Origin of the sequence: Limimaricola pyoseonensis (genome assembly GCF_900102015.1) — a bacterium.
Taxonomy (GTDB): domain Bacteria; phylum Pseudomonadota; class Alphaproteobacteria; order Rhodobacterales; family Rhodobacteraceae; genus Limimaricola; species Limimaricola pyoseonensis.
In genome coordinates this window covers 184,443-239,120 of sequence record NZ_FNAT01000004.1, presented here as the reverse complement: position 1 = coordinate 239,120, position 54,678 = coordinate 184,443, and the positions used below count along the sequence as shown (strand labels likewise).

The following is a 54,678-nucleotide window of genomic DNA, read 5'->3' as shown; positions in this document are numbered from 1 at the left end:
ACCAGGCGCTGCAGACCGGCGTCATCGATGCCGGTGTGACCGGGGTGGCCGCCGCCTACAGCCGCAAGTTCTACGAGGTGCAGAAGTTCGGCACCGCGACGCCGATGTTCCTCGCCTTCGACAACCTCGTGGTGAACCCGGCCTGGTGGGAGGGCCTGCCCGACGACGTGCGCGCCGGCATCCAGCGCGCCGCCGACAAGGCGGTGGAAAGCTCGATCATCACCCGCGACGGCATCGACCCGGCCGCCATCGAGGATCTCACCGGCGCCGGGATGGATGCCCGCGTGCTGACCGACGATCAGGTCGCGGCGCTGCGCGACGTCATGCAGCCGGCGGTGCGCGAAGCCTTCGTCGAGGAGACCGGCGCCGACGGCGAGACGCTCCTCGAGCTTCTGGGCGCCAACTGATGGCGGGGCCGGCCCCGCGCGCGGACGCCGCCGCCGAGCAGGCGGCGCGCGCCGCCTTCCCGGCCTGGCTGGTCGCCGCCGAGCGCGCGGTCGGCCTGATCACACGGGCAGCCTTCGGGCTGGCCGTGCTTCTCGTCCTGATGGATCTCTGCCTGCTCGGCCTGTCGGTCACGGCGCGCTACCTGCTCAACGCGCCGATCGTCTGGAGCGACGAGATCGTCGCGTTGTCGCTCACCGCGATCACCATGCTGGCCGCCCCGCGCGTGCTGCTGGAGCGCGGGCATATCGAGGTCGACATCCTGACCTCGGCGGCGCGCGGGCGGCTGGCGCTGGCGATCCGGCTGTGGGGCTCGGCCGCGGTCGCCGCGGTGGCGCTGCTGCTCATCTTCAACGGCTGGAAGACCGCGATCTTCTCGAGGATGATCAACCTTCTGACCGAGGGCTACCTCGAACTGCCGCTCTGGACGCTGCAGATGCTGCTGCCGCTGGGCGGCGCGCTCCTGCTGCCGGTCGTCGCGCTGCAGGTGGCCCAGACCCTGACGCTCTGGCTGCGGTTGCCCGAAGCCCATGACGCCCAAGCCGACGGAGCCCGCCCGTGATCATCATCGCCATCCTCGCCACGCTTCTCGTGCTGCTCTTCACCGGCGTGCCGATCTTCGCGGGGCTCACGCTCTATGGCGGCGCGCTGCTGCTCATCACCCAGGGCGGCTTCGGCTCGGTCTCCGACATCATCTTCCACGAGGTGAACCGCTACCTGCTCGTGGCGATCCCGATCTTCGCCTTCATGGCCAACATCATGATCCGCGGCCGGGTGGTCGACGACCTCTACGACGCCGCCTACACCTTCACCCGGCACCTGCCCGGCGGGCTGGCCGTCGCCACCATCCTCGCCTGCACGGTCTTCGCGGCGATCTCGGGCTCGAGCGTCGCCACCGCCATGACCATCGGCGCGGTCGCGATCCCGCAGATGCTGCGCTTCGGCTATGACGAGCGGCTGGCCTACGGCGTGGTCGCCGCCGGCGGCACGCTCGGCATTCTCATTCCGCCCTCGGGGCCGATGATCCTCTACGGCGTGACCACCGACACCTCGATCGGCGGGCTGTTCATGGCCGGCATCGTTCCCGGCGCCATGCTGGCGGGCATCTTCATTCTCTGGGCGGTGATCCGCACCGCGCTGGCCGGCACCATGACGCGCGAGCGCATGGCCGGGCCCGCCGAACTGCTGGGCGCGCTGCGCAGGTCCTTCTGGGCCGTGCTGATGCCGGTCTTCGTGCTCGGCGGCATGTATGCCGGGATCTTCACCGCCACCGAGGCCGCCGCGGCCGGGGCCTGGCTGGCGCTGGCGATCACGGTGCTGATCTACCGCTCGATCGGCTGGCGCGACGTCTGGGACGCGGCGGCGGAGGCGGCGAAGATGTCCGGCATGCTGTTCATGATCCTCGCCGGCGCCACGGTGTTCAGCCACGTGCTGACCAAGATGCGCATCCCGCAGCAGCTGGTCGAGACGCTGGTCGCGGCCGATCTCGGGACGCTGGGCTTCGTGCTGGTGATGATGGTGATGATCCTGATCCTCGGCATGTTCCTCGAATCCGTGGCGATCATCCTGATCACCGCACCGGTGATCCTGCCGGCGATGATGCATCTCGGCATCGATCCGATCTGGTACGGCGTGCTCCTGGTCGTGAACCTCGAGATGGCGATGATCACGCCGCCGGTGGGCATGAACCTCTTCACGCTGAAGGCGATCACCGGGGCGCCCATGGGCCGGATCGTCGCCGGATCGGCGCCTTACGTGCTGCTGATGCTGGGGATGCTGGGCCTTCTGATCGCGGCGCCGCAGATCGCCCTCTGGCTGCCCTCGAAGCTCTTCTGATCGGGCGACGGCGCGCCCCGGCCGGACGGGCCCTCGCGGCGGCCACCGGACGTGCCGGCTTGCCGTCGCTCCTGCTGCGTGGGCCGCGGCCCCGAGCCGACGGGGCGTGGCGAGCGATCTGTCCCGGCCAAAGATCGGCTGACGCCCCCGGACGGGCCATCTCCCTCGCACCCGGCACCCGTCTCCGACGGGCACGGCCGGCACCGGGGCCGGCCGTCGACCGCAGCCGGCCCGCATGGCGCCACGAGGGGATGAAAGCCCTGCCGCCATACGGCCGATCGCCTGACATCGCTTGATGCTCCGAATTCCTGACTGTATTGGTCGTGAAATACGGGGCGACCCGAAGTGGCGGCGTTTGCCGCGCCTTTTCACGGCTTTCGGCCACCGACCAGTGTCGGTACGGGGCCGACGACGACGGAGCGACGGATGCGGCGACGGGTCGGACCTTTCAGGACGTATCGGGTGCTCGCCGCCACCGCGCAGGCCTTCCCGCCGAGCGTCGCGGCAAGACGGGTCTTTCGCTGCCGCCGTGGGCTGCAACTTTGACCGTGGCGCCGCGCGACCTGCCGGGCCTGCTCGCGGCGATGGCGCCGCTGCGGGGCGCGTTCTCGGCCGTGGTCACGACGTCTGCACCGGGGCCGGGCCATGTCGACCTGACCGACATGCCCGAGCCGGTGCTGCGGCGCCTGATGGCGCTGATGCGGGCCGGCGCGCCGGGCGGCGATGACAGGCTCGCGAGCGCCTACCTGCTGGGCAAGCTGTCATGGGCGGTCTGCGAGCCGCTCTGCGGGCTGGCGCTGCGCGGCGCATGGCTCGTCGAGGCCGCGCCCGGCGCGGTACGGGTTGCGCCGCGCGTGGTGCAGCGGGAGAAAGACGGCGTTGCCGGCGTGTCCGGCACCTTCGACCTCTGTCTCGACCCGCTCGCCCTGCGCCTCGCGCCATACGGGCCGGAGAGGCCGGCGGAGTTCGCCAAGGCGCTGGAGACGCTCTTCACCGACCCCGTGGAGCGGCTGTTCCGCCTGTCGGGCCTGTCGCGCGCGGCGCTGTGGCGGATGGTCGGCGACAGCCTCGCGGCGACGTTCCTCGCTCAGGCGCGGGCGATGGGCGACGCCGAGGCGGGCATCGCGCAGGCCCGCGCGATCCTGCGCGACCGCGGCAGCAAGCTCTTCAGCAAGCAGACCGATTTCGAATGGATCGCGCTGCCGGAGGCGCCGGAGATCGGCGACTGGCTGCGCCTGCGCGGCGGCTGCTGCCGCCACTACACCCTGCCAGACGAGGCGGCGCAATATTGCACGAGCTGCGTGCTGCGCGACGCCGCAAGCCGCCGCGACCGCTTCCGCGCCCATCTGCGGCAGACACGGCTGGCCGGGGCGGCCAGCGCCTGAGCCGCCGAGGCTTTTGCCCCGCCTGCCGGGGCGGCCGCATGGCTCGCTTCCGCCGATCGCGCCGGCCCCTCTTTGCAGGCGCGAAATTTCCCGATAGATATACTCAGGAAACACGGCACAGACACGATCGACGAGCAGGATCCAGATGACGGCGACGATCCCCCACCCTTCGGCCTCCCCCCGGCCGGACCCCCGCGCCGCGCTCTCGTCCGACGACCGGCGGCTGCTGGCGCAGCTGCGCGTCTCGGCGCTGCGCTGCCGCGCCGGCGCCCGGATGGAGCTGTCGCGCGCCTGCGCCATGGTCGGCACGCGGCGCGACCTTGCGCCCGAGGCCATGCTCGACGCGCTCCTGGCGACGCTGGGCGAGGCGCTGGGCCGCTCGCCCCGCTTCTTCCGCCCGACGGCCCGCGCGCTGTCCTTCGACGAAAGCTGGCTGTTGCGGCTGATCGCCTGCCTGCGCGCCGGCGACGAGGCCAGCGCCACCTTCCTGCTGCACAGCCGGGTGTCGCGCGATGTCAGGCGCTCCGTGGTCCACCTCGTGGCCCGCGTCGCGGCCGAGGTCGAGACGTTGACCGCCGCGAGCGCGCCCCCAGATTATCGATCACCGCCGCAGCCGCAGAGGATTGCATCATGACCCAGCCTGCCATCGCGCTCAGCCCCGACGCGCAGAAGGAGATCGCCGACGCGCTCAACCAGAGCGTCGCCGAGACCGTCGTGACCACCATGCTCGCCCAGAACTTCCATTGGAACGTCAAGGGCATGGCCTTCGGTGAGCTGCACCGCCTGTTCCAGGAGATCTACGAGGACCACTTCCAGGGCCAGGACGATCTGGCCGAGCGGATCCGCGCCATCGACGCCCATGCGGAAGGCATGCTGGCGGGGATGCTCGACCGCTCCAAGGTCAAGGAGCATGACGGCCACCAGAGCGACCGCGAGATGATCGAGATCCTGATGAAGGCCGAGGAGACCATCGCCGCCACGCTGGGCGGCCTGGGCGAGTTGGCCGCGAGCCACGGCGACACGCTGACCGAAGACCTCGCGATCGAGCGCGGCCGCGCGCATGAGAAGTTCGCCTGGATGCTGCGCGCCCATCTCGGCTGAGGCCGGGCGCGTCACCGACCTGAACGGCGCCCCTCTCAGGGGGGCGCCGTTTTCACTTCAGGACCGGCGCATCGCGCCCGTCACCAGCGGCGCGCCGCTCAGGCCGCGACGGGCGGCGTCACGCCCTTCTTCGCGCATTTCTTCAGGTAGGCCGGGGTCCAGTGCCGGTACTTGCCCAGGTCGTTCTGCTGATGCAGCAGCATCGTGACGAAGGCCTCGCGGTGCTCGGGCTTCTTCAGCGTCTTGAACATCTTCTTCTGGGCCTTGGTCATCGAGCAGCCGATGCAATGGCCCTCGCGGCGGAACTTGCAGACGTCGATGCAGGGGGATGGCAGTTTCTTCGCCATGGGGTCTCCGTTGCGGCCGGGGCCTTCTGCTTCCCGGTCCAGATAGGTGCCGCGCCCGCCCGGCGAAAGGCGGGGGGCGGGGCGAGTTGCGTCCCGTCTTGGCCACCGGCGCGCCGGGCGCGGCCCGGCCCTTGCCAAGCGGGGCGTTCGGGATCATGGATCTGCGGGGACGAGGCCCGGGGGCGGACCCCGCGCCGCGCGAACGGCCCCGCGATGCGAGGAGCTTTCGATGCCAGCCCCCTGCCCCTGCCGCACTGCCCGCAACCGCCATGATACCTGCCGCGCGCGCCCGGCGGCGGGCGCGGCCCGATGAAGCGGCTGCTCGGCCGGGTCACGGCGCTTCTGGGCGGCCTCGCGCTGGCGCTGGCGCTCGCGGCCTGCGCGCAGCACCTGCGGCATTCGGCCGGCGCCGCCGAGATGCCGCTGCCGGCGGCCGCCCCCGGCGGGCTGCGGCTGGCCACCCACAACGTCCACTACATCGACCTGCGCGCCGAGGACGGCCCGTGGTCGCGCGCCGGGTGGGAGGCGCGAAAGACGGCGCTGGATTCGGCCTTCAAGGCCCTCGGCGCCGATCTCGTGGCCTACCAGGAGATGGAGAGCTTCGCCGGCGGCTCGGCCAACCGGGACAACCTCGCGCTCGACTGGCTGCTGGGCCGCAACCCGGGCTACGCGGCCGCGGCGACCGGCGATCCGGCCCGCTTTCCGTCGACCCAGCCGATCCTCTACCGCCGCGACCGGCTGGAGCCGCTCGATCAGGGCTGGTTCTTCTTCTCGGACACGCCGGATCGGCTCTATGCGCGCGGCTTCGACGGCGCGCCGCCCTCCTTCGCCTCGTGGGCCGGCTTTCGCGACCGCGACACCGGCGCCCGCTTCACGCTCTTCAACGTCCATTTCGACCATGGCTCGTGGCAGAACCGGCGCGGCGCGGCAGAGCTTCTGGCCGAACGCGCGCGCGCCCGCATCGCGCAGGGCGAGACGGTGCTGGTCGCGGGCGACCTCAACGCCCGCGCCGGCAGCGAGACGCTCGCCATCCTCGAAGCGGCGGGGCTGCGCTTCGCCGCGGTGCCGGGCGCGACCTTCCACTTCAACCGCGGCCTCAACCTGTTCGGCGCGATCGACCATCTCGGCCACGGTCCCGGCATCGGGCCGCTCTCGGCGCCGACCGTGCTGCGCAAGCGGTTCGACGGCGCATGGCCGTCGGACCACTACCCCGTCGCGGCCGAGTTCGCGCCGCAGCCGGGCTGACACGGCGGCCCCGCCCACGCGCCCTCAGCCGGGCTGCCGCGTCCAGTCGAGCGGCGCCGGCTTTTCGCGGAAGGCGAAGCGCAGCAGGTGATCCTCGAGGATCCGCTGCCCGCGCGCCAGCGCCTCGGGCGTCTCGCCCCGCGCCTTTAGCGTCAGGCCATCGGCGTCGGCGCGCCCCTCGGCCGGGCCGGGCGGCAGCGCGAATCGCGTGACGTCGCCCGCCTGCTCGACCGTGATCTTGTGCGCGAAATGCTTGGCCAGCTGGTCGAGAAGACGCCCGGCATTCGGCGTGGCGAAGCGTGCGGTGGCGATGGGCATGACAACCTCCGGTATCCTGATAATTTCTATCAACTACCCACTGGACCTTGCCGATGCAATGCTCTAGCCCGTCGCCGTAGCGGGCAGCCAGGACCTCCAAGCCAATCCGCACCGACCAATGGCTTTGGAGATTTCAGATGCTTCGTCTTTCCGTCCTGTTCGCCGCCGGCCTCGCGGCCCTGCCCGCCCTGGCCGCCTCGGCCGAGACCGTCACCATCGAGACCGCGCGCGGCCCGGCCGAGGCGCCGCGGGCGCCGCAGACCGTGGCCGTCTACGACATCGCCGCGATCGACACGCTCACCGCGCTCGGCGTGACCCCGGCCGGCGTGCCCGACAACCTCTATCTCGACCGGCTCGCGCCGCTGGCCGAGACCGCCGAAGCGGTCGGCACGCTGTTCGAGCCCGATCTCGAGGCGCTGAACGCGCTGGCGCCCGACCTCGTCATCGTCGGCGGCCGCTCCTCCGAGCAGCTCGACTCGGTCGGCCGGGTCGCGCCTTCGATCGACATGACGATCTGGGGCGACGACATGATCGAGCAGGCGCTGGACCGGCTCAAGGCCTATGGCGACCTCTTCGGCAAGGCGGCCGAGGCCGACGCCCTGGCCGCGCAGTTCCAGGCCAAGCTCGACCGGCTGCAGGCCGCGGCCGCCGACGAGGGCGACGCGATGATCCTGATGACCAACGGGCCGAAGGTGACCGCCTATGGCGCCGGCTCGCGCTTCGGCTGGCTGCACGCCGCCTCCGGCCTGCCCGAGGCGGTCGAGGCGATCGACGAGGCGACGCATGGCGAGGCGGTGTCGTTCGAGTTCATCGCCGAGGCCGACCCGGACTGGCTGATCGTGATCGACCGCGCCGCCGCGATCGGCGAGACCGGCGCCGGCGCGGCCGAGACGCTGGACAACGCGCTGGTCGCCGACACCACCGCCTGGCGCGAGGACCAGGTCGTCTACCTGAACTCTGCCGAGGCCTATATCGCCGGCGGCGGCATCGGCGCGCTCGAGAGCGCGGTCGACGCGCTGCTGGCCGCCTTCGACGCCCCGGGCGCGTGATCCCCGCGCGCCTCGTCTGGCCGGCCGCGGCGCTTCTGGCGCTGGCGGCCGGTTCGCTGTTCACCGGGGTGGTCGATCTCGGGCCCGGGGCGCTGCGCGACCCCGAGGCGCTGCGGCTCATCTGGATCAGCCGCTGGCCGCGCACGCTGGCGGTGCTGCTGACCGGCGCCTCGATGGCGGTGGCGGGGCTGATCCTGCAGATGCTGGCGCGCAACCGCTTCGTCGAGCCGGCCACCGCCGGCACCGGGCAGGCCGCGGCTCTGGGCATTCTCGGCGTCACCCTGCTCTGGCCCGGCGCGCCGCTCTGGGCGCAGATGGGGCTGTCGAGCCTCGCCGCGCTGGTAGGCAGCGTGGTCTTCCTCGCGCTGATCCGGCAGCTGCCGCCGACCCGGCCGCTGCTGGTGCCGCTGGTGGCGCTGATCTATGGCGGCATACTGGGCGCCGGGGTCGACGCGATCGGCTGGCAGTTCGACCTGCTGCAATACGTGGCGATCTGGACCAATGGCGAGTTCTCGGGCGTGATGCGCGGCCGCTACGAACTCTTGTGGCTGACCGGGGCGCTGACCCTGCTGGCCTATCTCTACGCCGACCGCTTCACCATCGCGGGGCTGGGGCGCGACGCCGCGACCGGGCTCGGGCTGAACCACGGCCGGGTGGTGGCAGCCGGTCTGCTGATCGTCTCGATCGCCACCGCCGTCACCGTGGTCACGATCGGCACGATCCCCTTCGTCGGGCTCGTCGTGCCCAACATCGTCAGCCGCATGGCCGGCGACAACCTGCGCGCCACCCTGCCCGGCACCGCCGCCTTCGGCGCGGGGCTGGTGCTGGCCTGCGACATCGCCGCGCGGCTGCTGCGCCACCCCTACGAAACGCCGGTCGGCACGATCTTCGGCGTCGTCGGCGCGGCGCTGTTCCTGTGGCTCCTGCATGCGAAGCCGCGCCATGCCCGCTAGGCTGGTCTGGATCGCGGCGGCGCTGGCGCTGGCCTGCGCCGCCTTTCTCGGCCTCGGGCTGCGCGGCGACCCGGGCTTCGCGCTGTCGCTGCGCGCGCCGCGGCTGGCGGCGCTGCTGCTGGTGGGCGCGGCGATCGGCTGCGCCACGGTGATGTTCCAGACCATCGCCGGCAACCGCATCCTGACCCCCTCGATCATGGGCTTCGACGCGCTGTTCGGGCTGCTGCAGACCGGCCTCGTCTTCGCCTTGGGCGGCTTCGGCGTCGCGACGATGGCGCCGCAGCTGCGCTTCGCGCTCGAGGCGGGGCTCCTGATGGGCGGCGCGCTTCTGCTGTTCGGCACGCTGCTGGGCGGCCGCCGGGTCGACCTGCACCGGATGATCCTGACCGGCATCGTCTGCGGCGTGCTGTTCCGCAGCCTGTCGGGCTTCGTGGCGCGGATGATCGACCCCAACGAATACGCGATCGTGCAGGGGTCGAGCTTCGCGCGGTTCAACGCCGTGCCGATCGAGCTGATCGCCATCGCCGCCCTCCTGAGCCTGCTGGCGCTGGCCGTGGCCTGGCGGCTGCGGCACCGGCTCGACGTGATGGCGCTGGGGCGCGACCACGCGGTCAGCCTCGGGGTCGATCACCGGCGCACGCTGATGCTGGCGCTGGCGACCATCGCCGCGCTGGTCTCGGTCTCGACCGCGCTGGTCGGGCCCGTCACCTTCTTCGGCCTGCTGGTCTCGGCGCTCGCGCATCTGGCGATGCGCGACCACCGCCACGCCGTGCTCATGCCCGCCGCCGCGCTGATCGCCGGGCTGGTGCTGGTCGCCGGCCAGACGGTGATCGAGCGGCTGCTGGGCTGGTCGCTGACGCTGTCGGTGATCGTCGAGTTCGCCGGCGGGCTGCTGTTTCTCGTGCTCATCCTGAGGAGACCCGCACCATGATCGAGATCCGCGACGTCGCGCACCGGGCCGGGCCCGCCCGGATCCTGAGCGACATCACGCTCGACATCCCGCGCGGCGGGGTGACGGCGCTGATCGGGCCGAACGGGGCGGGCAAGTCCACCCTGCTGTCGCTGGTGGCGCGGCTCGAGCCGCTGCAGCAGGGGCGGATCACGGTGGACGGGCGCGATGTCGGACGCACCCCGACCGACCGGCTGGCCCGGCACCTGTCGATCCTGCGGCAGGACACCGGGCTCGCCGCGCGGCTGACGGTGCGCGACCTCGTGGGCTTCGGGCGCTACCCGCACCACAAGGGCCGCCCCGGCCCGGCCGACCGCGCCGCCATCGCCGACGCCATCGCGGCCTTCGACCTCGAGCCGCTGGCCGACCGCTTCACCGACACGCTCTCGGGCGGGCAGAGACAGCGGGCGCTGGTGGCGATGACCTGGGCGCAGGGCACCGACTACGTGCTGCTGGACGAGCCGCTGAACAATCTCGACATGGCGCATGCCCGGGCGCTGATGCTGCGGCTGCGCGACATGGCCGCCACCGGCCGGACGGTGGTGGTGGTGCTGCACGAGGTGAACTACGCCGCAGCCCATGCCGACCACGTGGTGGCGATGAAGGACGGCCGCGTCGCGCGCACCGGCCCCGCCGCCGAGGTGCTGACCGGCGCGACCCTGTCGCGGCTGTTCGACAGCCCGGTGGAGATGGCCGAGATCGGCGGCCGCAGCTTCGCGCTGCATCACGGCTGACGGCGAGAGCGGCCGTGGCCGCGCCGCGCCACCCGACGCGGCGCGGTGCGGTTTCGCAGCGAAACGAGGCCCGCGCGCGGGGCCGGGCGCCCCGTTTCCCTCAGTCCGCGCCGGTCGCGGTGTCGGGTCCGGCCGGCAGGCTGCCCGGATGCACCAGCAGGTCGCAGGGCAGGTAGGACAGCATCTCGGCGGCCACCCGCCCCATCCGCATCGGCAGGTGGCCCTCGGCCTGGTGCCGGCCGATCGCCAGCAGGTCGGAGCGGGTCTCGGCCACCGTCGACAGGAGGCTCGGCGCGGCGCCGCCCTCGAGGATGCGGGTCTGCGGGTAGAGCCCGTCATGCGCCAGCCGCTCGGTCAGCGCGTCCATCTGCCGGCGCAGCGGCGCCTCGACGGCGTCGCGGTCGTGCTTGGTCAGGTCGCCCGACGCGTCGGTGCGGTAGGCCAGCCCCCGGAACGGCACGTGGTAGGAATGCACGAGCGTCATCCGCGCCTCCGGCGCCAGCCGGGCGGCGAGCCGCGCCGCGGCGGCGTCGCGCGCCGAGAAGCTGGTGCCGACGGTCACCCGGTCATAGGCGCCGGTCGGCGTCGCGGCGACCACCAGCACCGGCAGCGGCGACATCTGGGTGCAGCGATGCACCACGCTGCCGCGCAGCAGGTCGAGAAAGCCGCGGTCGCGATGCGCGCCCATGACCAGCAGGTCGTAGCGCCCCTCGCTGGCCTGCAGCATCACCCGCCGCCAGGGCTGGCCGAACCCGACCTCGACCGTCTCGGGCCGGTGCTGCCCGGCGCGCAGCGCCAGGCGGGCGTTCTCGGCGGTGGCCTCGGCCACCCGGCTCGGCAGGGCGTCGTCGACCACGTGCAGGATGTCGAGCGGCGCATCCAGCGTCTCGGCCAGCATCCGGGCGCGCGCCAGCGCGCGGTCGCTGCGCTCCGACAGGTCGGTGGCGATCAGGATCCTCATCGCGGCCTCCTCAGGGCTGCGGCGCGCCGAAGCGCGCGCCGGCGAGACCGCCGGCCAGAAGGTCGATGAAGGCGCCGACCAGCGTCGCCTCGACCAGCAGCCACACCGCCCCCGGCGGCGGCTGCGGCAGCCAGCCGCTGCCGGCCCAGAGCGCCTCGATCCCCTGCCCGGCCACCAGGAACAGCACCAGGCCCATCCAGAAGCCGATCCAGGCCCCGCGCAGCCCGGCCGGCAGGCGCAGGTCGAACAGCGGCACCCGGTCGAACTGCGCGGCGAGCCCCACCAGCGCCCCGAGAATCACGCTCCACAGCACGATCCCCCAGACCAGCATCAGCTGCCCCGGCCCGGCCGGGTCCAAAAGCAGCGGCGCGAAGAGACCGAAGCCGAATCCCAGCCCCTTGGCCCAGGCGACGCGTTTCATCAAAGGTGTCCAAGTCATGCGCGATCCTCCCTTCCGCCAGACTGGCGCAGGTGGCGTCGATGCGCCTTGATCTGGATCAGCCCGGTTGCTGCAGGCTCTCCAGATATCGCGACAGCGCGACCAGCGGTTGCGGCGTCGCGGTGAGTATACCATCCCCGCTGTCGAAGCGGATCACGGGTTCGGCGAAGACCTCGGAATAGTCCGGCATCACCGGATCGGCCGCGTCGCGGCGGAAATAGCCGTGCACATGCGACATCACCTTCGCATGCGGAAACGGCGCGCCGGCGGGCGCGAGCCGCGTCAGGTCGGTGGGCGCGCGCGGCAGGCCGGCCGCCAGCGGGCCGTCGCCGCGCCCGCCCGCGCCGTGGCAGGCGGCGCAATGCGCGGCGAAGAGCCCGGCGCCATCGTCGGGGTCGGGGCCGGGATCGGGCCGGGCCGCGACGCAGGCCGAAAGAAGGACGGCCGCGGCGATGGCGAAGGGGGTCGGGTTCATGGCGCGCTCCTGCTGTGGTCGCGGGGCCGGTCGGGCCCCGGGTCGAGACCTAGGCCCGGGTTTCGCGCCAAGCCTTGACCTGGATCAATTCCGGCCCCGCGCCGGCATGCGAGATTGCCGGCGACGCACACCGAAGGAGAAGCCGCATGTCACATGGCACCGTCGCCGTCCTCGCCACCGAGGCGAAGATCGATCGCGGCGCGATCGAGACCGCGCTGTCGATGACCGAAACCGAGGGCTCGCATCTCGACATCTACTGCCTCGGCATCGAGACCACGCCGCCCGACAGCTATTTCGCGGGCACCGCCGTGCTGCTGAGCCCGCCCGACCGCGAGGCGGCCGAGCAGCGGGCGCAGGATCTGGCCGAGGCGCTGCGCCCGCTGATCCCGTCCTGGCGCGGCAATGTCGCGCTGCACCCGGTGATGGTGCCCGGCGGGCTGATCTCGGACCAGGTGGGCCGGCTGGCCCGCTATGCCGACCGGATCGTCGCCGCCGCGCCCTACGGCCCCGAGGACCGGCCGCTGCACGTCGCCACGCTCGAGGCGGCGCTCTTCGCGGGCGGCATCCCGGTGATCGTGGTGCCCGACGGCGGCGCCGCGATGCCCGAGCGCCCCGAGCGGATCGCCGTGGCCTGGGACGACAGCCGCGAGGCGATGGTGGCGATCCGCGCCGCCCTGCCGATGCTGCGCCGCGCCGCGCTGGTCGAGATCGTCATCGTCGATCCGGAGACGCGCTGGGGCGACCGTTCCGACCCCGGCGGCGCGCTGGCGCTCTACCTCGCCCGCAACGGCGTCACGGCCGAGATCTCGGTGCTCAACCGCAGCCGGCCGAGGGTCTCCGAGGTGCTGCTGCGGCATCTGCGCGACAACGGCGCCGAGGCGCTGGTGATGGGCGGCTACGGCCATTCGCGGCTGCGCGAGGCGCTGTTCGGCGGCACCACGCGCGAGATGCTCGAAGCCGCGGCGCTGCCGCTGATCCTCGCCCGCTGAGCGGGAACGGAAACGGGGCGGGCCGGCACGCGGCCGGCCTGCCCTCAGCCCTCCGGCGTGGCGCAGTAGAGCCGGTGCAGCGTCTCGAGCACCGCGGCGACCTCGTCGCCGGTGACGCTGTAATAGATCGTCTGGCCGTCGCGCCGGCCCTCGACCAGCCCCGCCTCCTTCAGCCGCTTGAGCTGCTGCGACATGGTGGGCTGGGGCATGCCGCAAAGCTGCGCCAGCTCGCCCACCGACCGCTCGCCGCCGACCAGGCGGCACAGGATCTTCAGCCGCGCCTCGGAGGCCAGCATGCCCATCAGCGCGGCCGCGCCCGCGATGTCGCCCTCCAGGAATTCTTCGCTGACTTCCATATTCGACCTGTTGAATATTCGCATATCAATATATATACAGACCGCATGACGCGGCAAGCGCGGCGGCGCGGGTCGTGGTATCACGGAGTCGAGAGATGGAAACAGAGTTCACGCCATGGCTGTCGCTTGGCGGCGGCATGATGATCGGGGCCTCGGCGGTGCTGCTGATGGCCACCAACGGCCGCATCGCCGGCATCAGCGGCCTCACCTCGCGGGCCTTCGCCCGCGCCACCGACGGCGAGGCGCGCGGCGTCTCGGCGCTGTTCGTGCTGGGCCTCCTGCTGGCCGCGCCGCTCTGGGCGCTGGTCTCGGGCGGCTGGCCGCAGCAATGGGTGCCCTCGAACCCGGTGCTGATGGCCGTGGCCGGGCTGCTGGTGGGCTTCGGCGCGGTGTTCGGCAATGGCTGCACCTCGGGGCATGGCGTCTGCGGCATCAGCCGCGGCTCGATGCGCTCGATCATCGCCACGGTGACCTTCATGGCGGCGGCCTTCGTCACCGTCCTCGTCACCCGCCACATGATCGGGGGCTGAGATGAAACAGCTCTTCGCCCTCATCTCCGGCCTCTTCTTCGGCCTCGGGCTGATCGTCTCGGGCATGTCCGACCCGGCCAAAGTGCTGAACTTCCTCGACGTCTTCGGCACGTGGGACCCGAGCCTCGCCTTCGTGATGGGCGGCGCCATCGCGGTCACCGCGCCGGGCTTCGCGCTGATCACCCGGCGGCTGCCGCGCCCCGTCTTCGGCGGCGCCTTCCACCTGCCGACCCGCAACGACCTCGACCCCAGGCTTCTGTCGGGCGCGGCGCTGTTCGGGCTCGGCTGGGGGCTCGGCGGCTTCTGCCCCGGCCCGGCGCTGACCGCGCTGCCGATGCTCGCTACCGGCACGCTGGTCTTCGTCCCCTTCATGCTGATCGGCATGTGGCTCGCCCGCCATGCCGGCCAATTCCCCAACATCTTCGCGAAAGGAGCGACCCAATGACCGCCCCCCTGAAGAGCCGTGTCGTGCGCCATTCGCCCTCGAGCGGGGCCGGCAGCCCCGATGTCTGGGGCATCTACGAGCCCGACACCGGGTCGATCCAGTACATCTGCGCCGACCCGGCCACGAAGAAGGCGGCGCTGATCGACGTGGCCTGGAACTACGACCACCGCAACGGTAGGTTCTCGACCGAGAGCCTGGAGCAGGTGCTCGAGCTCGTGCGCGAGAACGGGCTCGAGGTGGCCTGGGTGCTCGACACCCACCCGCATGCCGACCACGTCATGGCCTCGGCCGAGCTCAAGGCCCGCACCGGTGCGCCCAACGCCATCGGCGCGCTGGTGCCCGAGATCGCCAAGATCTGGGCCGATCTCTACAACCTGCCCGACGCCTTCGAGCCCGCCCGCGACTTCGACCGGCTGTTCGAGGAGGGCGAGACCTTCGCGATCGGCGATCTCACCATGCGGGTGCTGCTCTCGCCCGGCCACACGCTGGGCTCGATCACCTATCTCTGCGGCGACGCGGCCTTCGTGCACGACACGCTGATGCAGCCCGACATCGGCACTTCGCGCTCGGACTTCCCCGGCGGCAAGACCGACGAGCTGTGGGACTCGATCCAGGACATCCTCGCCCTGCCGGGGCCCACCCGGCTCTTCGTCGGCCACGACTATGGCGGGCCCGAGCGCGACGAGCCGATGTGGGAGGCGACGGTCGCCGAGCACAAGGCCGGCAACAAGCACGTGAAGGACGGCACCGCGCGCGAGGAGTTCATCCGCGTCCGGCAGGCGCGCGACGCCACCCTGCCGCTGCCCGACCGCATCCTCGCGGCGCTGCAGGTCAACCTGCGCGGCGGCCGGCTGCCCGCGGCCGAGGATGACGGGCACCACTACCTGAAGCTGCCGGTCAACCGCTTCGACTGACCGCCGCCGGGCGGCCCCGCGGGGCCGCCCTTCCCCCGGAGTTCCTCCCCCTCCTTCCCCGTTCACCCCCGGACCTGCCGCGATGACCCTGCCTTCGCTTGCCCGTTACCTTCCGATCCTCGACTGGGGCCGCCGCTACGACCGCGCGCGGTTCACCGGCGACGCGGTCGCGGCGGTGATCGTGACGATCATGCTGATCCCGCAATCGCTGGCCTACGCGCTCCTGGCCGGCCTGCCGCCCGAGGCCGGGATCTACGCCTCGATCGTGCCGATCCTGCTCTATGCCGTGTTCGGCACCTCGCGGTCGCTGGCCGTGGGGCCGGTGGCGGTGGTGTCGCTGATGACGGCGGCGGCGGTGGGCGAGGTCGCGGCCAGCGGCACGGCGGGCTACGCGGCGGCGGCGCTGACGCTGGCGCTCATGTCGGGCGCGATGCTCCTGGCGCTGGGGCTGCTCCGGATGGGCTTTCTCGCCAATTTCCTGTCGCACCCGGTGATCGCGGGCTTCATCGCCGCCTCCGGCATCCTGATCGCGGCGAGCCAGCTCAGGCACGTCCTCGGCATCGAGGCCGGGGGCCACACCCTGCCCGAGATCGCCGCCGGGCTGATCGCGCATCTGCCCGAGACCAACCTCGCGACGCTGGCCCTGGGCGTCTCGGCCACCGCTTTCCTGTTCTGGGTGCGCAAAGGGCTGAAGCCCGCCCTGCGCCGGATCGGACTGGGGCCGCGCATGGCCGATATCGGCGCCAAGACCGGGCCGGTGCTGGCCATCGTCGCCACCACGCTCGCGGTCTGGTTCTTCGACCTCGGCGCACGCGGCGTCGCCATCGTCGGCGCGGTGCCGCAAAGCCTGCCGCCGCTGACCCTGCCCGCGCTGTCGCCCGAGCTGGTCTCGCAGCTTCTGGTGCCGGCGCTGCTCATCTCGGTGATCGGCTTCGTCGAGAGCATCTCGGTGGCGCAGACGCTCGCGGCGAAAAAGCGCCAGCGCATCGACCCCGACCAGGAGTTGATCGGGCTGGGCGCGGCCAATCTCGGCGCGGCCTTCTCGGGCGGCTTTCCGGTCACCGGCGGCTTCGCCCGCTCGGTCGTCAACCACGACGCCGGCGCCGAGACCCCGGCCGCCGGCGCCTTCACCGCCCTGGGCCTCGCGCTCGCCGCGCTGTTTCTGACGCCGCTCGTGCATTTCCTGCCCAAGGCGACGCTCGCCGCCACGATCATCGTCGCGGTGCTCGGCCTCGTCGACCTGTCGATCCTGAAGCGCGCCTGGGCCTTCAGCCGCGCCGATTTCGCCGCCGTGGCGGTGACCATGGCGCTGACGCTCACCGCCGGGGTCGAGACCGGGGTGAGCGCGGGCGTCGTCACCTCGATCCTCGTGCATCTCTACAAGACCTCGCGCCCGCACATGGCGGTGGTGGGCCGGGTGCCGGGCACCGAGCATTTCCGCAACGTGCTTCGCCACGCGGTCGAGACCCAGCCGCACGTGCTGGCGCTGCGCGTGGACGAGAGCCTCTACTTCCCCAACGCCCGCTTCCTCGAGGACCGGCTCGCCGCCTACGCCGCCGAGAAGCCCGACCTCACGGACGTGGTGCTGATGTTCCCGGCGGTGAACGAGATCGACCTCTCGGCGCTGGAGTCGCTCGAGGCGATCAACGCCCGCCTGAAGGAGGCCGGCATCCGGCTGCATCTGAGCGAGGTGAAGGGCCCGGTGATGGACCGCCTGAAGCGCAGCCATTTCCTCGACGAGATGACCGGCGAGGTGTTCCTGAGCCAGCACGAGGCCGCCCGTCGGCTGGCGAAGACGCCCCCCGCCGCCCCGGAACCCGCGCGCCGCAGCGCCTGAGCCGGGCGCACGCGCCCCGATCGCCGGCTTGATCCGGCCGCCCCCGCCGCCTAGTCGGGGAGGATGCGGGTTCTCGACAACATCATCAGCGACCGCGGGTCGAAATACGCGGTCGCCGGCGCGCCCTGCCGCGACGAGGCGGAGGCCAAGAAGCTGCTCAAGGAGCTCAAGCGCCGCAAGAAGTTCGCCAAGGCCACCCACAACAGCTGGGGGCTTCTGACCGAGGCCGGCCCGGTCAAGAACGACGACGGCGAGGCCGGGGCCGGCATGGTGATCCTGCGGATGCTGGAGCGCGAGGAGCTGACCGGGCACCTCGTGGTGGTGACGCGCTGGTTCGGCGGCAAGCATCTGGGCGGCGACCGCTTCCGCCACGTGCAGGAGGCGGTGCGGATCTATCTCGAGGATCTCGCCGCCTCGGGCTGAGGCCTCACTCGATCGCGTCGATCAGCGCCTCGAAGAAGGCCATCGCCTCGACCGGCTCGCGGTTCAGCGGCTCGGGCTGGGCCGCGGTCATGGCGATCACCACCCGCTGGCGCGGATTGACGTAGACATACTGGCCGTGGATGCCGACGGCGGCGAAGGCGCCGTCCTCGATCGAGGCCTCGGTCCAGGCCGGCCACCACATGTAGCCGTAATCGATCTCCGCGCCGGTGCGGAGCGTCTGGGGCTGGCCCGCGGCCTCGGTCCAGCCCTCGGGCAGCACGGGCTCGCCATCGATCACCCCGCCCTCGAGGATGAACTGGCCGAAGCGGGCATAGTCGCGCAGCGTCGCGCTCAGCCCCGAGCCGCCGATCTCGGCGCCGCCGGGCGCCTCGAGCCACCATTCGGCATCGGTCTCCATGCCGTAGGGGGTCCAGATCACCTGCGACAGGTACTCGGCCAGCGGCAGGCCGGTCGCGCCGCGCACCACCTCGGCCAGCACCTGCGTCTCGCCGGTCGAGTAGGCATGGCGCGTGCCCGGCGCCCCGGCGCGCGGCCGCGCCGCCATCAGCGCCATCAGGCCGCCCGGCTCCTGCGCGATCTGCGCGCGCAGCAGCGCCCGGCGGTCGGAAGCCGGGTCGCCATAGGTTTCGTCCCAGGCCACGCCCGACGCCATCCGCAGCACGTCGCCGACCGTGACGCCGTCATAGGCGCTGCCCGCGAGCGCCGGTACGTGGTCGGTCACCATGTCGTCGAGCCCGCCGACATGGCCTTCGGCGATCGCCGCGCCCAGAAGCGTCGAGGTGATCGACTTGGCGATCGACATCGACAGCCAGCGCGTGTCGGGGCGGTTGCCGCGCTGGTAGGTCTCGTGCACCACCGCGCCGTCCTTGAGCACGATCAGCCCGGTCACGCTGTCGAGCGCAAGCGCGTCGTCGAGATCGTAGGTCTCGCGCCCGATCTCGACCGCGACCGGGCCGAGGCGCCGGTCGGAGGCGGGCAGCGGTCGCGGCGTGCCGGCGGCCGCAATGGTGCGGGTCGGGAACAGGCGGTGGGCGTTGCGGAAGGTGCTGACCGCGAGGTCGGGCTCGAGATCGCCGCCATAGATCGCCTCGACCTCGCCCACCGGCTCGGCGGCATGCGGGTTGACGTAGCCCGGCCGCTCCTGCGCGAGAAGCGCCGTGGCGGCCGCGAGCAGCGCGAGGGCCGCGCCCGCGGCCATGGTCCGGTGAGGCATCTGGTTCTCCCTGCGGAGCGCGATGGCGCGCCCCGCGCCGGGATCACGGAACCACGCCTCGGGGCGCTTGGCAAACGCGCTGCGCGGGAGACCGCCGGTCAGGCGGCGCGCGGGAAGCGAGAGGGGTCGAGCGCCGCCACCACGGGGGCCGCGAGCGCCGGGGCGCGGCCCGCCACCAGATCGGCCGCGAGGCGCGACAGCGCGGGCGCGGTCTGCACGCCGTAGCCACCCTGCCCCGCCAGCCAGAAGAATCCTACGCAGGCCGGGTCGAAGCCCACCACCGGCGCGCGGTCGGGGGCGAAGCTGCGCAGCCCGGCCCAGGACCGCTCGACCCGGGTGACGGGCATCGTCACCGCCTGCTCGAAGCGGTGCAGCCCCTCGGCCAGCACCATGTCGTCGGCCCAGGCGTCATGCGGCTCGACCGGGTCCTCGTCGGCGGGCGAGACCATGAGCTTGCCGGCGTCGGGCTTGGCGTACCACGCCTCCGACGCCGAGCCGAACATCGGCCAATGCGCGATGTCGTGGCCCTCGGGCGCGGGCAGGATCGCCGCCGAGCGGCGCAGCGGCGCGACCCCGCAGGGGGCGGCCCCGGCCAGCCGTGCCACCGTGTCGGCCCAGGCCCCGGCGGCGTCGACCACGACCGGCGCCTCGAAGGCCCCGTCGGCCGTGCGCACGCGCCAGACGCCGCCCTCGCGCGCCACGGCCTCGATCCGCTGGCCGGTCTCGACCCGGCCGCCGCGCGACTTCAGAAGCCGCGCGTAGCCCTGCAGCATCCGGTCGACATCGATGTCCTGCGCGTCGCGCTCGAGCACCGCCGCCGCGATCCGCTCGGGGCGCAGGATCGGCACCAGCTCCACCGCCTCCTTCGCCTCCAGCCGCTCCAGCCCGTCCGAGCCCTCGGCATAGGCCTCGAGCGCGCCCAGCTCATCCTCAGTCGCGACCAGAAGCTCGCCGCGGGGGGTCAGCAGGCTGCCCTCGCAGACGCCCTCGGGCGCGTCGAGGAAGGGGGCGGCCGCGGCGTTGAGCGCGCGCAGCGTGGCGTTGCCGTAGTTGCGGATGAACAGCGCGGCCGAGCGGCCGGTGGCGTGGTAGCCGATCGCGGGCTCGGCCTCGAGCACCAGCACGCGGGCCTCGGCCGCGATCTCGGCTCCGGCCGAGATGCCGGCGATGCCGCCGCCGATCACGATGACGTCGAAATGGCTCATGCCACGGCCTCCACCAGGTGTCGCCGCACGTTCTCCACCACCGCGCGCGGCTCGGGTTCGCCGGCGATATGCGGGGTGACGAGGATGCGGGGGTGGTCCCAGAACGGGTGCCCCTTGGGCAGGGGCTCGGCGGCGAAGACGTCGAGCGAGGCGCCCGAGAGCCGTCCGCTCTCCAGCGCGGCGAGCAGGTCGTCCTCGTCGAGCTGCGGCCCGCGGCCGAGATGGATCAGCGCCGCGCCCTCGGGCAGCGCCGCGAACAGGGTCCGGTTCAGCATCCCCTTCGTCTCGTCACTCATCGGCAGCACGTTGACCAGGATGTCGGAGCGGCCGAGGAAGGCGGCGCGCTCCGCGTCGGTGAAATGCGCCACGCCCGGCTCGGGCGCGGGCGGGCGGCGGGTAAGGCTCGCCACGTCGTAGCCGAGATCGGCCAGAGCGCGGGCAATGCGCCGGCCCATGTGGCCGAGGCCCATGACGCCGACGCGCACCCGCGCGGGGCTCGCGCCGCCGGGCCTGCGCTTCCAGCGATGCGCGGCCTGCGCGGCCAAGAGCCCGGCCATGTCGCGGTGGTGCCAGAGCACCTGGAACACCGCGAAGCCCGCCATCTGCAGCGCCTGGTCGTCGTCTCGCAGCCGGATCACCGGCACGTCGGGCGGCAACGAGGCCGAGGCGGTGATGCCGTCGGTGCCGGCGGCGATGGAGAAGACGCCGCGCAGGTGGCGATACGGGCGGAAGGCGTCCGCACCGGGCCGCCAGGCCAGGGCGAACTCGACCGCGTCGGGGTCGGTCACGGCGTCGGGCGGCAGGAGGCGCAGGTCGGGCGTCGCGTCGAAATGCGGCCCGAAGATCCGGATCAGGTCGAGCCGGTCGCACAGCGCGACGCCGAGGCGCGGGGCCGCCATTAGACCGCCTCCGCGCGCGCCGCCCCGCCATCGGCCCATTCGGCGCCGGGCACGGCGGCGAGCAGGCTGCGGGTGTAGGGGTCCTGCGGATTGAGGAACACCTCGTCCACCGGGCCGATCTCGACCAACCGCCCCTTCTGCATCACCGCGATGCGGTCGCAAAGCTGCGCCGCGACGCGCAGGTCGTGGGTGATGAACAGAAGCGACAGGCCGAGCCGCTTGCGCAGGTCGCGTAACAGGTCGAGCACCTGCGCCTGGATCGAGACGTCGAGCGCCGAGACCGCCTCGTCGGCGATGATCAGGTCCGGGTCCATGGCCAGCGCGCGGGCGATGCCGATGCGCTGGCGCTGCCCGCCCGAGAACTCGTGCGGGTAGCGGTCGGCGGCATCCGCCCCGAGGCCCACCACCTCCAGAAGCTCGCGGGCGCGGGCCTCGGCCTTCTGCTTCGGCACGCCCTGCGCCACGGGGCCGTCCGAGATCGAGCGCAGGATGCGCGAGCGCGGGTTGAGCGAGGCGTAGGGATCCTGGAACACCATCTGCACCTTGCGCCGGGCGCGCCGCAGCGCTTCGGGCGACAAGGCCGCCATGTCCTCGCCGCCGACGAGGATCTGGCCGCTGTCGGGGTCGACCAGCCGCACCACGGCACGGCCCAGCGTCGACTTGCCCGAACCGCTCTCGCCCACGAGGCCGAGCACCTCGCCCTTTGCGATCGACAAAGAGATGCCGTCGATCGCCGTCACCTCGCGCGCGGCGCGGCCCCAGCCGCCGCCGGTGCGGTAGGTCTTGCGCAGGTTGCGCAGCTCGAGCGCGGGCGCGGCGGTGACGCGTTCGGGGCGCGGCACGGCGTTGGACGGGATCGCCTCGAGCAAGCGGCGGGTGTAGTCGTGGCGCGGCTCGGCCAGCACCTCGCGCGCGGGGCCCGCCTCCACGGCCTCGCCGTAGCGCATGACGATGACGCGGTCGGCGATCTCGGCCACCACGCCGAAGTCGTGGGTGATGAACATCACCGCCATGCCGTGCCGCTGCCGGATATCTGCGATCAGGTCGAGGATCTGCGCCTGCGTGGTGACGTCGAGCGCGGTGGTCGGCTCGTCGGCGATCAGGATCTCGGGCTCCAGCGCCAGCGCCATGGCGATCATCGCCCGCTGCCGCTGCCCGCCAGAAAGCTGGAACGGGTAGGCGCGGATGATCTTCTGCGGGTCGGGCAGGCCCACTTCCTCGATCAGCGCCAGCGCGCGGGCGCGGCGCTCGGCCGGGCTGTGCAGATTGTGCGCCTCGAACACCTCGGCGATCTGCTCGCCGATCCGCAAGAGCGGGTTCAGCGCGGTCATCGGCTCCTGGAAGATCATCGCGATCCTGGCGCCCCTCAGGGCACGGCGCTCGGGCTCGGGCAAGGACAGCACGTCTCGGCCGCCGAAGACGGCGCGGCCGCCGCTGACCTTCACCGCGGGCGGCAAGAGCCCCATCAGCGCGTTGGCGGTCATCGACTTGCCCGAGCCGCTCTCGCCCACGACGCAGAGCACCTCGCCGCGCGCCAGCGTGAAGCTGAGGTCGTGCACCGCGTGGGCGCGGTCGGCGCCCTTGGGCAGGTCGAGGGTGAGGTTCTCGATGCTCAGGACGGTCTCGCTCATGCCCGGCCCTTCCGGTTGAGATGCGGGTTCATCGCGTCGTTCAGCCCCTCGCCGATCAGGTTCAGCGCCAGCACGGTGATGACGATGGCGAGGCCGGGGAAGAAGCTCAGCCACCAGGCCGAGCGGATCACGGTGCGCGCGGCGCCGATCATGTAGCCCCACGACATGATGTTCGGGTCGCCCAGGCCGAGGAAGGCGAGCGAGCTTTCCAAGAGGATCGCGGTGGCCACCATCAGCGAGGCCATGACGATGATCGGCGACATCGCGTTGGGCAGGATCTGCGCCAGCAGGATGCGCCGGTTCGACAGGCCCGCAAGCTGCGCGGCATCGACGAATTCGCGCTTCTTCAGGCTCAGCACCTCGGCCCGCACGAGGCGGGCGACGGGCGGCCACGAGACGATGGCGATGGCCAGCGTGATCGAGGTCAGCGTCGGCTCCATGATCGCCACCAGCACGATCGCCAGCGCGAAGTTGGGGATGGTCTGGAAGAACTCGGTGAAGCGCATCGCCGCCTCGTCGACCCAGCCGCCGTAATAGCCCGCGACCGCGCCCAGAGGCACGCCGATGGCCAGCGCCACCAGCGTCGAGACGAGGCCGACCAAGAGCGACACCCGCGCGCCGTAGGCGAGGCCGGCGGCGACGTTGCGCCCGAGCGTGTCGGTGCCGAGCGGCAGGCCCTCGGTGGCGAAGGGAGTGAGGAAGGGGCGCTGCACCATCTGCCACGGCCCCTTGGGGAACATGAGCGGCGCCACCAGCGCCACGAGGATGACGGCGGCGAGCATGGCGATGCCCAAAAGCGCGCCCTTGTTGCGGGAAAAACGGATCCAGAAGTCGCTCATCGCGTCGCTCCGATGCGCGGATCGATCAGCCGATAGACGAGATCGGTGACGATGTTGAACAGGATGACCATGGCGGCCGAGATCAGGAACACGCCCAGGAGCGTGTTGTAGTCGCGCGCCTCGAGGCTTTCGAACATCAGCCGGCCGATGCCGGGCCAGGCGAAGACGGTCTCGGTCAGCACCGCGCCGCCGACCAGCTGCCCGGCCTGCAGGCCCGCCAGCGTCACCACCGGCAGAAGCGCGTTGCGCAGGATGTGGCGGCGGCGGATGACCTTGTCGGGCAGGCCCTTGGCGCGGGCGGTCTTGACGAAGTCCATCTGCGCCACCTCGAGCATCGAGGCGCGGGTCATGCGGGTATAGACCGCCATGAAGAACAGCCCCAGCGTCGCGGCCGGCAGGATCAGGTGCTTGAGAATGTCGAGCACGCGCGCCAGCCCGGTGTAGTCGGCGCCCACGGTCTCGTAGCCGAAGCCGGGCAGCCAGCCGAGCCAGACCGAGAAGACCAGCACCGCCATCAGCGCCGCCCAGTAGAGCGGCGTGGCGTAGAACAGGAGCGCCACGCCGGTGATCGCGCTGTCGCCGAGCTTTCCGACCCGGGCCGAGGCCGCGACGCCCATGGCGACGCCGAACAGCAGCGAGATGCCGAAGGCGGTGAGCGTCAGGAGCAGCGTCGCGGGCAGGCGTTCGAGGATCAGGTCGAGCACCGGCGCGCCCTGACGGTAGGAGTAGCCGAGATCGAGCTGCAGGATGTTGGAGACGTAGTTCCACAGCTGCACGTGAAGCGGCTGGTCGAGGCCGAAGCGTTCGCGCAGCTGGGCGATGAACTTCTCGTCCGCAGCCCCCGCCTCGCCCGCCATCACGGCGGCCGGGTCGCCGGGGGCGGCGTGGATCAGCAGGAAGTTCAGCACCACGATCGCCAGAAGCGTGATCGCGGCCTTGAGGAGACGTCCGAGGACGGTGGAGGCGATGGCCATGCCTGGCAGGGCTCCCTGTCTGTCGGGGAAGGGAAAGGGCCGGGGCGCGCGCGGGCGCCCCGGCCGCTCCGGTTTACTGCTCGATCCAGGTGTCGCGCAGGCCGTCATTCACGCCGATGGCGGTGGTGACGAGGTCCTGCACGCTGCAGTCGTAGAGCGTCGGGAATTCCAGCTCGAGAAGCCACGCCACCGGCGCGTCCTCGACGATCTCCTGCTGGATCTCGGTGTAGAGCTTCTGGCGCTCGTCGCGGTCGAAGGTCACCGCCGCCTCGGCCCACTTGGCGTCGAGCTCGGGGTTGCGGTAGCCCTCGACGTTGTTCCAGGGGCTGCCCTTCTCGATCTGGCTCTCGATGTAGTTGCGCGCGGTGCCCAGCGCCGGGTCGCCGTACTGGTAGAGATAGGTGAAGGCGAGGTCGTAGTCCCACTCGCTGGTCTTCTGGTTCCAGCCGGCGACGTCGGCGCTGTCGATCTCGACCTCGATGCCGACTTCCTGCAGGTTCTGCTTCACCGCCTCGGCCCAGCGCTGCCAGGTCTCGCCATAGGGCAGCGGCAGCACGCGCACCGGGGTGCCGTCATAACCCATCTCGTCGAGCAGAGCCTTGGCCTTCTCGGGGTCGTGGCTGTAGTCGGTGACGTCGTCGGTGTAGAAGTTGGTGCGCGAGCTCACCGGGCCGGTCGCGACCTTGCCGAAGCCGTTCCAGACCACGTCGCGCACGAATTCGCGGTCCATCGCGTACATCACCGCCTGGCGGAAGCGCGGATCGGCGGTCGGGCCCTCGCGGTTGTTCATCCACATGAAGCTGTGCGGCGCGAGGAACTCCCAGCCCTTGCCGGTCGAGCAGACGTCGTCCTCCTCCATCAGCCGTGCCACGTCCCAGTTCTCGATCGAGCCGCCGGGCAGCACGTCGACCTCGCCGGTCTCGAAGGCGACGGCGCGCGAGGCCGCGTCGGGGATGACGCGGAAGAACACCTCGTCGAGATAGGGCTTGCCCTCGAGGTAGTAGTCCTCGTTCGCGGTCAGGTGGATGTGGCTGCCCTTGACCCATTCCTCGAACTTGAACGGGCCGGTGCCGATCGGCGTCGCGTTCATCTCGTTGTTGGCGTAGTCGGTGCCCTCGTAGATGTGCTTGGGCACGATCGGCATGGTGCCGGCCTCGAAGCTGTTGATGAAGGGCCCGAAGGGCTCGGAGAGCTGGAACACCACGGTGTTGTCGTCGGGCGCGGTGATGCTCTCGACATAGGCGAGGCTGACGCGCAGCCGGGCATGGGTCTCGCGCAGGAAGGTGTCGGCGGAGAAGACCACGTCCTCGGCCGAGAACGGCCTGCCGTCATGCCAGACCACGTCGTCCTGCAGGTTGAAGGTGTAGGTCAGGCCGTCCTCGCTGATCTCCCAGCTCTCGGCCAGCGACGGCTGCGGCTGCAGCTCGGTGTCGTAGCGCAGCAGGCCCTCGTAGATGTGGCCCGCGACCATCTGGGTCGGGCCGTTCTGCACGAGGCCGAGCATCAGGCTCGGCGGCTCGGGCTGCACCACGATGTCGAGGCGACCGCCCTGCTGTTGGGCCTGCGCCGCCGATGTGGCGGCGGCCACGAGAAAGCTCGTCGTCAGCAAGTGTTTCATGTGGGATTCCCTGTCGGTTCTGGAAGCGGCCCCTTGCGGGCCTGTCGGTCGCGCGCCGCTCTTGTCGGCGGCTGCGCGGGCGGCCTCAGGCGTCGTAGCCCGGGGCCGCGGTCTCGAGCCGGCGCAGCAGCGCCGCCCATTCCGGGTCGGGCCGGCCGTCGACCTCGATCCGGTCGTAGCCCTTCTGGTACTGCGCCGCGGTGTGCGCGGCGATCTCGTCGGAGAGCGGGCGCGGCGTCAGCCCCATGCCCAGCGCGCCGATCTGCGCCTGGCAGGAGCGTTCGAGGTTGAGCGTCAGCTTCACCGCCTCGGCCACCGAGCGGCCGCAGGTCAGCATGCCGTGGTTGCGCAGGATCATGACGTTCTTCGCGCCGAGATCGGCGATCAGCCGCTCCCGCTCGCCCAGATCGAGGGCGATGCCCTCGTAGTCGTGATAGGCGAGCTGGCCGTGGAACTGCGCCGACCACTGGTTCAGCGGCAAGAGGCCCTCCTCGACCGAGGAGACCGCGACGCCCGCCACCGTGTGGGTGTGCAGCACGCAGGCGGCGTCGTGGCGCGCCATGTGCACGGCCGAATGGATGGTGAAACCGGCGGCGTTCACCCCCGCGCCGTGGGGGTCGTCGATCACCGCGCCGCTTTCGTCGACGGTGACGAGGCTCGAGGCCGTCACCTCGTCGAAGCGCAGGCCGAAGGGGTTCAGCAGGAAGCGCTTCTGCCCGTCCGGCCCCTCGGGCAGCCGGGCCGAGATGTGGGTGTAGATGCCGTCATCCATGCCCTCGAGCGCGATCAGGCGGTAGGCGGCGGCGAGGTCGCGGCGCAGCGCGGTCTCGTCGGTCGCGGCGGCGGCGGGTGCTCCATCGGCCAAGTCGTGGTCCCTCCTTCACGATGCGTCAGGGGCAAGGTGCGGGAGGGTCCGCCCCGAAGTCAACAAAATTGTCGACAGTCGCCTAAATCGTCTCTAGCGTCGCCGCATGAGCACCCGTTCCAAACCCCTGTTCGAGCGGCTAGATCGCGCCGGTCTGGTGCAGCACGTCGTGCGGCTGATCACCGACGCGATCCTGCAGGGCCGGCTGCGCCCCGGCGACCGGCTGACCGAATCCGGCATCGCCCGCGACCTCGGCCTGAGCCGCGCCCCGGTGCGCGAGGCGGCGCGGCTGCTGGAGAATCGCGGCCTCGTGGTGTCGCAGCCCAATCGCGGCTTCTTCGTGCGCGAGGTGACCGCCGAGGCGATCGACAGCCTCTACGAGCTGCGGATCTGCATCGAATGCGCCGCCGTGGCGCGGCTGGTGGCGGTCGGCCCCGAGCCCGCCCTGCCCGGCCTGCGCGCCCGCATCGACGAGATGCACCGGCTGGCCGAGGCCGAGGATCCGCTGGCGCAGATCGAGGCCGACATGGCCTTCCACCGGCTGATCTGCGAGCACAGCGGCAACCCGCGCTTCGTCACCGTCTTCGACCAGATCGCCGACGAGACCCAGCTCGGCCTGATGCTGATCGGCCGGCTCTACGACGACCCGCTGCGCATGGCCGAAACGCATGAGCCGGTGATCGCCGCCATCGCCGCGCACGACGCCGAGGCCGCGACCGCGGCGCTCGAATACCATATAGGCACCGCCCGCCGGATCGTCACCGACATCTTCCGCAAGCTGAAGGAGGACAGCCCCGCATGAGATGCTTCTTCGCGCCCGAATCCGAGGGCCACGACCCCGATTTCCGCCTGACCCACGGCCGGGTCGAGCGCAATGCCGAGCGCGCCGAGCGCGGCCGGCTGCTGCTCGCGGGCCTCGAGCGGCTGGGCCTCGTCACCGAGGAACCGCCCGCCTGCGACCGCGCCGATCTCGAGGCGGTGCACACGCCCGACTTCGTGCGCTTTCTCGAAACCGTCTGGCCCGAATGGCAGAAGCTGCCGCGCGCCGGGGCGGAGGTGGTGCCCAACACCCACCCGCAGAAGACCATGGCGAGCTACCCGCAAAGCATCGTCGGGCGCGCCGGCTGGCACATGGCCGACGCCTCCTGCCCGATGGGCGAGCACAGCTGGACCGCGACCCGCCGCGCCGCCGACTGCGCCGTGGCCGCCGCCGAGGCGGTGCTTTCGGGCGAACGCGCGGCCTACGCGCTCTGCCGACCGCCGGGGCACCATTCCGACGCCGACAGCGCCGCCGGGCATTGCCTGCTGAACAACGCCGCCATCGCCGCCGGGCGGCTCAGGCGCGCGCATGAGCGGGTCGCGGTGCTCGACATCGACGTGCATCACGGCAACGGCACGCAGGCCATCTTCTACGACCGCGCCGACGTGCTCACCGTCTCGGTCCATGCCGACCCGTCGAACTACTACCCCTTCTTCGTGGGCTACGACCACGAGACCGGCAGCGGCGAAGGCGCGGGCTTCAACCTCAACATCCCGCTCGAGCGCGACAGCGGCAACGCCGTCTGGCTCGACGCGATCCGCCGCGGGCTGGCGCGGATCGCCGAGTTCGCGCCCGGCGCGCTGGTGGTCTCGCTCGGGCTCGACGCGCATGAGAACGACCCCCTGCGCGGGCTGGCGGTGACGACGGAGGGCTTCCGCGACGCGGGCCGATTGATCGCCGATGCCGGACTGCCTAGCGTGCTGATTCAGGAGGGCGGCTATCTCTCGCCCGACCTGACCGACAACCTCGCCGCCTATCTGGGCGGCGCGCTCGGCCGCGCGCCGGCCCGGGCGGATCTGCAAACCGACGGAGCACGGTGATGAACAAACTGTCGAACTCGCTCGGCGCGGCGGACATCGCCACCGCCCTGCACCCCTACACCAACGCGCGGCGCCACGAGGAAAAGGGCCCGCTCGTGATCACCCGCGGCGAGGGCATCCGCGTCTACGACGAGGCCGGCAAGCCCTACATCGAGGCGCTGGCGGGCCTGTGGTCGGTCGCGGTCGGCTTCAGCGAAAGCCGCCTCGTGGAGGCCGCGCACAACCAGATGCAGGCCCTGCCCTACTACCACAGCTTCGCCCACAAGGCGCACGAGCCCTCGATCCGGCTCGGCGAGAAGCTGGTGGAGATGACGCCCGAAGGGCTCGACCGGGTGTTCTTCACCTCGTCCGGCTCGGAGGCCAACGACACCGTCGTGAAGATGGTCTGGTACATGAACAACGCGCTGGGCCGGCCGGAAAAGAAGAAGTTCCTCGCGCGCAACAAGGGCTATCACGGCATCACCGTGGCCTCGGGCTCGCTCACCGGGCTGCCCTACAACCACATGGATTTCGACCTGCCGGCGATCCCTGTGACCCACCTGACCTGCCCGCATTTCTACCGCTTCGGCCATGAGGGCGAGAGCGAGGCGGAGTTCACGAAGCGGCTTCTGAAGGAGGCCGAGGACACGATCCTGCGCGAGGGCCCCGAGACCATCGCCGCCTTCATCGGCGAGCCGCTGATGGCGGCGGGCGGCGTCATGCCGCCGCCCGAGGGCTACTGGCCGGGCATCGAGGAGCTGTGCCGGAAATACGACATCCTGCTGGTGTCGGACGAGGTGATCAACGGCTTCGGACGGCTCGGCTCGAGCTTCGGCGCGACGCATTACGGCTTCACGCCGGACATCATGGTGCTGTCGAAGCAGCTCACCTCCTCCTACATGCCGCTCGCCGCGGTGATGTTCTCCGAGAAAGTCTACGACGCCATCGCCGACAACACCGGCCGGATCGGCACCTTCGGCCATGGCTTCACCGCCTCGGGCCACCCGGTGGCGACGGCGGTGGGGCTCGAGAACCTGAAGATCATCGAAGAGCGCGACCTGATGGGCAACGCCCAGCGCATGGGCGAACGGCTGCAGGCCGGGCTCCGGCAATACGCCGATCACCCGCTGGTGGGCGAGGTGCGCGGCGCGGGCCTTATCGCCGGGCTCGAGGTGGTGGCCGACAAGGCGACCAAGCGGCCCTTCGACCCGGTCGGCAAGGTCGGCCTCGCCGCCTTCGAGATCGCGCATGAAGAGGGCATGATCATCCGCAACGTCGGCGACACGCTGGCGCTCTGCCCGCCGCTGATCGTCACCGAGACGGATGTGGACGAGATCGTCGCCTGCATGGGCCGCATCCTCGACCGCACCGAGGCCTGGGTCGCCGAGCAGGGCCTCAGGGGCTGAGACCGCGCCCGGCCCGCGGGCGCGGGCCGGGCGTCAGAACTCCTCCAGCGTCGGGCGCTTGCCGATCGAGACGTGGTCGATCTCCTCGTTGCGGAAGCCCCGCACCAGCGAGGGGATCATCGCGAAGACGAGGCAGAAGATCGGCAGCCCGACCACGGTGATCACCTGCTGCAGCGCGGTCAGGCCGAGATCGCCGGCCAGCACGATCAGCATCATCGCCACGAGCCCCTCCGACACGCCCCAGAACACCCTCTGCCGCACCGGGCCGGGCTTGGCCGAGCCGGTGCAGAGCATGTCGACCACCAGGGAGGCCGAGTCCGAGGAGGTGGCGAAGAAGATCGCCACCACGACCACCGCCACGCCCTGCACCAGCGCGGCCAGCGGGAAGGCCTCGAAGAAGGCGAACATGGCGAGCGGCACCGACTCGGCCACCGCGGCGCTGATCGCGCCGGCCTGATCGCCCAGCGCCGCACGCGCCGCCGCGCCGATGCCGTCGATCTCCATCGCCTGCCAGCCGAAGATCGCGAACCAGACCAGCGTGAAGAGCGAGGGCGCCAGCAGCACGCCGAACACGAACTCGCGGATCGTTCGGCCGCGCGAGATGCGCGCCACGAAGAGGCCGATGAAGGGCGACCAGGTCACCGTCCAGGCCCAGTAGAACACCGTCCAGCCGCCCTGCCAGCCCCAGTCCTCGTTGCCGGGGTTGGTGTCGGCCAACATGTCGTTCCAGAAGGCCAGTCGCGGCAGGTTGCCGAGGTAGAGCCCGACCGTCTCGACCACGCCGCGCAGCAGGAACAGGGTCGAGCCGGTGACCAGCACGAAGACCATCAGCCCGACCGCCATGCCGATGTTGATGTTCGACAAAAGCTTCACCCCCTTGTCGAGGCCGGCGACGATCGAGGCCACGGCCACGCCCGTGAGCGCCGCGAGAATGCCGACCTTGAGCGGCACGCCCGCCTCCCAGCCGAACAGCGCCGAGAGGCCGGCCGCGATCTGCGATGAGCCGAGACCCAGCGACACCGCCACGCCGAACAGCGTGCCGAGGATCGCGGCGATGTCGATCGCCTTGCCCCAGGGGCCGTGGATGCCCTCCTTCAAGAGCGGGTAGAACACCGAGCTCACCCGCACCGGCAGGTCGTAGCGGTTGATGAAATAGGCGAAGGCCAGCCCCGGCAGCGCGAAGATCGTCCAGGTGTGCAGCGCGAGGTGGTAGGTCGCGACCGAGATCGCGTCGCGCGCCGCCTGCTCGGAGAAGGGCTCGACGCCCGGCAGCGGCGGCGTGGCGAAATGGCTGATCGGCTCGGCCACGCCCCAGAACATCAGCACGGTGCCGATGCCGCCGGCGAACAGCATCGTGAACCACGACAGGTTGCTGTAGTCGGGCCGGCTGTCGCGCCGGCCGAGCCGGATATGGCCGTGCCGGCTCATCGCCGCCCAGATCAGGAAGCCGAGCCAGACATTGACGCCGAGGATGAAGAACCAGCCCAGATGCGACACGATCCAGGCCCGCCCGGCGGCGAAGGCGTCGCCGATCGGGCCGGGCGCGATGACCAGCGCCAGCACGAAGACCACCGTACAGATCGCCGACGTGAAGAAGATCACCGGGTCGGTCTTCAGCCCCAGCCGGTCCGCAACTCGTTTCACGCGCCACCCTCCCCTGCGTCTCGTCCACCGGTTGCACCCGCGGGTGCAGGGGTCCAATGGCCCGCGGCGGCGATGGGTTCCCGAGATGGACAGCCGCAGGCCCTGCCGCTAAGATCGGGCCATCAGACGCTACGTGCCGCCCGGCAGGTAGCGACCGGAGCCGCCGCGACAGGGATTGACCGGTTCCACGTCCGCCAGTGACCTGCCGCCTCCACCGGCCGCCCCTTTCCGGATCGGCACCGCACGATCACGGAGGCTCGCATGATCGCACAAGACCCGCTGCACACCCGTCTGGAGGAGATCGCCCAGAAGCTCGACGTCGCCGAGCACAGGCTCGACGACCGCGCCAAGTGGCTGCATGGCAACGTGCTGACCAAGGAAGAACTGCTCGCCCGCTACAAGGTGGTGAAACGCCGGCTGAAGCGCGACATCGCCGATCTCGAGGCGCGCGGCCACCATGTCGGCCCGCTCGAGGCTTCGCTGCGCGAGTGGTGGCTGTCGCTGACGCTCTCCACCCGCTGAGCGCGCGGGCCGAGGCAAGAAAAGCGGCCGCCGCGGGCCTCGGGAGGCGCGCGGCAGCCGCAGGTTTGAGGGCTCGCACGGCAGTCGCGGGTCACAGGACGCTTGCGGCAGCCGCAGCTATTCAGGTGAGTGCGGTAACCGAAGGTCTTGGGACGCGTGCGGCAATCGCAGGTCTCAAGTCGCGTGCGGCAAACGCAAGTATTAAGTTGCGTGCGGTAGCCGCACGACGGCCCTGAGGCCGCCCCCGGCGCGGTTGGACAGCTCCACCCCGCCGCCATGCGCGCGCAGGATCGAGCGCGCGATCGACAGGCCCAGCCCCGCTCCGCCGGTCTCGGCGCTGCGGCTGGCCTCGCCGCGCGCGAAGGGCTCGAACAGCGCCTCGCGCCGCTCGTCGGGGATGCCGGGGCCGTCATCGTCGATCTCGACCACCGCCATGCCGCCGGCCTCGCGCAGCCGCACCCGCGCCGCGCCGCCATAGCGGATCGCGTTGTCGACGAGGTTGCCGATGGCCCGCGTCAGCGCCACAGGCCGCCCGCGCACCGGCCCGGCGGCGCCGCCCTCGAACACGGCGCCGCGCTCGGCGCAGAGCCGGTCGAGCAGCGCGGCAAGCTCGACCTCCTCTGCCGCCTCGGCCTCGCGGCCGCTGCGGGCATAGCTCACCAGCCCGTCGGCCATCACCGCCATCTCGTCGAGCGTGCGGACCATCGGCTCGGCCTCGGCCTCGTCGAGCATCTCGGCGCGGATGCGCAGGCTGGTGATCGGCGTGCGCAGGTCGTGGCCCACCGCCGCCAGCACGCGCATCCGCTCGGCGTCGAAGCCTTCGATCCGGGCCTGCATCTCGTTGAAGGCGGCGGCCGCCTCGCGCATCTCGCGCGCGCCCTCCTCCGGCACCCGCGCCGAGCGGTCGCCGCGCCCGGCGGCGCGGGCAGCGGCGGCGAGCTGGCCCAGCGGCCGGGTCAGGTGGCGCAGCCACAGAAGCCCCACGGCGAGCACCGTCAGCAGCGACAGGCCGAGCACGGTCAGGAAGGCGCGCCCCCCCTCCGCCGCGGCCTCCGGCGGGCGCAGACCGGCGGCGGTCACGTTGACCCAGCCGCCCGCCTCGAGCGCGATCGACAGCGCCACGCCCTCGGCCCGCCGGTGGCGCGGCCCGTCGGGCCGGGGCGCGAGCAGCGCCACGCGCACCTCGCGCCCGCCGAGCGCCTCCGACAGCCGCCGCCCGAGCGCGGCGGCGCGCGGCCCCGACTGGTCGCGCGCCACCAGCGGCGCGGGCCCGGCCGCGATCCGCGCCAGACGGGTCGAGGCGCGCCGCGCCAGCTGCGGCCGCCGCTCGGGGTCGAGCGCCTCCATCGCCGGGACCAGCGCCACCAGCCGCTCGATCTCGCGCAGCGCGCCGGCCTCGCGGCCGATCCGGTCGCGCTCGAAGGACAGAAGCACCACCGCGACGAGGTTGGCCGCCAGCAGCGCCGCGACCAGAAGCAGCGCGAAGCGCCCTGCGAGGCCATCCGGGTAGAGCCGTCTCATTCCAGCGCCTCGACATCGGCGGCGAGCATGTAGCCGCCGCCCCATTCGGTGACGATCAGGCGGGGATGCTTGGGGTCGTCCTCGATCTTGCGGCGCAGGCGGCTGACCTGGTTGTCGATCGCCCGGTCATAGGCCTTGGCCTCGCGCCCGGCGAGCAGGTCGAGAAGCCGCACCCGGTCGAGCACGGTGCGCGGCGCGTCGAGCATGAGCGCCAGAAGCCGGCTCTCGCCCGAGGTCAGCTCGGCCTTGCGGCCGTCCTCGTGGCGAAGCGTGCGGGCCGCCGGGTCGTGGGTCCAGCCGGCGAAACGGCGGCGGCCGGCGGGCAGCGGCGGCGCGGCGGGCGGGGCGCGGCGCAGCACGGCGCGGATGCGCGCCAGCAGTTCGCGCGGGTTGAAGGGCTTGGTGACGTAGTCGTCGGCGCCGAGCTCCAGCCCGACGATGCGGTCGGTCTCCTCGGCCATGGCGGTGAGCAGGATCACCGGCGGCCCGCCCTTCGCCACCAGCGCCCGGCACAGGCTGAGTCCGTCCTCGCCCGGCATCATCACGTCGAGCACGACGAGCGCGATCCGCGCCTCCTCGAGCACGGCGCGCGCCTCGGCGGCGCCGGCGGCCAGCCGCACCCGGTAGCCCTGCTTCTTCAGGTACTGGCCGAGCGGCTCGCGAATGTCGCGCGCGTCGTCGACGACGAGGATCTGCGGCTCGGCGGTGTCGGTCATGCGAAAGGCTCCCTTCCCCTCCCTTCTAGGGCGCGATCCGGGGCCGCGACCACCCTGCCGGGCCCCGACGGGGGCGGAGTTTTGTCGCGAGGTGTAACGGCCACCCCGGCTGCGACAGAGGGCGACAATGCCGAAGTGGCGCCGCGCCGGGGCCGGTGCCAGATCTGGCCCATCACCGGCGGCGCGGCCCGCCCCGCCGGGACGAGACCGATACAAGGAGCCAGATCATGAAACCCAAGACCTTCATCCCCGCCGCCTTCCTCGCCACCGCCCTGACCGGCGCTGTCGCCGCGATCGCCACCGCGCAGGGGGCCACCCTGCCGGCCGACGCCGCCGCGACCGGGACCGCGCCGGCCGAGCTGCGGCAGGCCCATGCCGAGGAGCATGGCCGCATGGGCCGGCATCATGGCCCGCGCGGCGGCCGCGGCCATCACGGCGGCGGCGAGATGATGCGCAACCTGTTCGAGCAGGCCGACGCCGATGGCGACGGCAGCCTGAGCCGGGCCGAGATCGACGCCTTCCGCGCGGCGCAGGTCTCGGGGGCCGACGCCTCGGGCGACGGCGCGCTCTCGATAGAGGAATTCGAGACGCTGTGGAGCGCCTTCACCCGGTCGCGGATGGTCGATGCCTTCCAGGAGCTCGACGCCGACGGCGACGGCGCGATCACCGCGGCCGAGATCGACGGCCGGGTCGACCGGATGGTCGAGCGGCTCGACCGCGACGGCGACGGCACGATCGGGCCGGACGACCGCCCGCGCCGGCGCTGAATGCCCGCGGGGCCCGGCGCCTCAGCGCCGGGCCTTGCCCTTGTAGTCGCGCACCACGAAGACCGACTGCCGGGCGTGGCGCACCACCCGCGCCGCGTTCGGCCCGATCAGGTAGTCGCTGAGCGCCGGGTCGTGCGAGGCGAGCACGATCGCCTGGGCCTCGAGCCGGTTCGCCGCCGAGATGATCTCCTCGTAGACGCGGCCGTGCAGCACGTGCGGGTGCACCTCGACCTCGTCGGGCAGGTTCGCCTCGACCCATTCGGCCAGCTTGCGCCCGACATCCTGCAGGAGCTTCTTCTCGTGGCCGCGGTCGAAATAGCCGCCGACGATCGAGAGCCCGTAATCCGGCACCACCGTCACCACGTGGAGCACGCCCTCGGGCTCGACCAGCCGCAGCGCGGCGGGCAGCGCGGCGCTCCAGCTGGTCTCCTGCGAGAGATCGATCGGCAATAGCACGGTATCGAACATGACGCGTCTCCTCAGAAGGCGGGCTTGGTCTGCCGCCGGCGCTGCAACATGATCACCAGGCCGAGCAGCAGCAGCGCCGGGATGTAGAAGACGTATTTGGTGATCCGCTCGCGCGGGGCCAGCACCTCGGCCAGCTCGACCGGCTGCTCGGCGTAGAAGTCGAAGTTCGACAGCTTCTCGGCGGTCTCGGTGCCGAACATCGGCTCGTCGAGCCGCACCACGCCGGCATCGGGGTAGAGCATCAGGCCGGAGGCGTCGATCCGCTCGGCCGCGCCGCCGTCGCCCTCGATGTTCATCACCAGCGTGGTCTCGGCGGTCTCGCCGGTGGCGAAGTCGGGGCCCCGGATCAGCAGCCTGAGCCGCGCGCCGTCATCGGCGGCCGCGACCGCCTCCTCGAAGCGCGCGGGCTCGATCGTCTCGAAGGGCGACTGGATCTGGTTCAGCCAGAAGCCCGGCACGAAGAGCGTGAACGCGACCAAGAGCAGCGCCGCGGATTCGTGCAGCCGCGACGAGGCGAGGAAGTAGCCCTGCGTCGCCGCCGCGAAGAGCAGCATCGCGAAGGTGGCCACCACGAAGATGAACACCGCCTGCCCGATCCCGAACCAGGTACCCAGATCGATGCCGTAGAGGATGAGCGCCGGGTTGTAGATGAAGAGGAAGGGCAGCGCGACGGTCCGCAAGGAGTAGAAGAAGGCGGTGAAGCCGGTGCGGATCGGGTCGCCCCCCGAGACGGCGGCGGCCGCGAAGCTCGCGAGGCCGACCGGCGGCGTCACGTCGGCCATGATGCCGAAGTAGAACACGAAGAGATGCGCCGCGATCAGCGGCACGATCAGCCCCTCCTGCGCGCCGAGGTTCACCACCACGGAGGCCATCAGCGACGACACCACGATGTAGTTGGCGGTGGTCGGAAGCCCCATGCCGAGGATCAGCGAGAACAGCCCGACGAAGACCAGCATCAGGATCAGGATGCCGCCCGAGAGCTGCTCGACGAGGCCGGCGAGCTCGGTGCCGATCGGGGTCTTGGTGACGGTGGCGACGATGATGCCGGCGGCCGCGGTGGCGACGCCGATGCCGATCATGTTGCGCGCGCCCGCGATCAGGCCGTCGCGCAGGTCGCCCAAGCCCGCCATGAACTCGTGGGCGAGATCGCCGCCCTGCCCGCGGAACAGCGCCTTGAGCGGGCGCTGGGTGACGATGATCATGAGCATCAGACCGGTGGCGTAGAAGGCCGACTTGGCCGGGCTCTGCTGCTCGACCATCAGGAACCAGACCAGCACCAGGATCGGCAGGATGTAATGCAGGCCGGTGGCGTAGACCTGGCCCACGGTGGGCAGGTGGATCTCGGGGTCGTTGGGGTCGTCCATGTGCAGGTCGGGACGCTGCGCCGCGACCCAGACGAGGCCGAGATAGATCACGCCGAGCACCACCATCATCACCGGCGCGGCCAGCGACGGCAGCGCCGCCTCGAGCGCGTTGACGCCGTAGATCAGCGCGGTGAAGGCCGCGCCGAACACCGCGAAGCCGATGAAGAACTTCACGATCATGCCGAGGAAGCTCTTGCTCTCGCCCAGCGCAGGCATGTCCTTCTTCAGCGCCTCGAGATGCACGATGTAGACCAGCGCGATGTAGGAGATCACCGCCGGGATGAAGGCGTGCTTGATCACCTCGATGTAGGAGATGCCGATGAACTCGACCATCAGGAAGGCGGCCGCGCCCATCACCGGCGGCATGATCTGGCCGTTGACCGAGGAGGCCACCTCGACCGAGCCGGCCTGCTCGTTGGTGAAGCCCACCCGCTTCATCAGCGGGATGGTGAAGGTGCCGGTGGTCACCACGTTGGCGATCGAGGAGCCGGAGATGAGACCGGTCATGGCCGAGCCGACGACGGCCGCCTTGGCCGGGCCGCCGCGCAGATGGCCGAGCCCCGCGAAGGCGAGCTGGATGAAGTAGTTGCCGGCGCCGGCCTTGTCGAGGAGCGAGCCGAACAGCACGAAGAGGAAGACGAAGGCGGTCGAGACGCCGAGCGGGATGCCGAAGACGCCCGCGGTGTCGAGCCATTGCGCGTTGATCAGCGAGGTGAAGCTGAGACCCTCATGCTCGATCAGGTCGGGGATCAGCCAGCCGGTGCCGAAATAGGCGTAGAGCAGGAACAGCGATCCGACCACGGTGAGCGCCGGGCCGAGCGCGCGGCGCGAGGCCTCGAGCAGCACCACGAGGCCGACCGAGCCGATCACCACCTGCGCGGTGGTGGGCAGGCCCGAGCGCGCGGTCATCGCCAGCGTGTCGGAGAACCAGAAGACGTAGAAGCAGCAGAAGGCCGCGACGAGGGCCAGCGCCCAGTCGACGATCGGCACCCGGTCGCGCGGGCTGCGCTTGAAGGCCGGGTAGGCCAGATAGGCCAGGAAGATCGCGAACATCAGGTGGATCGGCCGGGTCTGCGACGAGTTCAGCACCGGGAAATAGGCGCCGAACCACAGCTGCGGCTGCGCGATCCAGAGCTGGAACAGCGACCACGCCAGCGCCGTGCCGGCGATCAGCCGGGCGGTGAAGCGGTTCGAGGGGTCGCGCGCGCCGGAATCCGTGCTGGTGACGAGATCCTTCAGCTCGTCGTCCGAATAGTGGCGGCCCTGCCGGGCCTCGCTCTGGTCAGCCATCGGACGCGTTCCCCTTCGATTGTCACGTTGAGGCCGCCTCGCGGGCGGCGATGGCCGGGGCGCGTCGCGCGCGCCCCGGCCGCTGGCTCAGCAGGCGGGCCCGATCACTCGAGCAGGCCGGCCTCGCGGTAGTACTTCTCGGCGCCGGCATGCAGCGGCGCGGAGAGGCCGTCGCCGACCATCTCTTCCTTGGTCAGGTCGGCGAAGGCCGGGTGCAGGCTCTTGAACTGGTCGAAGTTCTCGAACACCGCCTTCACGGTCTCGTAGACCACCTCCTCGGGCACGCTGGCCGAGGTCACGAAGGTCGCGCCGACGCCGAAGGTCGCGGTGTCCTCGTCATTGCCGCGATACATGCCGCCCGGAATGGTGGCGGTGCGGTAGTAGGGGTTCTCGTCGACCAGCTTGGTCACGGCGTCGCCCGACACGTCCACCAGCACCGCGTCGCAGGCGGTGGTCGCCTCCTGGATCGAGCCCGACGGGTGGCCGACGGTGTAGACCATCGCGTCGATGTTGTTGTCGCACAGCGCCTGGGACTGCTCGGCCGCCTGCAGCTCGGAGGTGAGCTGGAAGTCGTCCATGGTCCAGCCCATCTCGGCCATCAGCACCTCCATGGTGCCGCGCTGGCCCGAGCCGGGGTTGCCGACATTGACGCGCTTGCCCTTGAGATCCTCGAAGGTCTCGATGCCGGCATCGGCGCGGGCCACGACGGTGAAGGGCTCGGGATGCACCGAGAACACGGCGCGCAGGTCCTCGAAGGCGCCCTGCTCCTCGAACTGCGAGGTGCCTTCCATGGCGTGGAACTGCCAGTCGGACTGGGCGACGCCGAACTCCAGCTCGCCCGAGCGGATGGCGTTGATGTTGTAGACCGAGCCGCCGGTCGACTCGACGCCGCAGCGGATGCCGTGGTCGGCGCGGCCGCGGTTCACCAGCCGGCAGATGGCGCCGCCGGTCGGGTAGTAGACGCCGGTCACGCCGCCGGTGCCGATCGAAATGAACTGCTGCTCCTGCGCGGCGGCACCGCCGGCCGCCAGCGTCAGCGCCGCGGCGGCGCCTGCGATATAGGTCTTCATGGTCGGTCTTCCTCCCGGACTCTTTACCTCTGAACTGCCCACAGCGTGAAACGCCGAACGCAAAAGTCAAGCTGCGAGCACGATTTACGCCTTCGGCGCGGGTCGTTCGTCTAACTCGGCACGGATGCCTTCGTCCAGTTCAAGATCGGTGCTGTTCGCCAGAAAGGCGAGCGTGGTGTAGAAGCCGACCGTCGCCATCAGGTCGAACAACCCCTTGCGGCCGACCAGATCCTCGACCGCCGCGCGCCGCGCGGCCGAGACGCGCGAGGCCTGCAGAAGCTCGTCCACCGCGCCTGCGATCACCGCGTCGGCCGGCGCCATCGCCTCGAGCGGCCCGGCGATCGAGGCGATCCGGTCCTCGGACATGCCGAGCTTGCGGGCGCGGCTGACATGGTGGCCCCATTCGTAGGCCGAGCCGTGGCGATGGCCGGTGCGCAGGATCACCACCTCGCTGAACTCGAGCCCCAGAGAGGTGTCGACCACGACATGCTGGCGCAGATCGGCCCAGGCGCGCAGCAGGGCCGGGTGATGCGCCATCACCCGGTAGACGTCGAGCCGGCCGGCGAAGCCCGGCAGCATGTCGGTGATCTCGGCCGGCCAGTCGGCGTCGGGAAGCGGCGCGATGCCGGTCACGAGGGCAGCTCCGCCAGCGCGAGGTCGATCGCCTTGGCGAGCCGGGCGACGATCTCGTCCACGTCGTCGCGGGTGACGATGAAGGGCGGCGCCAGCAGCACGTGGTCGCCGCGCTGCCCGTCGATCGTGCCGCCCATCGGGTAGCACATCAGCCCCTGCCCCATCGCCTGCGCCTTGATCCGGGCGTGCAGCTTGAGATCGGGGTCGAAGGGCGCCTTGGTGGCGCGGTCCGCGACCAGCTCGATCCCCTGGAACAGGCCGCGGCCGCGGATGTCGCCGACCTTCGGATGATCGCCCAGCACCTCCTCGAGCCGGGCGCGCAGATGCGCGCCCATCTCGCGCACGTTTTCCAGCAGGTTGTCGCGGGCGATCACCTCCTGCACGGCCAGCGCCGCGGCGGCGGCCATCGGATGGCCCATGTAGGTGTGGCCGTGCTGGAAGAAGCCCGAGCCGCCGGCGATGGCGTCGTAGATCTTCTGGCTCAGCAGCACCGCCCCGATCGGCTGGTAGCCCCCGCCAAGTCCCTTGGCCACGGTCATCAGGTCGGGCGCGATGCCCTCCTGCTCGCAGGCGTGCAGCGTGCCTGTGCGCCCCATGCCGCACATCACCTCGTCGAGGATCAGCAGCACCCCGTGCCGGTCGCAGATCTCGCGGATGCGCTTGAAGTAGTCGCCCACCGGCGGCACCGCCCCGGCGGTGGCCCCGACCACCGGCTCGGCCACGAAGGCCAGCACGTTCTCGGCCCCGAGCTCGGCGATCTTGGCCTCCAACTCGCCCGCGGCGCGGGCGGCGTAGTCGGCCGCGCTCTCGCCCTCGTGCTGCTCGCGATAGGCGAAGCAGGGCGCGATGTGGTGGGTCTCGATCAAGAGCGGCCGGAACTGCGCGCGGCGCCATTCATTGCCGCCGGCGGCCAGCGCGCCCAGCGTGTTGCCGTGATAGCTCTGGCGGCGGGCGATGACGTGGCGGCGCTGCGGCTCGCCGCGCTCGGTGAAGTACTGCCGCGCGAGCTTGAGCGCCGCCTCGACCGCCTCGGAGCCGCCGGAGACGAGATAGGCATGGCCGATCCCCTCGGGCGCGTCCGCCACCAGACGCGCGCCGAGCGCCTCGGCCGCCTCGGTGGTGAAGAAGCCGGTATGGGCATAGGCGAGGCTGTCGGCCTGCCGGTGCAGCGCCGCGAGCACGTCGGGATGGCCGTGGCCGAGGCAAGACACGGCGGCGCCGCCGCAGGCGTCGATGTAGCTGCGCCCCTCGCTGTCCTCGATGGTGATGCCGCGCGCGGCCACGGCGAGGCGGGGCGTGCTGCGGGTCGTGCGGTGAAGAAGGCGGGTCACTTGGGGGCCTCGATGGTCTTGAATCGTTGCCGTCACCTTGAACCTCGGCCGCGCCGCCGGCAAGCGATCGGGCCGGCTCAGGCCGGCGCGGCCCCGCCCGCCCCGCGCCGCCGCGCGAGGCCCAGATGCACCGCGATGCCGAGCCCGTAGGCGCCGACCAGGAAGCCCGCCATGCCGGCCCGGCCGAAGCCCTCGACCGCCCAGAGCAGGAGCGGCGTGCCCAGCGCGTTGCCCAGATTGCCCATCTGCGCCACGGCGCCGTTGGCGAGGCTCTGCGCCTCGGCCGCGGGGTTGAGCTGCGGGATCGCGGTGAAGCTGCCGGCCTGCACGAGGCCCAGCGTCGCGGCCAGCGCGATCGGCGGCCAGGGGCTCGCGGGCCAGATCACCAGCCCCAGCGCCGCCAGAAGGGCCAGACCGAAGCCCAGCACCACCACCGGCACCGCCGGCCAGCGCCGCAGCAGCGCCACGCCGAGGCTGAGCGCGCAGGCGATCCCCGCCAGCGGCATCGTCACCGCCACCAGCGCCCGCTCGGCCGGGGCCAGCATCGCCGGCAGCACCGTCATCAGCGACACGAAGGTGAGCGTGTAGAACAGCCAGCCCAGCGCCGGGGCCGAAAGCGCCGGCGAGCGGTAGATCTCGACATGCCGGCGCAGCAGCGCCCGCGGGTCGAGCGGCAGCGGCGCCCCGGGCGGCGGCCGGCGCGGCAGCATCCGCGCCAGCACGAGCGCCAGCGTCGCCATGGCGCCCGCATGCAACACGAAAAGCAGCGCCGGCCCGCCCCGCGCCACGACCGCCGGGCCGAACCAGGCCACCAGTGCGAAGGCCACGCCGAAGAAGGTGCTCCACAGGGTCATCGCCAGCGGCCGGTGCCGCGGCGCGCTGGCCTGTCCGATCAGGCTGGGGGCTGCGACCACGATCAGCAGGTGCGACAGCCCCTCGACCACGCGGCTGGCCAGCAGCACCGGCAGCGGCGGCATCAACGCCTGGAACAGCGAGACCGCCGCCCCGAGCCCGAGCGCGAAGATCAGCACGCGGCGCGGCCCGCGCGCCGTGATCAGCCCGGCCAGCAGGCCGAGCCCGATGCCCAGAAAGCTCAGCAGCGACACGGCGAGGCCGAGCCCCGCCCCGGCCTCGGGATAGGCCGCCTGCAGGGCGGGGAAGATCACCGCCATCTTGGCGAATTGCGCCGCAGCACCAAGCCCCGCGGCCCAGAGCGCGATGATCAGCCAGCCGGCGCTGCGTTCGGTCTGCGTCATGCCGCCTTCCTGCCAGCGGCCGGGCGGCGCGGCAAGGCTTGGCGGGGCAAGACCTGGCACGGCAAGGGTTGGCGCGGCGGCCGTTCGGGCGCCGCGCCGGTCGGGTCAGCCGGTCGGGTCAGCCGGTCAGATCAGCCCGCGCGCCTGCGCGGCGTGCACCGCCTCGGCGGTGGTGCGGGCGGCGAGGCTGTCGCGCGCCGATTTCAGCCGGGCCTTCAGGGCGCTTTCGCTGATGCCGATCCGCGCCGCCGCACGGGCATGGCGTTCGCCCGCGGCCATCAGCTCCAGCGCCTCGATCTGCGCCGGCGTGACGCGCAGCTCGGCGCAGGGTTCGGCATGCAGGATCTGCAGCTGGTGCAGCACCTCGTCTAGCTCGGCGCGGGCGAAGGGCCGGTCCTTGCGCGCCACGCCGCAGAAGGAGCGGCTCTCGGCGGTGCCGGTCGCGACCGTGGCGCCGAAGCGCAGGCCATGCGCCTTGGCGTCGGCCATCACCCCGCCATGGTCGACCAGAACCGGGTCGTCCCAGTCGATCACGCCGTCATTGGCCAGCCCCCAGAAGATCGTGGGGTCGCGCAGGAAATAGGACTTGCGGTCATAGGTGGCGCGCCATTCCTCGGGGTAGCGGTTCTCGAGATGCAGCGGCCGGCCCTTGCTGACCCGCATCACCGCCGCGCAGCCGGCCGGCGCGAGCTGCGCCAGGGCATCGAAGTCCGAGCTCGAATAGCTGTGCAGTTTCATGTCCGGATCCTCTCTTGCCCGCCCTTTCCAACCACGGTGACGCGCTGCCTGCCGCGCGAGCCCGCGTGATGCGTATGCCTCGAGACCAGATCTAGGCGTAATTCGGGATTTTTTTGGGGCACGGGCCGGCCCGCAAAGGGGCTTTTGTGCAGTGCAGCGCACAACGACGCTGCGTTGCCGCATATGTGACGTTACGTCCCCTTCGATCAGGGCCGCGGCGGCTCGCCTCGCCCCGCCGGCCATGTGCCCAGCTCGGCGATCCGGTAGCCCACCGGGTAGCCGGGCCGGTGCAGCGCCGTGATCCGGCGCGGGCGCCGGCGGCGCGGCAGCCGGCGCAGCACCGCCGCCCGCGCCGCCATCGCGGCCAGAACCGCGCGGCGCAGACCGGCGGGCGGCGGCGCGAAACCCATCGCCGCCAGCAGGGGCGCGTCCATCAGCGACAGCGCCACGGGCCGCGCGGCCTTGATCAGCGGCCGCGGCAGGTAGAAGCCCAGCAGCAGGTCGAGCGTCGCGGTCCCGATCGCGCGGTTGCTGTCGGCATAGCGGTAGCGCTCGCGCTCGACCCGCGCGTTCTGGGCGGCGAAGCCGTCGAAATCCTCGGGGATGCCCTCGATCCCCATGCGCCGCCCGAGCGCGCGGTAGTAGTTGGTCCAGCCCGCCCGCTCATGCGGCGTCATCGGGCGGCGGCCGAAGCGTTCGAGCCAGCGCACCGGTTCGAGCACGAAGGTGCCCAGAACGTAGAGCATGTCCTCGTTGGCGATGCGGTAGCTGCCATGCATGGCGTTGATCCGCCCGATCGCCTCGCGTCCTCGGCCGCTGTCGAGGCCGTTCTCGAGCGGCTCGGAGAGCAGCAGCTCGGTGTCGTCGTAGCGCTTGCGCGGGCGGCGCAGGAACTCGCCCGTCCTCTCCAGCAGCCCCGAGATGGAGGGCACGGCATAGGTGCGGAACAGCGCGAATTCGAGCGCGCGCTCGATGTCCCAGGCGAAGGCGTGGCAGGTGAGCAGATAGGCGATCCGCTCGTAATCCCGCTCGGCCGACAGGGCGGGGATCTCGTCCTCCGGACAGCGCATCCGGTCCTCCTGGGCAGGCTGGCGGCGCCGCGATCCTAGCGCAGCGGCGATGCGGGATGAAGCCCGCCTCAGCCCAGCTCGCGCAGGCCGTGATCCCAGGCACCGGGGCCGGCGAAGCCGCCCGCCGCGCCGCGAAAGGCGTTCACCTCGGAGGCGCCCAGCGGCATCACGAAGCGCACGCCGGTCTGGCGCTCGTTCGACCAGACCACCCGGGCGGGCAGGCGCAGGTTCAGGTGGCACAGCGTGACCGCCGCATCGCTTGGCAGCCGCCCCAGCCGTGCCAGCCGCGCGCCGGTGGCGCTGATGTTCACGAGGCTGGCCCGCACCGTCTGCCCGCCATGCTCGACGCGCAGCTCCCGGTCGGAGGGGTATCTCTGTTCTCTGTAGCGCATCCGTCTTCTCCGTCCCCTTATGTGGGCTCACCTGCCCTCAACCGGCCGCGCTGCGCAACCCGGCCGCGGCTTCCAGCGGCAGCGGCAGCTCGCCCGGCGTCCGGCCGATCCTCTCCAGCAATGCCATCACCTCGGCGCCGCACACGGCCGGGCTGAAATAGAAGCCCTGCACCTCGGTGCAGCCCTCGCTGCGCAGCCGCTCGAGCTGGTCGGAGGTCTCGACCCCCTCTGCCGTGGTCACCATGCCGAGGCTCGCGCCCATGCTCGAGATCGCCCGCACGATGGCCAGCGCGTCGCCGTGGTTGACCACGTCCCTGATGAAGGAGCGGTCGATCTTGATCTTGTCGAAGGGGAAGGTCCGCAGGTAGCCGAGCGAGCTGTAGCCGGTGCCGAAATCATCCATCGAGATCCGCACGCCGAGCCCGCGGAGCCGCTTCAGGATCGCCAGCGTCTGCTCGGAGTGCTGCAGGAGCACCGCCTCGGTGATCTCCAGCTCGAGCCGCTGCGGCGCCAGCCCCGATTCCGCCAGCGCCGCCTCCACCTCGGCCACCAGCGTGAGCGAGCGGAACTGCAGCGGCGAGAGGTTGACCGCGACCCGCACCTCCGCGGGCCAGCGCGCGGCGCTGGCGCAGGCCTCGCGCAGCACCCAGGCGCCGATCTGGCCGATCAGGCCGATCTCCTCGGCCAGCGGGATGAACTCGCCGGGGGAGACCTGGCCGCGGCTCTCATGCGGCCAGCGCAGCAGCGCCTCGAGGCAGCTCACCCGGCCAGTCTCGAGGTTGACGATCGGCTGGTAGTGCAGCTGCAGCTCGCCCTCGGCCAGCGCCCGGCGCAGGTCCAGCTCGAGCGCCCGGCGCTTCTGCATGCGGGCATCCATCTGCGGCTCGAAGAACCGGTAGGTGCCGCGCCCGTCGGCCTTGGCGCGGTAAAGCGCGAGATCGGCGGCCTTGAGCAGCTCCTCGGGGTTCACGCCGTCGGGCGGCGCGATCGAGATGCCGATGCTGGTGCCGATGACGATCTGGTGGCCCTCGATCTCGTAGGGCACGCCCAGCGCCGCGACGACCCGTTCGGCCAGCCGGCCCGGCTCGCCCGGCGAGGCGATGTCGCGCTCGATGATCGCGAACTCGTCGCCGCCCAGCCGCGCCACGGTGCTCGACTGGCGCAGGCAGCCGCGCAGCCGCTGCGCGACCTCCTGCAGCAGCGCGTCGCCGACCGAGTGGCCGAGCGTGTCGTTGACCGGCTTGAAATTGTCGAGGTCGAGCGCGAGCACCGCCATCTGCCGGCCCCGCGCGCTCTGCGCCAGCGCCTCGTCGAGCTTGTCGCGGAAGCGGCGGCGGTTGGGCAGGCCGGTCAGCGCGTCGTGCTGGGCCATGTGCTCGACCTGGGCCTCGGTGCGCTTGCGCTCGGTCACGTCCTCGAAGGTGGCGACCCAGCCGCCGCGCGGCAGCGGCACGCGCACCACCGACACCAGCCGGCCATCGCGGATCGCCTCGAGATAGCGCAGCGGCTCGCCGCCGCCTTGCGTGCGCCCCAGCGCCAGCTTGATCTCCTCGACCCGCGCCTGGTCGTAATTGCCGGCGCGCCGGCAGGCCGCCAGCACCTCGTCGAGCCCCATCCCCTCCTCGAGCTCGCCCTCGGCGAGGCCGTAGATCTCCTCCAGCCGGCGGTTGCTGATCACCAGGCGGTGGTGCGAATCGAACAGGCACAGCCCCTGCGCCATCTGCTCGAGCGCGGTGTCGAGCTGCTCGCGACGGGCGAGGATCTGGGCGTTGGACTGGGCGAGCAGCGACTGGAACCGCACCGCGAGGCTGCCGATCTCGTCGCAGCGTTCGAGCACCCCGGCCGGCATCTGCGAGAGGTCGCCATTGGCCTGGATGCGGCGCACCGCCCGCGCGAGCTGCGCCAGCGGCTCGAGCACCATGCGCTGCACCGTCGCGCCGAGCAGCGCGATCACCGCCAGCGCCGCCGCGAGGCCCAGAAGCGCGGTCTTGGCCGTCGCCTCGAAGACGCCGGCGCGCAGGTGGCCGTGATCCCAGGCGATGCTGATCGTGCCGATCGGCACCGGCTGGCCGCCGCCATCGCCGCCGCCCATCACCGGCGCGGTGACCACGAACAGCTCGCCATGGCGGGCCTGCTGGACCTCGCACAGCTCGATCGCCGCCGCGGCCTGCGCGTCGAGCAGGCCAGGCGCCAGCGGCGCCGCCCCCTCGGCCGCGAAGCGTTCGAGCACGCCGCCATCGGTGCCGGTGATGCGCAGCCCGGCGATCGCGGGCGCCTCCATCTGAGCCGCGGCGGCGTCTTCGTCATGCGGCGGCATGGCGAGGTCGGACCGGATCGCCGCGAGGTAGCCCGGCTCGTCCATCTCGATGCCATGCCGCGCGAGGCTCGCCGCGAGCACGGTCCGGTCGCGACTCGCGGCCTCGCCGAACTCCATCAGCCCGCCGAGCCGCGACGAGCTCTGCTGCAGGATCACAAGGCTGAAGCACAGGCCGAGCCCGAGCATCAGGATCGCCTGCACCTTCAGGCGCAGCGAGCGCCGGAGCTTGTACATGATGACGCGAAGCATGATCGGCGATTCCTCTTCAGGCCCGCGGGGGCGCGGCGGGGCGGCCCGACCCGGCCCGGCTGCGACGACGGCCCGGCTTCGGCGCGCGCAGGGCCTCGGCCCCGGCGGGGCGCGGGTCGCGTGGCGCGAAGGCAGGATCGGGTCGCATCGGCGGAGCCTTTCGGACGGGCGGACGTGGCGGGCGCGAGGCCCGGTGGTCAGTCAGCTGCGCCGGCAATTGGGGCAGAAAATGGGCAGCCCCGGTCCATTCCCGGTGCGGGGGCGGCATTGTTGCAGCCTCGCCCCGGTTTCACGGCATCCGTCCCCCTGCCCCGCGGCTCGGGCGCGCGCCGCCGCGCCGGCGCGAACGCGCCAGGACATGGCGGCCCCAGCTTTGCCAGATTCTCGCAAAATCGGTGCCGCAATGGGTTGCGACCACTTCAGCGTGACAAGGGGGACGAGCAGCGATGATGATCGAGGGCACCGGCATCCACAGCGAGACCCGAGCGCTGCGCGGCCTTCCGGCCAATTATGCCTGGAAACCCCGCCCGGCCGGGCGCGGCCACGACATCGCCAAGCTGATGGCCCTCACGGCCGCGCAGCCTTCGCCGCCGCCGCCGCTGCGGACCGGTGTCGTGCTGATCCGCCGGACCGCCGCCAGCGGTGAATGAGCGCCCCGGCCGCAAGTCCTTCATGACATCGGCCGGCCTGCCCGGCCCCGCGGGCAAGGTCTAGGCACGGCCCGCCCCCGACGCGCGGCGACGGCCGTGCCGGGCGGGCCCGGCTTCAGTCGGGCGCGCCTTCGAGGATCATGATGTTGGCGATGCCCGCGCCTTCGCGGTGACGCTTGGCGGCCTGGTAGGCATCGGAGTTGTAGCAGGCGAGCGCCGCCTCCATCGAGTCGAACTCGATCACCACGTTGCGCGGGTGGCTCTCGCCTTCCAGCGCTTCGATCCGGCCGCCGCGGGCCAGCACCTTCGCGCCATGGGCGCGGAACGCCTCGGTCGCGCCTTCGGCATAGAGCTTGTAGGGCTCGGGGTCGGTGACCGTCACATGGGCGATCCAGTAGGCCTTGGGCATGTCGTCTTCTCCGTCGTCTGGACATGGATGGGCCGGGGCGGTCCGCGCCGCCCCGGCCCGTCAGGCACGCGGCCTCACTTGGCGAGCGCCCGCGAGAGCACGAGATAGGCCGCGCCCGCCACGAACAGACCCACGAACCAGGCATAGGTGTAGATCGTCGCGAAGAGCGGCGAGGTGCCCGCCGTCAGGCCGACGCCGGCCAGGAAGCCCGGCAGGTTGGGCAGGATACCGATCACCAGAGCGCCGAGCCCGGCCCAGTTGGTGCCGTTCCGGCCGGCGTAGATGCCGTCCATCCGGAACAGCTCGGCCACCTCGAGCTTGGTCTTCCGCAGCAGGTAGTAGTCCGCCAGCATCACGCCCGCGATCGGGCCCAGCAGCGCCGAGTAGGCGATCAGCCAGCCGCCGATGTGATCGACCAGGATCCACGGGAACATCGCGACCCCGATCCCGGCGGTGATGTAGCCGCCGCGCTTGAGGTTGATCTTGCTCGGCGCGAGGTTCGAGAAGCCGTGCGAGGGCGCCACGACGTTGGCGGCGAGGTTGGTGGTCAGCGTCGCCACGATCAGCGCGAAGAGCGCGATGATGATCGAGAAGCCGCCCATCCGCTCGGCAAGCTGTATCGGATCCCAGATCGCCTCGCCGTAGATCACGATCGTCGCCGAGGTCACCGCCGAGGCGATGAAGGCAAACAGCGCCATCGGGATCGGCAGGCCGACGAGCTGGCCCAAAAACTGGTCCTTCTGGCTCCTGGCGTGGCGGGTGAAGTCCGGGATGTTTAGCGCCAGCGTCGCCCAGAAGCCGATCATGCCGGTGAGGCTCGGCCAGAACACCACCCAGAACTGCCCTTCCTGCGGCTGGCCCGGATCGAACGCGCTCGGGTTCGACAGCATCGGGCCGAAGCCGCCGGCGGCGAAATAGGCCCAGCCCAGCAGCGCCAGGCCCATCGCCAGCAGGAACGGCGCGGCATAGGTCTCGAGCCAGCGGATCGATTCCGTGCCATGGGTGATGAAGTAGAGATGCAGCCCCCAGAAGGCGAGGAAGCAGAGGAACTCCGCGAGGCTGATGCCGACCACCGGCAGCGCCTCGCCGGCCAGCGCGCCGCCGGTGAGCGTGTTGAGGATCACGAAGATCGCCGAGCCGCCGACCCAGGTCTGGATGCCGAACCAGCCGCAGGCGACGATGCCGCGCGCCACGGCCGGGATCTTGGCGCCGGTGGGGCCGAAGGAGGAGCGCAGGAGCACCGGGAAGGGAATGCCGTACTTGGTGCCGGCATGGCCCAGAAGCACCATCGGGATCAGCACGATGGCGTTGGCCGCGAGGATGGTCAGCACCGCCTGGTCCCAGCTCATGCCGGAATTGATCAGGTAGGAGGCCAGAAGATAGGTCGGGATGCAGACCACCATGCCGACCCAGAGCGCGGCGATGGCGAGCCAGTCCCAGGTCCGCTCGGCCGCCGTGGTCGGCAGCTGGTCCTCGTTGTAGAGCCTCGGATCCATGCCGGCGGCGTCGAGGCGCGCCTGCGCCCCGCCATCCGCCGCGGGGATGCCCGCAGTCAAATCCGTCATGTCTTGTCCTCTCCCTGTTATTGGTCTTGCGGCGCCCTTGTTCTCGATAGCGGGCGTTAAAGAAAATGCCCCCAAAAGTCTTGGGGGCATTTCGCGTCAGACGCAGGCCGGCATGTTCTCGGGCTTGCGCTCCACCTTGCGCGGCGCGGTCACCTCCTTCCACTTCGACAGCGCCTTGTTCACCTCCGGGAAGGCCGGGCGCTTGACGAAGCGGCCATGGCCCGGCGTCGCGCAGACCTCCCCGTCATCGACCGCGAGCGTGCCGCGGCTCAGCACGTGGCGCGGCAGGCCGGTGACCTCGCGGCCCGAAAAGACGTTGTATTCCACGACCGATTGCTGGGTCTCGGGCGAGATCACCTTCGACTTCTTCGGATCCCAGACCACGATGTCGGCGTCCGAGCCCTCGAGGATCGCGCCCTTCTGCGGGTAGATGTTGAGGATCTTGGCGATGTTGGTCGAGGTGACGGCGACGAACTCGTTCTTGGTCAGACGCCCGGTGTTCACCCCTTCGCTCCACAAGACCGGCATCCGGTCCTCGAGCCCGCCTGTGCCGTTCGGGATCTTGGTGAAGTCGTCGATGCCGGTGCGCTTCTGGTCGACGGTGAAGGCGCAGTGATCGGTCGCCACCACCTGCAACGAGCCCGCCTGCAGACCGGCCCAGAGGCTGTCCTGGTTCGACTTGTCGCGGAAAGGCGGCGACATCACGCGCTGGGCGGCGTGGTCCCAGTCGGGGTTGCGATACTCGCTGTCGTCGAGCACGAGATGCTGGATCAGCGGCTCGCCATAGACCCGCATCCCCTTCTGGCGCGCGCGGCGGATCGCCTCGTGCGCCTGTTCGCAGGAGGTATGCACCACGTAGAGCGGCACGCCGGCCATGTCGGCGATCATGATGGCGCGGTTTGTGGCCTCGCCCTCGACTTCCGGAGGCCGCGACATGGCGTGGCCCTCGGGGCCGCGGATGCCGTCGACCAGCAGCTTCTGCTGCATGGTGGCAACGACGTCGCCGTTCTCGGCATGCACCATCGGCAGCGCGCCGATCGCGGCACAGCGGCGGAAGCTGTCGAACAGCTCGTCGTCATCCACCATCAACGCGCCCTTGTAGGCCATGAAGTGCTTGAAGGAGTTGATGCCGAGGTCGACGACTTGGCTCATCTCCTCGAACACCTGCTCGCCCCACCACGTCACCGCCATGTGGAAGGAATAGTCGCCGCAGGCGCGCTGCGACTTGGCGTGCCAGCCCTCGAGCGCCTCGATCAGCGACTGGCCGGGGCTCGGCAGGCAGAAATCGACCACCATGGTGGTGCCGCCGGCGAGGCCCGCGCGGGTGCCGCTTTCGAAATCGTCGGCCGAATGGGTGCCCATGAAGGGCATCTTCAGATGCACATGCGGGTCGATCCCGCCGGGCATTACGTAGCAGCCGGTGGCGTCGATCACCTTGTCACCGGAAAGGTCCGCGCCGATCTGCACGATGCTCTCGCCCTTGATGGCGATGTCGGCCTCGTAGCTGCGGTCGGCGGCGACGATGGTGCCGCCCTTGATCACGGTTCTCATGCTCATCTCCTCACTCCACGATTTCGGCGGTCTCGAGAACGGCGTGCAGCAGCACGTCGCAGCCGGCGGCGGCCCAGTCGCGGCTGATCTCCTCGTCCTCGTTGTGGCTCAGCCCGTCGACGCAGGGGCACATGATCATCGCCGTGGGCGCCACGCGGGCGATCCAGCAGGCGTCGTGGCCGGCGCCCGAGATGATCTCGCGATGCGAGAAGCCCAGCTTCTCGGCGGCGCGGCGCACCGCGTCCACGCATCCCTCGTCGAAGGGCACGGGATCGAAGCCGCCGACCTTCTCGAAGGCGATCTCCAGCTCCATCTCGTCGGCGATACGCTGCCCCTCGACGCGCAGCCGCGCCTCCATGTCCTCGATCACCGCGAGGTCCGGCGAGCGGAAATCGACGGTGAAGACCGCCTTGCCGGGGATCACGTTGCGCGAGTTCGGGAAGACCTCGATATGGCCGGCCGCGCCGACCGCGTGCGGCTTGTGGCTCCATGCGATCTCGTCGACCTTGTCGAGGATGCGCGCCATGCCGAGGCCCGCGTTGCGGCGCATCGGCATCGGGGTGGAGCCGGTGTGGCTCTCCTTGCCGGTGATCGTCACCTGCGTCCAGCTCAGCCCCTGCCCGTGGGTGACGACGCCGATATCGCGGCCCTCGGCCTCGAGGATCGGACCCTGCTCGATATGCAGCTCGAACATCGCGTGCATCTTGCGGCTGCCCACCGGCTCGTCGCCGACATAGCCGATGCGGGCCAGCTCGTCGCCGAAGCGCTTGCCGTCGGCATCCTCGCGCGCATAGGCCCAGTCCTGCGTGTGCACGCCCGCGAAGACGCCGCTCGACAGCATGGCGGGGGCGAAGCGGGTGCCCTCCTCGTTGGTCCAGTTGACCACGACGATCGGGCGGCGCGGGGTGAGGCCCCGGTCGCGGATCGAGCGCACGACCTCGAGGCCCGCGAGCACGCCCAGCACGCCGTCATACTTGCCGCCCGTGGGCTGGGTGTCGAGATGGCTGCCCATCATCACCGGGTCGAGATCGGGCTCGGCCCCTTCCAGCCGGGCGAACATGTTGCCCATGCTGTCGACGCCGACGCTCATGCCGGCCTCCTCGCACCAGCGCTTGAACAGGTCGCGCCCCTCGCGGTCGGCGTCGGTCAGCGTCTGGCGGTTGTTGCCGCCGCGCAGGCCGGGGCCGATCCTGGCCATCTGCATCAGCGAGTCCCACAGCCGGGCCCCGTCGATCCGGGTGTTGGTCTGGATGTCTTTCATGTGTCCTCCCATTGCTGGCGCGGGGTCCGGCCGCCCTCCCCGGCCGCCGGACCGCGCGCCCGTCTCAGGCGTCGAGCGCCGCGCCGAGCGTGCCGACCAGCTGGTCGATCTCGGATTTCTCGATGATCAGCGGCGGCGACATGGCGATGGTGTCGCCGGTGGTGCGCAGGTGCACGCCCATGTCCCAGGCGCGCAGATAGGTGTCGAAGGCCCGCTTGGTGGGCTGGTCCGCGAAGGGCTCCAGCTCCACCGCGCCGACGAGGCCGACGGCGCGGATGTCGATCACGCCGGGCTTGTCCTTCAGGCTGAACAGCGCCTCGGCCCAGTAGTCCTCGAGGCTCGCGGCGCGCTCGAACAGCTCCTCCTCGCGGTATGTGTCGAGTGCTGCGAGTGCCGCGGCGCAGGCCACCGGGTTGCCGGAATAGGTGTAGCCGTGGAACAGCTCGATCATGTGGTCGGGCCCGGTCATGAAGGCGTCGTGGATCGCCTCGCTCGCCAGCACCGCGCCCATCGGGACGACGCCGTTGGTCAGCCCCTTGGCGGTGGTGATCATGTCCGGCTCGACGCCGTAATAGTCGGCGCCGAAGGCCCGGCCGAGACGGCCATAGGCGGTGATCACCTCGTCGAAGATCAGAAGGATGCCGTGTTTGCGGGTGATCTCGCGCAGCTTCTGCAAATAGCCCTTGGGCGGCAGGATCACCCCGGCCGAGCCGGCCATCGGCTCGACGATCACCGCCGCGATGGTCTCGGCACCGTGCAGCGCCACCATGCGCTCCAGCTCGTCGGCCAGCTCCGCCCCGTGCTCGGGCTGGCCGCGGGTGAAGCCGTTGCGCGCGATGTCGTGCGTGTGCGGCAGGTGGTCGACGCCGCCCAGAAGCGTGCCGAAGGCACGGCGGTTGTTGACCATGCCGCCGACCGAGATGCCGCCGAAATTGACGCCGTGATAGCCCTTGTCGCGGCCGATCAGCCGGGTGCGTCCGGCCTCGCCGCGCGCCTTGTGGTAGGCCAGCGCGATCTTCAGCGCGGTCTCGACCGATTCCGAGCCGGAATTGGTGAAGAAGACGTGGTTGAGCTTGCCCGGCGCCAACTCGGCCAGGCGCGAGGCCAGCTCGAAGGCCTTGGGGTGGCCCATCTGGAAGGCCGGCGCGTAGTCGAGTTCCTCAACCTGCCGCTGCACGGCCTCGGTGATGCGCGGCGCGCGGTGGCCGGCATTGACGCACCACAGCCCGGCGGTGCCGTCCATCACCTTCCTGCCCTCGGTGGTGGTGTAGTACATGCCCTCGGCGCTGGCGATCATGCGCGGGTTGCCCTTGAACTGCCGGTTGGCGGTGAAGGGCATCCAGTAGGCGCCGAGGTCGTTGCGGATCTTGGTCTCTGCGTTCATCTCGATATTCCTCGAACGGGGGCCTCAGGCGACCCGAGTCAGCAGCTCGTCGAGCGACTTCTTGGCGTCGCCGTAGAACATGCGGGTGTTGTCCTTGAAGAAGAGCGGGTTCTCGATGCCGGAGTAGCCGGTGCCCTGGCCGCGCTTGGAGACGAAGACCTGCTTGGCCTTCCAGACCTCGAGCACCGGCATGCCGGCGATGGGCGAGTTCGGGTCGTCCTGCGCGGCGGGGTTCACGATGTCGTTCGAGCCGATGACGATGGCGACGTC

General features: G+C 71.3%; 56 protein-coding genes (1 of these 56 cut by a window edge). 23 read left to right on the top strand and 33 right to left on the bottom strand.

Features of this window, described 5'->3' with window-relative positions; genetic code table 11:
• The 6 genes from dctP to BLT43_RS10910 all read left to right on the top strand — a co-directional run.
• Positions 1–407, top strand: the 3' portion of a protein-coding gene (gene dctP / locus BLT43_RS10935; RefSeq protein WP_090112790.1) for a TRAP transporter substrate-binding protein DctP. 583 nt of this gene lie to the left of the window's left edge; only the last 407 of its 990 coding nucleotides appear in the window; the start codon falls outside the window, past its left edge; it ends in the stop codon at positions 405–407.
• Positions 407–1,006 carry a TRAP transporter small permease gene (locus BLT43_RS10930; protein WP_090112788.1) on the top strand — a complete coding sequence of 200 codons (600 nt, stop codon included), beginning with the start codon at positions 407–409 and terminating at the stop codon, positions 1,004–1,006. The genes dctP and BLT43_RS10930 overlap by 1 nt, the downstream gene beginning before the upstream one ends.
• Entirely contained in the window at positions 1,003–2,280 is a 1,278-nt protein-coding gene (locus BLT43_RS10925; protein WP_090112786.1) for a TRAP transporter large permease, read from the top strand. Before BLT43_RS10930 ends, BLT43_RS10925 begins: the two co-directional genes overlap by 4 nt.
• 542 nt (positions 2,281–2,822) lie before the next feature.
• Complete coding sequence (locus BLT43_RS10920; protein ID WP_090112784.1) at positions 2,823–3,665, top strand: (2Fe-2S)-binding protein; 843 nt, start codon at positions 2,823–2,825, stop codon at positions 3,663–3,665.
• A 145-nt stretch (positions 3,666–3,810) separates the two neighbouring features.
• Entirely contained in the window at positions 3,811–4,299 is a 489-nt protein-coding gene (locus BLT43_RS10915) for a hypothetical protein (RefSeq protein ID WP_090112782.1), read from the top strand.
• The gene (locus tag BLT43_RS10910) at positions 4,296–4,766 is read left to right on the top strand and encodes a Dps family protein (protein ID WP_090112780.1); all 471 of its coding nucleotides are present in this window, start codon (positions 4,296–4,298) and stop codon (positions 4,764–4,766) included. The genes BLT43_RS10915 and BLT43_RS10910 overlap by 4 nt, the downstream gene beginning before the upstream one ends.
• Positions 4,767–4,864: 98 nt before the next feature.
• Here BLT43_RS10910 and BLT43_RS10905 read toward each other — a convergent pair whose 3' ends face one another.
• Complete coding sequence (locus BLT43_RS10905; protein WP_090112778.1) at positions 4,865–5,113, bottom strand: DUF1289 domain-containing protein; 249 nt, start codon at positions 5,111–5,113, stop codon at positions 4,865–4,867.
• Between the two features lie 309 nt (positions 5,114–5,422).
• Between BLT43_RS10905 and BLT43_RS10900 the strand changes: the two genes are divergently transcribed.
• Positions 5,423–6,358, top strand: coding sequence for an endonuclease/exonuclease/phosphatase family protein (locus BLT43_RS10900; protein WP_090112776.1), 936 nt, complete (start codon positions 5,423–5,425; stop codon positions 6,356–6,358).
• Between the two features lie 24 nt (positions 6,359–6,382).
• Here BLT43_RS10900 and BLT43_RS10895 read toward each other — a convergent pair whose 3' ends face one another.
• The gene (locus tag BLT43_RS10895; RefSeq protein WP_090112774.1) at positions 6,383–6,676 is read right to left on the bottom strand and encodes a DUF2218 domain-containing protein; all 294 of its coding nucleotides are present in this window, start codon (positions 6,674–6,676) and stop codon (positions 6,383–6,385) included.
• 137 nt (positions 6,677–6,813) lie between these two features.
• Here BLT43_RS10895 and BLT43_RS10890 point away from each other — a divergent pair, with 137 nt between their 5' ends.
• From BLT43_RS10890 to BLT43_RS10875, 4 genes are read left to right on the top strand one after another with little or no spacing between them, the layout of a single operon-like run.
• Positions 6,814–7,725, top strand: coding sequence for a siderophore ABC transporter substrate-binding protein (locus tag BLT43_RS10890; protein ID WP_090112772.1), 912 nt, complete (start codon positions 6,814–6,816; stop codon positions 7,723–7,725).
• On the top strand, positions 7,725–8,678 hold the full coding sequence (locus BLT43_RS10885) for an ABC transporter permease (protein WP_207497520.1): 954 nt from the start codon (positions 7,725–7,727) through the stop codon (positions 8,676–8,678). Before BLT43_RS10890 ends, BLT43_RS10885 begins: the two co-directional genes overlap by 1 nt.
• Positions 8,668–9,609 (top strand): iron chelate uptake ABC transporter family permease subunit, encoded by a 942-nt coding sequence (locus BLT43_RS10880; protein WP_207497511.1) that lies wholly within the window; start codon positions 8,668–8,670, stop codon positions 9,607–9,609. The genes BLT43_RS10885 and BLT43_RS10880 overlap by 11 nt, the downstream gene beginning before the upstream one ends.
• Complete coding sequence (locus tag BLT43_RS10875; RefSeq protein WP_090112766.1) at positions 9,606–10,361, top strand: iron ABC transporter ATP-binding protein; 756 nt, start codon at positions 9,606–9,608, stop codon at positions 10,359–10,361. Before BLT43_RS10880 ends, BLT43_RS10875 begins: the two co-directional genes overlap by 4 nt.
• A 100-nt stretch (positions 10,362–10,461) precedes the next feature.
• Here BLT43_RS10875 and BLT43_RS10870 read toward each other — a convergent pair whose 3' ends face one another.
• The 3 genes from BLT43_RS10870 to BLT43_RS10860 all read right to left on the bottom strand — a co-directional run bounded on the left by BLT43_RS10870 (position 10,462) and on the right by BLT43_RS10860 (position 12,236).
• Complete coding sequence (locus BLT43_RS10870; RefSeq protein ID WP_090112764.1) at positions 10,462–11,322, bottom strand: universal stress protein; 861 nt, start codon at positions 11,320–11,322, stop codon at positions 10,462–10,464.
• A 10-nt stretch (positions 11,323–11,332) separates the two neighbouring features.
• The gene (locus BLT43_RS10865; RefSeq protein WP_090112760.1) at positions 11,333–11,743 is read right to left on the bottom strand and encodes a hypothetical protein; all 411 of its coding nucleotides are present in this window, start codon (positions 11,741–11,743) and stop codon (positions 11,333–11,335) included.
• 76 nt (positions 11,744–11,819) lie between these two features.
• A complete protein-coding gene (locus tag BLT43_RS10860; RefSeq protein WP_090112758.1) occupies positions 11,820–12,236 on the bottom strand; it encodes a c-type cytochrome in 417 nt (138 codons plus the stop codon).
• A 146-nt stretch (positions 12,237–12,382) separates the two neighbouring features.
• On the opposite strand from BLT43_RS10860, the gene BLT43_RS10855 reads away from it, so the two are divergent.
• Positions 12,383–13,225 (top strand): universal stress protein, encoded by an 843-nt coding sequence (locus BLT43_RS10855; RefSeq protein ID WP_090112755.1) that lies wholly within the window; start codon positions 12,383–12,385, stop codon positions 13,223–13,225.
• A 44-nt stretch (positions 13,226–13,269) separates the two neighbouring features.
• Here BLT43_RS10855 and BLT43_RS10850 read toward each other — a convergent pair whose 3' ends face one another.
• Positions 13,270–13,581 carry an ArsR/SmtB family transcription factor gene (locus tag BLT43_RS10850; RefSeq protein ID WP_090112754.1) on the bottom strand — a complete coding sequence of 104 codons (312 nt, stop codon included), beginning with the start codon at positions 13,579–13,581 and terminating at the stop codon, positions 13,270–13,272.
• 95 nt (positions 13,582–13,676) lie between these two features.
• Between BLT43_RS10850 and BLT43_RS10845 the strand changes: the two genes are divergently transcribed.
• From BLT43_RS10845 to BLT43_RS10825, 5 genes are all read left to right on the top strand, one after another.
• Positions 13,677–14,111 (top strand): YeeE/YedE family protein, encoded by a 435-nt coding sequence (locus tag BLT43_RS10845; RefSeq protein ID WP_090112753.1) that lies wholly within the window; start codon positions 13,677–13,679, stop codon positions 14,109–14,111.
• A 1-nt stretch (position 14,112) separates the two neighbouring features.
• On the top strand, positions 14,113–14,556 hold the full coding sequence (locus BLT43_RS10840) for a DUF6691 family protein (RefSeq protein WP_090112752.1): 444 nt from the start codon (positions 14,113–14,115) through the stop codon (positions 14,554–14,556).
• On the top strand, positions 14,553–15,470 hold the full coding sequence (locus BLT43_RS10835; protein WP_090112751.1) for an MBL fold metallo-hydrolase: 918 nt from the start codon (positions 14,553–14,555) through the stop codon (positions 15,468–15,470). The genes BLT43_RS10840 and BLT43_RS10835 overlap by 4 nt, the downstream gene beginning before the upstream one ends.
• Before the next feature lie 82 nt (positions 15,471–15,552).
• Positions 15,553–17,307, top strand: coding sequence for a SulP family inorganic anion transporter (locus tag BLT43_RS10830; RefSeq protein ID WP_090112750.1), 1,755 nt, complete (start codon positions 15,553–15,555; stop codon positions 17,305–17,307).
• 63 nt (positions 17,308–17,370) lie between these two features.
• Positions 17,371–17,730: a YigZ family protein gene (locus BLT43_RS10825; RefSeq protein WP_090112749.1), complete on the top strand. Its 360-nt coding sequence runs from the start codon at positions 17,371–17,373 to the stop codon at positions 17,728–17,730.
• Positions 17,731–17,734: 4 nt separating this feature from the next.
• Here BLT43_RS10825 and BLT43_RS10820 read toward each other — a convergent pair whose 3' ends face one another.
• From BLT43_RS10820 to BLT43_RS10785, 8 genes are all read right to left on the bottom strand, one after another.
• Positions 17,735–18,964 (bottom strand): serine hydrolase domain-containing protein, encoded by a 1,230-nt coding sequence (locus tag BLT43_RS10820; protein WP_207497508.1) that lies wholly within the window; start codon positions 18,962–18,964, stop codon positions 17,735–17,737.
• Between the two features lie 98 nt (positions 18,965–19,062).
• Complete coding sequence (locus tag BLT43_RS10815) at positions 19,063–20,169, bottom strand: NAD(P)/FAD-dependent oxidoreductase (RefSeq protein WP_090112747.1); 1,107 nt, start codon at positions 20,167–20,169, stop codon at positions 19,063–19,065.
• Entirely contained in the window at positions 20,166–21,068 is a 903-nt protein-coding gene (locus BLT43_RS10810) for a 2-hydroxyacid dehydrogenase (RefSeq protein WP_090112745.1), read from the bottom strand. Before BLT43_RS10810 ends, BLT43_RS10815 begins: the two co-directional genes overlap by 4 nt.
• Positions 21,068–22,699: an ABC transporter ATP-binding protein gene (locus BLT43_RS10805; RefSeq protein ID WP_090112743.1), complete on the bottom strand. Its 1,632-nt coding sequence runs from the start codon at positions 22,697–22,699 to the stop codon at positions 21,068–21,070. The genes BLT43_RS10810 and BLT43_RS10805 overlap by 1 nt, the downstream gene beginning before the upstream one ends.
• The gene (locus BLT43_RS10800; protein WP_090112741.1) at positions 22,696–23,538 is read right to left on the bottom strand and encodes an ABC transporter permease; all 843 of its coding nucleotides are present in this window, start codon (positions 23,536–23,538) and stop codon (positions 22,696–22,698) included. The genes BLT43_RS10805 and BLT43_RS10800 overlap by 4 nt, the downstream gene beginning before the upstream one ends.
• On the bottom strand, positions 23,535–24,512 hold the full coding sequence (locus tag BLT43_RS10795) for an ABC transporter permease (RefSeq protein WP_090112739.1): 978 nt from the start codon (positions 24,510–24,512) through the stop codon (positions 23,535–23,537). Before BLT43_RS10795 ends, BLT43_RS10800 begins: the two co-directional genes overlap by 4 nt.
• Before the next feature lie 73 nt (positions 24,513–24,585).
• Positions 24,586–26,130, bottom strand: a complete 1,545-nt coding sequence (locus BLT43_RS10790) for an ABC transporter substrate-binding protein (RefSeq protein ID WP_090112737.1) — start codon at positions 26,128–26,130, stop codon at positions 24,586–24,588.
• 85 nt (positions 26,131–26,215) lie between these two features.
• The gene (locus BLT43_RS10785) at positions 26,216–26,995 is read right to left on the bottom strand and encodes a class II aldolase/adducin family protein (protein WP_090112735.1); all 780 of its coding nucleotides are present in this window, start codon (positions 26,993–26,995) and stop codon (positions 26,216–26,218) included.
• A 106-nt stretch (positions 26,996–27,101) separates the two neighbouring features.
• Between BLT43_RS10785 and BLT43_RS10780 the strand changes: the two genes are divergently transcribed.
• From BLT43_RS10780 to BLT43_RS10770, 3 genes are read left to right on the top strand one after another with little or no spacing between them, the layout of a single operon-like run.
• Complete coding sequence (locus tag BLT43_RS10780; protein WP_090112733.1) at positions 27,102–27,797, top strand: GntR family transcriptional regulator; 696 nt, start codon at positions 27,102–27,104, stop codon at positions 27,795–27,797.
• On the top strand, positions 27,794–28,855 hold the full coding sequence (locus BLT43_RS10775) for a histone deacetylase family protein (protein WP_090112732.1): 1,062 nt from the start codon (positions 27,794–27,796) through the stop codon (positions 28,853–28,855). Before BLT43_RS10780 ends, BLT43_RS10775 begins: the two co-directional genes overlap by 4 nt.
• On the top strand, positions 28,855–30,240 hold the full coding sequence (locus BLT43_RS10770; RefSeq protein ID WP_090112730.1) for an aspartate aminotransferase family protein: 1,386 nt from the start codon (positions 28,855–28,857) through the stop codon (positions 30,238–30,240). Before BLT43_RS10775 ends, BLT43_RS10770 begins: the two co-directional genes overlap by 1 nt.
• A 33-nt stretch (positions 30,241–30,273) precedes the next feature.
• Here BLT43_RS10770 and BLT43_RS10765 read toward each other — a convergent pair whose 3' ends face one another.
• On the bottom strand, positions 30,274–31,884 hold the full coding sequence (locus BLT43_RS10765; RefSeq protein ID WP_090112728.1) for a BCCT family transporter: 1,611 nt from the start codon (positions 31,882–31,884) through the stop codon (positions 30,274–30,276).
• A 261-nt stretch (positions 31,885–32,145) separates the two neighbouring features.
• On the opposite strand from BLT43_RS10765, the gene BLT43_RS10760 reads away from it, so the two are divergent.
• Positions 32,146–32,406, top strand: a complete 261-nt coding sequence (locus tag BLT43_RS10760; RefSeq protein ID WP_090112726.1) for a hypothetical protein — start codon at positions 32,146–32,148, stop codon at positions 32,404–32,406.
• 201 nt (positions 32,407–32,607) lie between these two features.
• Here the strand turns inward: BLT43_RS10760 and BLT43_RS10755 are convergent, their stop codons facing one another.
• Both BLT43_RS10755 and BLT43_RS10750 read right to left on the bottom strand, forming a co-directional pair.
• Positions 32,608–33,927 (bottom strand): ATP-binding protein, encoded by a 1,320-nt coding sequence (locus tag BLT43_RS10755; RefSeq protein ID WP_110559015.1) that lies wholly within the window; start codon positions 33,925–33,927, stop codon positions 32,608–32,610.
• Positions 33,924–34,643, bottom strand: a complete 720-nt coding sequence (locus BLT43_RS10750) for a response regulator (RefSeq protein WP_090112722.1) — start codon at positions 34,641–34,643, stop codon at positions 33,924–33,926. The genes BLT43_RS10755 and BLT43_RS10750 overlap by 4 nt, the downstream gene beginning before the upstream one ends.
• Before the next feature lie 227 nt (positions 34,644–34,870).
• On the opposite strand from BLT43_RS10750, the gene BLT43_RS10745 reads away from it, so the two are divergent.
• On the top strand, positions 34,871–35,410 hold the full coding sequence (locus BLT43_RS10745; protein ID WP_090112720.1) for an EF-hand domain-containing protein: 540 nt from the start codon (positions 34,871–34,873) through the stop codon (positions 35,408–35,410).
• A 21-nt stretch (positions 35,411–35,431) separates the two neighbouring features.
• Here the strand turns inward: BLT43_RS10745 and BLT43_RS10740 are convergent, their stop codons facing one another.
• From BLT43_RS10740 to BLT43_RS10695, 10 genes are all read right to left on the bottom strand, one after another.
• Positions 35,432–35,878, bottom strand: coding sequence for a universal stress protein (locus BLT43_RS10740; protein WP_090112717.1), 447 nt, complete (start codon positions 35,876–35,878; stop codon positions 35,432–35,434).
• 11 nt (positions 35,879–35,889) lie between these two features.
• Positions 35,890–38,532 (bottom strand): TRAP transporter permease, encoded by a 2,643-nt coding sequence (locus BLT43_RS10735; RefSeq protein WP_090112715.1) that lies wholly within the window; start codon positions 38,530–38,532, stop codon positions 35,890–35,892.
• Positions 38,533–38,636: 104 nt separating this feature from the next.
• Positions 38,637–39,602, bottom strand: coding sequence for a TAXI family TRAP transporter solute-binding subunit (locus tag BLT43_RS10730; protein WP_090112712.1), 966 nt, complete (start codon positions 39,600–39,602; stop codon positions 38,637–38,639).
• A gap of 84 nt (positions 39,603–39,686) precedes the next feature.
• Positions 39,687–40,235, bottom strand: coding sequence for a carboxymuconolactone decarboxylase family protein (locus BLT43_RS10725; RefSeq protein WP_242652278.1), 549 nt, complete (start codon positions 40,233–40,235; stop codon positions 39,687–39,689).
• Positions 40,232–41,566 (bottom strand): aspartate aminotransferase family protein, encoded by a 1,335-nt coding sequence (locus BLT43_RS10720; RefSeq protein ID WP_090112710.1) that lies wholly within the window; start codon positions 41,564–41,566, stop codon positions 40,232–40,234. The genes BLT43_RS10725 and BLT43_RS10720 overlap by 4 nt, the downstream gene beginning before the upstream one ends.
• Positions 41,567–41,643: 77 nt before the next feature.
• Positions 41,644–42,822 carry an MFS transporter gene (locus BLT43_RS10715; RefSeq protein WP_090112707.1) on the bottom strand — a complete coding sequence of 393 codons (1,179 nt, stop codon included), beginning with the start codon at positions 42,820–42,822 and terminating at the stop codon, positions 41,644–41,646.
• A 126-nt stretch (positions 42,823–42,948) separates the two neighbouring features.
• The gene (locus tag BLT43_RS10710; RefSeq protein WP_165612588.1) at positions 42,949–43,560 is read right to left on the bottom strand and encodes an autoinducer binding domain-containing protein; all 612 of its coding nucleotides are present in this window, start codon (positions 43,558–43,560) and stop codon (positions 42,949–42,951) included.
• A 206-nt stretch (positions 43,561–43,766) separates the two neighbouring features.
• The gene (locus BLT43_RS10705) at positions 43,767–44,630 is read right to left on the bottom strand and encodes an oxygenase MpaB family protein (RefSeq protein ID WP_090112703.1); all 864 of its coding nucleotides are present in this window, start codon (positions 44,628–44,630) and stop codon (positions 43,767–43,769) included.
• A 68-nt stretch (positions 44,631–44,698) separates the two neighbouring features.
• Positions 44,699–45,022: a PilZ domain-containing protein gene (locus BLT43_RS10700; RefSeq protein WP_090112701.1), complete on the bottom strand. Its 324-nt coding sequence runs from the start codon at positions 45,020–45,022 to the stop codon at positions 44,699–44,701.
• Positions 45,023–45,059: 37 nt separating this feature from the next.
• Positions 45,060–47,588: a putative bifunctional diguanylate cyclase/phosphodiesterase gene (locus BLT43_RS10695; protein ID WP_090112699.1), complete on the bottom strand. Its 2,529-nt coding sequence runs from the start codon at positions 47,586–47,588 to the stop codon at positions 45,060–45,062.
• 446 nt (positions 47,589–48,034) lie between these two features.
• Between BLT43_RS10695 and BLT43_RS10690 the strand changes: the two genes are divergently transcribed.
• Positions 48,035–48,238, top strand: a complete 204-nt coding sequence (locus BLT43_RS10690; protein ID WP_090112697.1) for a hypothetical protein — start codon at positions 48,035–48,037, stop codon at positions 48,236–48,238.
• 115 nt (positions 48,239–48,353) lie between these two features.
• Here BLT43_RS10690 and BLT43_RS10685 read toward each other — a convergent pair whose 3' ends face one another.
• The 6 genes from BLT43_RS10685 to BLT43_RS10660 form a co-directional block, all read right to left on the bottom strand.
• Positions 48,354–48,647: a DUF1330 domain-containing protein gene (locus tag BLT43_RS10685; protein ID WP_090112695.1), complete on the bottom strand. Its 294-nt coding sequence runs from the start codon at positions 48,645–48,647 to the stop codon at positions 48,354–48,356.
• A gap of 74 nt (positions 48,648–48,721) precedes the next feature.
• On the bottom strand, positions 48,722–50,212 hold the full coding sequence (locus BLT43_RS10680) for an NCS1 family nucleobase:cation symporter-1 (protein WP_090112693.1): 1,491 nt from the start codon (positions 50,210–50,212) through the stop codon (positions 48,722–48,724).
• A gap of 96 nt (positions 50,213–50,308) precedes the next feature.
• On the bottom strand, positions 50,309–51,763 hold the full coding sequence (gene hydA / locus BLT43_RS10675; protein WP_090112691.1) for a dihydropyrimidinase: 1,455 nt from the start codon (positions 51,761–51,763) through the stop codon (positions 50,309–50,311).
• 10 nt (positions 51,764–51,773) lie between these two features.
• A complete protein-coding gene (locus BLT43_RS10670; protein ID WP_090112689.1) occupies positions 51,774–53,024 on the bottom strand; it encodes a Zn-dependent hydrolase in 1,251 nt (416 codons plus the stop codon).
• Between the two features lie 64 nt (positions 53,025–53,088).
• The gene (aptA, locus tag BLT43_RS10665) at positions 53,089–54,408 is read right to left on the bottom strand and encodes an omega-aminotransferase AptA (protein ID WP_090112687.1); all 1,320 of its coding nucleotides are present in this window, start codon (positions 54,406–54,408) and stop codon (positions 53,089–53,091) included.
• A gap of 24 nt (positions 54,409–54,432) precedes the next feature.
• Positions 54,433–54,678 (bottom strand): NAD(P)(+) transhydrogenase (Re/Si-specific) subunit beta (locus BLT43_RS10660; protein ID WP_165612597.1); only part of this gene is annotated, 246 nt, incomplete at its 5' end.

Excerpts from the sequence above, each read along its gene's own strand:
- BLT43_RS10930 (WP_090112788.1), top strand. The coding sequence starts at position 407 with ATGGCGGGGCCGGCCCCGCGCGCGGACGCCGCCGCCGAGCAGGCGGCG.
- BLT43_RS10915 (WP_090112782.1), top strand. The coding sequence starts at position 3,811 with ATGACGGCGACGATCCCCCACCCTTCGGCCTCCCCCCGGCCGGACCCC.
- BLT43_RS10910 (WP_090112780.1), top strand. The coding sequence starts at position 4,296 with ATGACCCAGCCTGCCATCGCGCTCAGCCCCGACGCGCAGAAGGAGATC.
- BLT43_RS10905 (WP_090112778.1), bottom strand. The coding sequence starts at position 5,113 with ATGGCGAAGAAACTGCCATCCCCCTGCATCGACGTCTGCAAGTTCCGC.
- BLT43_RS10900 (WP_090112776.1), top strand. The coding sequence starts at position 5,423 with ATGAAGCGGCTGCTCGGCCGGGTCACGGCGCTTCTGGGCGGCCTCGCG.
- BLT43_RS10895 (WP_090112774.1), bottom strand. The coding sequence starts at position 6,676 with ATGCCCATCGCCACCGCACGCTTCGCCACGCCGAATGCCGGGCGTCTT.
- BLT43_RS10890 (WP_090112772.1), top strand. The coding sequence starts at position 6,814 with ATGCTTCGTCTTTCCGTCCTGTTCGCCGCCGGCCTCGCGGCCCTGCCC.
- BLT43_RS10880 (WP_207497511.1), top strand. The coding sequence starts at position 8,668 with ATGCCCGCTAGGCTGGTCTGGATCGCGGCGGCGCTGGCGCTGGCCTGC.
- BLT43_RS10875 (WP_090112766.1), top strand. The coding sequence starts at position 9,606 with ATGATCGAGATCCGCGACGTCGCGCACCGGGCCGGGCCCGCCCGGATC.
- BLT43_RS10870 (WP_090112764.1), bottom strand. The coding sequence starts at position 11,322 with ATGAGGATCCTGATCGCCACCGACCTGTCGGAGCGCAGCGACCGCGCG.
- BLT43_RS10865 (WP_090112760.1), bottom strand. The coding sequence starts at position 11,743 with ATGAAACGCGTCGCCTGGGCCAAGGGGCTGGGATTCGGCTTCGGTCTC.
- BLT43_RS10860 (WP_090112758.1), bottom strand. The coding sequence starts at position 12,236 with ATGAACCCGACCCCCTTCGCCATCGCCGCGGCCGTCCTTCTTTCGGCC.
- BLT43_RS10855 (WP_090112755.1), top strand. The coding sequence starts at position 12,383 with ATGTCACATGGCACCGTCGCCGTCCTCGCCACCGAGGCGAAGATCGAT.
- BLT43_RS10850 (WP_090112754.1), bottom strand. The coding sequence starts at position 13,581 with ATGGAAGTCAGCGAAGAATTCCTGGAGGGCGACATCGCGGGCGCGGCC.
- BLT43_RS10845 (WP_090112753.1), top strand. The coding sequence starts at position 13,677 with ATGGAAACAGAGTTCACGCCATGGCTGTCGCTTGGCGGCGGCATGATG.
- BLT43_RS10840 (WP_090112752.1), top strand. The coding sequence starts at position 14,113 with ATGAAACAGCTCTTCGCCCTCATCTCCGGCCTCTTCTTCGGCCTCGGG.
- BLT43_RS10835 (WP_090112751.1), top strand. The coding sequence starts at position 14,553 with ATGACCGCCCCCCTGAAGAGCCGTGTCGTGCGCCATTCGCCCTCGAGC.
- BLT43_RS10830 (WP_090112750.1), top strand. The coding sequence starts at position 15,553 with ATGACCCTGCCTTCGCTTGCCCGTTACCTTCCGATCCTCGACTGGGGC.
- BLT43_RS10825 (WP_090112749.1), top strand. The coding sequence starts at position 17,371 with ATGCGGGTTCTCGACAACATCATCAGCGACCGCGGGTCGAAATACGCG.
- BLT43_RS10820 (WP_207497508.1), bottom strand. The coding sequence starts at position 18,964 with ATGCCTCACCGGACCATGGCCGCGGGCGCGGCCCTCGCGCTGCTCGCG.
- BLT43_RS10815 (WP_090112747.1), bottom strand. The coding sequence starts at position 20,169 with ATGAGCCATTTCGACGTCATCGTGATCGGCGGCGGCATCGCCGGCATC.
- BLT43_RS10810 (WP_090112745.1), bottom strand. The coding sequence starts at position 21,068 with ATGGCGGCCCCGCGCCTCGGCGTCGCGCTGTGCGACCGGCTCGACCTG.
- BLT43_RS10805 (WP_090112743.1), bottom strand. The coding sequence starts at position 22,699 with ATGAGCGAGACCGTCCTGAGCATCGAGAACCTCACCCTCGACCTGCCC.
- BLT43_RS10800 (WP_090112741.1), bottom strand. The coding sequence starts at position 23,538 with ATGAGCGACTTCTGGATCCGTTTTTCCCGCAACAAGGGCGCGCTTTTG.
- BLT43_RS10795 (WP_090112739.1), bottom strand. The coding sequence starts at position 24,512 with ATGGCCATCGCCTCCACCGTCCTCGGACGTCTCCTCAAGGCCGCGATC.
- BLT43_RS10790 (WP_090112737.1), bottom strand. The coding sequence starts at position 26,130 with ATGAAACACTTGCTGACGACGAGCTTTCTCGTGGCCGCCGCCACATCG.
- BLT43_RS10780 (WP_090112733.1), top strand. The coding sequence starts at position 27,102 with ATGAGCACCCGTTCCAAACCCCTGTTCGAGCGGCTAGATCGCGCCGGT.
- BLT43_RS10775 (WP_090112732.1), top strand. The coding sequence starts at position 27,794 with ATGAGATGCTTCTTCGCGCCCGAATCCGAGGGCCACGACCCCGATTTC.
- BLT43_RS10770 (WP_090112730.1), top strand. The coding sequence starts at position 28,855 with ATGAACAAACTGTCGAACTCGCTCGGCGCGGCGGACATCGCCACCGCC.
- BLT43_RS10760 (WP_090112726.1), top strand. The coding sequence starts at position 32,146 with ATGATCGCACAAGACCCGCTGCACACCCGTCTGGAGGAGATCGCCCAG.
- BLT43_RS10755 (WP_110559015.1), bottom strand. The coding sequence starts at position 33,927 with ATGAGACGGCTCTACCCGGATGGCCTCGCAGGGCGCTTCGCGCTGCTT.
- BLT43_RS10750 (WP_090112722.1), bottom strand. The coding sequence starts at position 34,643 with ATGACCGACACCGCCGAGCCGCAGATCCTCGTCGTCGACGACGCGCGC.
- BLT43_RS10745 (WP_090112720.1), top strand. The coding sequence starts at position 34,871 with ATGAAACCCAAGACCTTCATCCCCGCCGCCTTCCTCGCCACCGCCCTG.
- BLT43_RS10740 (WP_090112717.1), bottom strand. The coding sequence starts at position 35,878 with ATGTTCGATACCGTGCTATTGCCGATCGATCTCTCGCAGGAGACCAGC.
- BLT43_RS10735 (WP_090112715.1), bottom strand. The coding sequence starts at position 38,532 with ATGGCTGACCAGAGCGAGGCCCGGCAGGGCCGCCACTATTCGGACGAC.
- BLT43_RS10730 (WP_090112712.1), bottom strand. The coding sequence starts at position 39,602 with ATGAAGACCTATATCGCAGGCGCCGCCGCGGCGCTGACGCTGGCGGCC.
- BLT43_RS10715 (WP_090112707.1), bottom strand. The coding sequence starts at position 42,822 with ATGACGCAGACCGAACGCAGCGCCGGCTGGCTGATCATCGCGCTCTGG.
- BLT43_RS10710 (WP_165612588.1), bottom strand. The coding sequence starts at position 43,560 with ATGAAACTGCACAGCTATTCGAGCTCGGACTTCGATGCCCTGGCGCAG.
- BLT43_RS10705 (WP_090112703.1), bottom strand. The coding sequence starts at position 44,630 with ATGCGCTGTCCGGAGGACGAGATCCCCGCCCTGTCGGCCGAGCGGGAT.
- BLT43_RS10700 (WP_090112701.1), bottom strand. The coding sequence starts at position 45,022 with ATGCGCTACAGAGAACAGAGATACCCCTCCGACCGGGAGCTGCGCGTC.
- BLT43_RS10695 (WP_090112699.1), bottom strand. The coding sequence starts at position 47,588 with ATGCTTCGCGTCATCATGTACAAGCTCCGGCGCTCGCTGCGCCTGAAG.
- BLT43_RS10690 (WP_090112697.1), top strand. The coding sequence starts at position 48,035 with ATGATGATCGAGGGCACCGGCATCCACAGCGAGACCCGAGCGCTGCGC.
- BLT43_RS10685 (WP_090112695.1), bottom strand. The coding sequence starts at position 48,647 with ATGCCCAAGGCCTACTGGATCGCCCATGTGACGGTCACCGACCCCGAG.
- BLT43_RS10680 (WP_090112693.1), bottom strand. The coding sequence starts at position 50,212 with ATGACGGATTTGACTGCGGGCATCCCCGCGGCGGATGGCGGGGCGCAG.
- hydA (WP_090112691.1), bottom strand. The coding sequence starts at position 51,763 with ATGAGAACCGTGATCAAGGGCGGCACCATCGTCGCCGCCGACCGCAGC.
- BLT43_RS10670 (WP_090112689.1), bottom strand. The coding sequence starts at position 53,024 with ATGAAAGACATCCAGACCAACACCCGGATCGACGGGGCCCGGCTGTGG.
- aptA (WP_090112687.1), bottom strand. The coding sequence starts at position 54,408 with ATGAACGCAGAGACCAAGATCCGCAACGACCTCGGCGCCTACTGGATG.